53 protein-coding genes (2 of these 53 cut by a window edge) are annotated in these 57,671 nt (G+C 57.2%); 7 read left to right on the top strand and 46 right to left on the bottom strand.

Annotated features, from left to right (window positions below; translation table 11 throughout):
* From CPPEL_RS04320 to rimM, 12 genes are all read right to left on the bottom strand, one after another.
* On the bottom strand, nucleotides 1-698 hold the 5' portion of the coding sequence (locus CPPEL_RS04320; protein ID WP_245990507.1) for a tyrosine recombinase XerC. 205 nt of this gene lie to the left of the window's left edge; only the first 698 of its 903 coding nucleotides appear in the window; its start codon is at nucleotides 696-698; its stop codon lies off the left edge, out of view.
* Between the two features lie 11 nt (nucleotides 699-709).
* Nucleotides 710-1,864 carry a DNA-processing protein DprA gene (gene dprA / locus CPPEL_RS04315; protein ID WP_123959982.1) on the bottom strand — a complete coding sequence of 385 codons (1,155 nt, stop codon included), beginning with the start codon at nucleotides 1,862-1,864 and terminating at the stop codon, nucleotides 710-712.
* Nucleotides 1,861-3,357 (bottom strand): YifB family Mg chelatase-like AAA ATPase, encoded by a 1,497-nt coding sequence (locus tag CPPEL_RS04310; protein ID WP_123959981.1) that lies wholly within the window; start codon nucleotides 3,355-3,357, stop codon nucleotides 1,861-1,863. The genes dprA and CPPEL_RS04310 overlap by 4 nt, the downstream gene beginning before the upstream one ends.
* Nucleotides 3,344-3,670 (bottom strand): YraN family protein, encoded by a 327-nt coding sequence (locus CPPEL_RS04305; protein WP_425453813.1) that lies wholly within the window; start codon nucleotides 3,668-3,670, stop codon nucleotides 3,344-3,346. Before CPPEL_RS04305 ends, CPPEL_RS04310 begins: the two co-directional genes overlap by 14 nt.
* 394 nt (nucleotides 3,671-4,064) lie before the next feature.
* On the bottom strand, nucleotides 4,065-4,370 hold the full coding sequence (locus tag CPPEL_RS04300; protein WP_123959979.1) for a DUF2469 domain-containing protein: 306 nt from the start codon (nucleotides 4,368-4,370) through the stop codon (nucleotides 4,065-4,067).
* Between the two features lie 23 nt (nucleotides 4,371-4,393).
* The gene (locus CPPEL_RS04295) at nucleotides 4,394-5,038 is read right to left on the bottom strand and encodes a ribonuclease HII (RefSeq protein ID WP_123959978.1); all 645 of its coding nucleotides are present in this window, start codon (nucleotides 5,036-5,038) and stop codon (nucleotides 4,394-4,396) included.
* The gene (gene lepB, locus CPPEL_RS04290) at nucleotides 5,039-5,779 is read right to left on the bottom strand and encodes a signal peptidase I (protein ID WP_229718335.1); all 741 of its coding nucleotides are present in this window, start codon (nucleotides 5,777-5,779) and stop codon (nucleotides 5,039-5,041) included. It abuts the gene before it with no gap.
* Between the two features lie 188 nt (nucleotides 5,780-5,967).
* Nucleotides 5,968-6,309, bottom strand: coding sequence for a 50S ribosomal protein L19 (gene rplS / locus CPPEL_RS04285; protein WP_123934483.1), 342 nt, complete (start codon nucleotides 6,307-6,309; stop codon nucleotides 5,968-5,970).
* A gap of 177 nt (nucleotides 6,310-6,486) precedes the next feature.
* On the bottom strand, nucleotides 6,487-8,793 hold the full coding sequence (locus tag CPPEL_RS04280) for a Tex family protein (RefSeq protein ID WP_123959977.1): 2,307 nt from the start codon (nucleotides 8,791-8,793) through the stop codon (nucleotides 6,487-6,489).
* 54 nt (nucleotides 8,794-8,847) lie between these two features.
* Nucleotides 8,848-9,216 (bottom strand): hypothetical protein, encoded by a 369-nt coding sequence (locus CPPEL_RS04275; protein ID WP_342767987.1) that lies wholly within the window; start codon nucleotides 9,214-9,216, stop codon nucleotides 8,848-8,850.
* A complete protein-coding gene (gene trmD, locus CPPEL_RS04270; RefSeq protein WP_123959976.1) occupies nucleotides 9,213-10,085 on the bottom strand; it encodes a tRNA (guanosine(37)-N1)-methyltransferase TrmD in 873 nt (290 codons plus the stop codon). Before trmD ends, CPPEL_RS04275 begins: the two co-directional genes overlap by 4 nt.
* A 3-nt stretch (nucleotides 10,086-10,088) precedes the next feature.
* Nucleotides 10,089-10,655 (bottom strand): ribosome maturation factor RimM, encoded by a 567-nt coding sequence (gene rimM / locus CPPEL_RS04265; protein ID WP_123959975.1) that lies wholly within the window; start codon nucleotides 10,653-10,655, stop codon nucleotides 10,089-10,091.
* Between the two features lie 108 nt (nucleotides 10,656-10,763).
* Between rimM and CPPEL_RS04260 the strand changes: the two genes are divergently transcribed.
* On the top strand, nucleotides 10,764-11,126 hold the full coding sequence (locus CPPEL_RS04260; protein WP_123959974.1) for a cupin domain-containing protein: 363 nt from the start codon (nucleotides 10,764-10,766) through the stop codon (nucleotides 11,124-11,126).
* 53 nt (nucleotides 11,127-11,179) lie between these two features.
* Here the strand turns inward: CPPEL_RS04260 and rpsP are convergent, their stop codons facing one another.
* The 17 genes from rpsP to gdhA form a co-directional block, all read right to left on the bottom strand.
* Nucleotides 11,180-11,671 (bottom strand): 30S ribosomal protein S16, encoded by a 492-nt coding sequence (gene rpsP, locus CPPEL_RS04255; protein WP_123959973.1) that lies wholly within the window; start codon nucleotides 11,669-11,671, stop codon nucleotides 11,180-11,182.
* A gap of 240 nt (nucleotides 11,672-11,911) precedes the next feature.
* A complete protein-coding gene (gene ffh, locus CPPEL_RS04250; protein ID WP_123959972.1) occupies nucleotides 11,912-13,501 on the bottom strand; it encodes a signal recognition particle protein in 1,590 nt (529 codons plus the stop codon).
* A gap of 39 nt (nucleotides 13,502-13,540) precedes the next feature.
* Nucleotides 13,541-15,646 carry a [protein-PII] uridylyltransferase gene (locus tag CPPEL_RS04245; RefSeq protein WP_123959971.1) on the bottom strand — a complete coding sequence of 702 codons (2,106 nt, stop codon included), beginning with the start codon at nucleotides 15,644-15,646 and terminating at the stop codon, nucleotides 13,541-13,543.
* Nucleotides 15,643-15,981, bottom strand: a complete 339-nt coding sequence (locus tag CPPEL_RS04240) for a P-II family nitrogen regulator (protein ID WP_123959970.1) — start codon at nucleotides 15,979-15,981, stop codon at nucleotides 15,643-15,645. Before CPPEL_RS04240 ends, CPPEL_RS04245 begins: the two co-directional genes overlap by 4 nt.
* Before the next feature lie 54 nt (nucleotides 15,982-16,035).
* Nucleotides 16,036-17,319, bottom strand: coding sequence for an ammonium transporter (locus tag CPPEL_RS04235; protein WP_123959969.1), 1,284 nt, complete (start codon nucleotides 17,317-17,319; stop codon nucleotides 16,036-16,038).
* Nucleotides 17,320-17,494: 175 nt separating this feature from the next.
* Nucleotides 17,495-19,033, bottom strand: coding sequence for a signal recognition particle-docking protein FtsY (gene ftsY, locus CPPEL_RS04230; protein WP_245990505.1), 1,539 nt, complete (start codon nucleotides 19,031-19,033; stop codon nucleotides 17,495-17,497).
* Nucleotides 19,034-19,082: 49 nt separating this feature from the next.
* On the bottom strand, nucleotides 19,083-22,424 hold the full coding sequence (locus CPPEL_RS04225) for a hypothetical protein (RefSeq protein WP_123959968.1): 3,342 nt from the start codon (nucleotides 22,422-22,424) through the stop codon (nucleotides 19,083-19,085).
* Nucleotides 22,425-22,441: 17 nt separating this feature from the next.
* Entirely contained in the window at nucleotides 22,442-25,894 is a 3,453-nt protein-coding gene (smc, locus tag CPPEL_RS04220; protein ID WP_123959967.1) for a chromosome segregation protein SMC, read from the bottom strand.
* A gap of 30 nt (nucleotides 25,895-25,924) precedes the next feature.
* Nucleotides 25,925-26,200 (bottom strand): acylphosphatase, encoded by a 276-nt coding sequence (locus CPPEL_RS04215; RefSeq protein ID WP_123959966.1) that lies wholly within the window; start codon nucleotides 26,198-26,200, stop codon nucleotides 25,925-25,927.
* Nucleotides 26,201-27,661: an alanine/glycine:cation symporter family protein gene (locus CPPEL_RS04210; RefSeq protein WP_123959965.1), complete on the bottom strand. Its 1,461-nt coding sequence runs from the start codon at nucleotides 27,659-27,661 to the stop codon at nucleotides 26,201-26,203. It abuts the gene before it with no gap.
* Nucleotides 27,662-27,784: 123 nt separating this feature from the next.
* The gene (gene rnc, locus CPPEL_RS04205) at nucleotides 27,785-28,546 is read right to left on the bottom strand and encodes a ribonuclease III (RefSeq protein ID WP_123959964.1); all 762 of its coding nucleotides are present in this window, start codon (nucleotides 28,544-28,546) and stop codon (nucleotides 27,785-27,787) included.
* Entirely contained in the window at nucleotides 28,543-29,049 is a 507-nt protein-coding gene (locus CPPEL_RS04200; RefSeq protein WP_123959963.1) for a YceD family protein, read from the bottom strand. Before CPPEL_RS04200 ends, rnc begins: the two co-directional genes overlap by 4 nt.
* A gap of 12 nt (nucleotides 29,050-29,061) precedes the next feature.
* Nucleotides 29,062-29,772: a DivIVA domain-containing protein gene (locus tag CPPEL_RS04195; protein WP_123959962.1), complete on the bottom strand. Its 711-nt coding sequence runs from the start codon at nucleotides 29,770-29,772 to the stop codon at nucleotides 29,062-29,064.
* 54 nt (nucleotides 29,773-29,826) lie between these two features.
* Nucleotides 29,827-30,936, bottom strand: a complete 1,110-nt coding sequence (locus tag CPPEL_RS04190; protein ID WP_123959961.1) for an HNH endonuclease signature motif containing protein — start codon at nucleotides 30,934-30,936, stop codon at nucleotides 29,827-29,829.
* An 87-nt stretch (nucleotides 30,937-31,023) separates the two neighbouring features.
* Nucleotides 31,024-31,974: an esterase/lipase family protein gene (locus CPPEL_RS04185; protein WP_164470374.1), complete on the bottom strand. Its 951-nt coding sequence runs from the start codon at nucleotides 31,972-31,974 to the stop codon at nucleotides 31,024-31,026.
* 362 nt (nucleotides 31,975-32,336) lie between these two features.
* Nucleotides 32,337-33,362, bottom strand: coding sequence for an esterase/lipase family protein (locus tag CPPEL_RS04180; RefSeq protein ID WP_123959959.1), 1,026 nt, complete (start codon nucleotides 33,360-33,362; stop codon nucleotides 32,337-32,339).
* Between the two features lie 125 nt (nucleotides 33,363-33,487).
* On the bottom strand, nucleotides 33,488-34,831 hold the full coding sequence (gene gdhA, locus CPPEL_RS04175; protein WP_123959958.1) for an NADP-specific glutamate dehydrogenase: 1,344 nt from the start codon (nucleotides 34,829-34,831) through the stop codon (nucleotides 33,488-33,490).
* Nucleotides 34,832-34,987: 156 nt separating this feature from the next.
* Between gdhA and CPPEL_RS04170 the strand changes: the two genes are divergently transcribed.
* Entirely contained in the window at nucleotides 34,988-36,070 is a 1,083-nt protein-coding gene (locus CPPEL_RS04170) for a glycerate kinase (RefSeq protein WP_123959957.1), read from the top strand.
* Here CPPEL_RS04170 and CPPEL_RS04165 read toward each other — a convergent pair.
* Nucleotides 36,034-36,441, bottom strand: coding sequence for a hypothetical protein (locus tag CPPEL_RS04165; RefSeq protein WP_123959956.1), 408 nt, complete (start codon nucleotides 36,439-36,441; stop codon nucleotides 36,034-36,036). The genes CPPEL_RS04170 and CPPEL_RS04165 overlap by 37 nt on opposite strands.
* 25 nt (nucleotides 36,442-36,466) lie before the next feature.
* Here CPPEL_RS04165 and CPPEL_RS04160 point away from each other — a divergent pair, with 25 nt between their 5' ends.
* The 3 genes from CPPEL_RS04160 to CPPEL_RS04150 all read left to right on the top strand — a co-directional run bounded on the left by CPPEL_RS04160 (nucleotide 36,467) and on the right by CPPEL_RS04150 (nucleotide 41,526).
* Nucleotides 36,467-37,780: a DUF4921 family protein gene (locus CPPEL_RS04160; RefSeq protein ID WP_123959955.1), complete on the top strand. Its 1,314-nt coding sequence runs from the start codon at nucleotides 36,467-36,469 to the stop codon at nucleotides 37,778-37,780.
* A 67-nt stretch (nucleotides 37,781-37,847) separates the two neighbouring features.
* The gene (locus CPPEL_RS04155) at nucleotides 37,848-39,056 is read left to right on the top strand and encodes an amidohydrolase (protein WP_123961217.1); all 1,209 of its coding nucleotides are present in this window, start codon (nucleotides 37,848-37,850) and stop codon (nucleotides 39,054-39,056) included.
* Nucleotides 39,057-39,150: 94 nt separating this feature from the next.
* Nucleotides 39,151-41,526, top strand: a complete 2,376-nt coding sequence (locus tag CPPEL_RS04150; RefSeq protein ID WP_123959954.1) for a glycogen/starch/alpha-glucan phosphorylase — start codon at nucleotides 39,151-39,153, stop codon at nucleotides 41,524-41,526.
* A gap of 52 nt (nucleotides 41,527-41,578) precedes the next feature.
* Here the strand turns inward: CPPEL_RS04150 and pyk are convergent, their stop codons facing one another.
* From pyk to CPPEL_RS04070, 16 genes are all read right to left on the bottom strand, one after another.
* Nucleotides 41,579-42,997, bottom strand: coding sequence for a pyruvate kinase (pyk, locus tag CPPEL_RS04145; protein ID WP_123959953.1), 1,419 nt, complete (start codon nucleotides 42,995-42,997; stop codon nucleotides 41,579-41,581).
* A 158-nt stretch (nucleotides 42,998-43,155) separates the two neighbouring features.
* Nucleotides 43,156-43,977: a prolipoprotein diacylglyceryl transferase gene (lgt, locus tag CPPEL_RS04140; protein WP_221337798.1), complete on the bottom strand. Its 822-nt coding sequence runs from the start codon at nucleotides 43,975-43,977 to the stop codon at nucleotides 43,156-43,158.
* Between the two features lie 79 nt (nucleotides 43,978-44,056).
* Nucleotides 44,057-44,863: an indole-3-glycerol phosphate synthase TrpC gene (gene trpC / locus CPPEL_RS04135; RefSeq protein ID WP_123959951.1), complete on the bottom strand. Its 807-nt coding sequence runs from the start codon at nucleotides 44,861-44,863 to the stop codon at nucleotides 44,057-44,059.
* An 87-nt stretch (nucleotides 44,864-44,950) separates the two neighbouring features.
* Nucleotides 44,951-45,556 (bottom strand): TIGR02234 family membrane protein, encoded by a 606-nt coding sequence (locus tag CPPEL_RS04130; protein WP_123959950.1) that lies wholly within the window; start codon nucleotides 45,554-45,556, stop codon nucleotides 44,951-44,953.
* Nucleotides 45,553-45,918: a phosphoribosyl-AMP cyclohydrolase gene (hisI, locus tag CPPEL_RS04125; RefSeq protein WP_123959949.1), complete on the bottom strand. Its 366-nt coding sequence runs from the start codon at nucleotides 45,916-45,918 to the stop codon at nucleotides 45,553-45,555. The genes CPPEL_RS04130 and hisI overlap by 4 nt, the downstream gene beginning before the upstream one ends.
* Nucleotides 45,915-46,691, bottom strand: coding sequence for an imidazole glycerol phosphate synthase subunit HisF (gene hisF, locus CPPEL_RS04120; RefSeq protein WP_123959948.1), 777 nt, complete (start codon nucleotides 46,689-46,691; stop codon nucleotides 45,915-45,917). Before hisF ends, hisI begins: the two co-directional genes overlap by 4 nt.
* Nucleotides 46,670-47,461: an inositol monophosphatase family protein gene (locus CPPEL_RS04115; protein WP_123959947.1), complete on the bottom strand. Its 792-nt coding sequence runs from the start codon at nucleotides 47,459-47,461 to the stop codon at nucleotides 46,670-46,672. Before CPPEL_RS04115 ends, hisF begins: the two co-directional genes overlap by 22 nt.
* Entirely contained in the window at nucleotides 47,458-48,186 is a 729-nt protein-coding gene (gene priA / locus CPPEL_RS04110) for a bifunctional 1-(5-phosphoribosyl)-5-((5-phosphoribosylamino)methylideneamino)imidazole-4-carboxamide isomerase/phosphoribosylanthranilate isomerase PriA (protein ID WP_123959946.1), read from the bottom strand. Before priA ends, CPPEL_RS04115 begins: the two co-directional genes overlap by 4 nt.
* 48 nt (nucleotides 48,187-48,234) lie before the next feature.
* Complete coding sequence (hisH, locus tag CPPEL_RS04105; protein ID WP_123959945.1) at nucleotides 48,235-48,864, bottom strand: imidazole glycerol phosphate synthase subunit HisH; 630 nt, start codon at nucleotides 48,862-48,864, stop codon at nucleotides 48,235-48,237.
* A gap of 11 nt (nucleotides 48,865-48,875) precedes the next feature.
* The gene (locus CPPEL_RS04100; protein WP_245990533.1) at nucleotides 48,876-50,078 is read right to left on the bottom strand and encodes an MFS transporter; all 1,203 of its coding nucleotides are present in this window, start codon (nucleotides 50,076-50,078) and stop codon (nucleotides 48,876-48,878) included.
* A gap of 449 nt (nucleotides 50,079-50,527) precedes the next feature.
* Entirely contained in the window at nucleotides 50,528-50,728 is a 201-nt protein-coding gene (locus CPPEL_RS04095) for a hypothetical protein (RefSeq protein WP_123959943.1), read from the bottom strand.
* Nucleotides 50,728-51,327: an imidazoleglycerol-phosphate dehydratase HisB gene (gene hisB / locus CPPEL_RS04090; RefSeq protein WP_123959942.1), complete on the bottom strand. Its 600-nt coding sequence runs from the start codon at nucleotides 51,325-51,327 to the stop codon at nucleotides 50,728-50,730. The genes CPPEL_RS04095 and hisB overlap by 1 nt, the downstream gene beginning before the upstream one ends.
* A gap of 88 nt (nucleotides 51,328-51,415) precedes the next feature.
* The gene (locus CPPEL_RS04085) at nucleotides 51,416-52,519 is read right to left on the bottom strand and encodes a histidinol-phosphate transaminase (protein ID WP_123959941.1); all 1,104 of its coding nucleotides are present in this window, start codon (nucleotides 52,517-52,519) and stop codon (nucleotides 51,416-51,418) included.
* A gap of 176 nt (nucleotides 52,520-52,695) precedes the next feature.
* Nucleotides 52,696-54,009, bottom strand: a complete 1,314-nt coding sequence (hisD, locus tag CPPEL_RS04080) for a histidinol dehydrogenase (RefSeq protein WP_123959940.1) — start codon at nucleotides 54,007-54,009, stop codon at nucleotides 52,696-52,698.
* A 162-nt stretch (nucleotides 54,010-54,171) separates the two neighbouring features.
* On the bottom strand, nucleotides 54,172-54,678 hold the full coding sequence (locus CPPEL_RS04075; protein WP_123959939.1) for a hypothetical protein: 507 nt from the start codon (nucleotides 54,676-54,678) through the stop codon (nucleotides 54,172-54,174).
* Between the two features lie 161 nt (nucleotides 54,679-54,839).
* Entirely contained in the window at nucleotides 54,840-55,499 is a 660-nt protein-coding gene (locus CPPEL_RS04070; protein WP_123959938.1) for an Rv0361 family membrane protein, read from the bottom strand.
* An 81-nt stretch (nucleotides 55,500-55,580) separates the two neighbouring features.
* Between CPPEL_RS04070 and CPPEL_RS04065 the strand changes: the two genes are divergently transcribed.
* Together CPPEL_RS04065 and glgX are read left to right on the top strand one after the other, a co-directional pair.
* Nucleotides 55,581-56,321: a TetR family transcriptional regulator gene (locus tag CPPEL_RS04065; RefSeq protein ID WP_245990504.1), complete on the top strand. Its 741-nt coding sequence runs from the start codon at nucleotides 55,581-55,583 to the stop codon at nucleotides 56,319-56,321.
* Nucleotides 56,318-57,671: the 5' portion of a glycogen debranching protein GlgX gene (gene glgX, locus CPPEL_RS04060; protein WP_123959937.1), read on the top strand. Its footprint extends 827 nt past the window's final position; only the first 1,354 of its 2,181 coding nucleotides appear in the window; the start codon lies at nucleotides 56,318-56,320; its stop codon lies off the right edge, out of view. Before CPPEL_RS04065 ends, glgX begins: the two co-directional genes overlap by 4 nt.

The following is a 57,671-nucleotide window of genomic DNA, read 5'->3' as shown; positions in this document are numbered from 1 at the left end:
GCTTGCACGAGTCTGCGCACTTGGCGCACATTTAACCTGCCGCCACGAACGCCTAAAAAGAGCGCATTGCCGCTTGCATTACCGGCGAAGTGGCCACGACCGTGCTCAAGCCATGCCTTGAGCGCGGCGGCTGCTTGAGTGCCAAAAGGCACCATGCGTTGTTTATTGCCCTTACCGGTTACCTTGGCAATGCGTGTTGCAGGATCAAGATCTGCGATATCCAAAGCAACGAGTTCTGCCACGCGCATGCCCGTGGCATACAGCAACTCAAGGATTGCGAGATCACGAAGCACTTCTGCCTGTTGTGCAGGCGAAGCATCCTCATCTAATTCTTTGTGCACTACCTCGGCAGCAGTGTGCTCATTGAGCACTTTGGGGAGGTGCTTGCCAACCTTTGGGGCTTGCAGGCGTGCAGCAACATCACTTGAGAGATAGCCCTGGGCAAAAAGCCAGGCGCTAAAGCCTTTCAGCGCAGCGGTGCGCCGGGCAAGCGTGGCTCGCGAAGCCCCCGCCTCTACCGCCTCGCCGAGTGCGTCGCGGCAATCTTCCAGGCTCATGGCCTCAAGGCTTGGCCGCGAGTGCGCAAAGGCGCGAAGATCTGAGCGATAGCCACGAATGGTGGCCTCGGATCTACCAAGCACAAAGCGCAAATGATCAACGTAGTCGTCGATAAGCTCAAGCATTTGCGTGGTGCCCATGGGCATCTAGCCTACTGGGCGCGCAACCAATGTGCGCCTTCGCGTTGGATCAAGCCTTTGTGCTCCAAGGTCACCAGCAGGTGCATGCTCAAGGCCATACTCAAACCCGCTTGCTGGGCGATTTCTTCCACCGATTGGGGTTGGCCTGAAAGCGCGTCGAAGACTCTCAACTCATTGCGTGGAAGTCGCTGGATTGGGTCTGCGGCGAAGTCCAATTCATATTGTGCTGTGGCATCGACGCTGCCGAGGCGTTGGATGAGCTCGAGAATTTCTTGGCCTGAACACACCATTTGGGCATCGCCAGTTTTGATCTTTTCGTGGCATCCAAGAGCATTCACGCTGGTAATCGGCCCAGGTATAGCCATGGCCACCTTGCCAAAAGCTTGAGCCCACAACAGGGTGTTGAGCGCACCGCTTCTCCACGCCGCTTCTACCACCACAACCCCGGCACTTAGGGCTGCTACCAGCCTATTTCTTGTTAAAAAGCGATGCCGATGCGGCACCATGCCTGGTGGATATTCACTAACCACCGCACCGCGTTCTACTACCTGCTCAAACAACGCGGCGTTGCGCGCAGGATATGCACGATCCAAACCGCACGCAGCTACCACGACCGTGGAACCCCCTGCCGCCAGCGCCGCTTGATGTGCGGCGGTATCCACACCGAGCGCACCTCCTGAAACGATCGTCCAATGGTGCTGGGCAAGGTGCTCGCCCACCATGGCACAAACCCTCGACCCATAGGGTGAAATAGCCCTGGTGCCAACCATCGCGACTGCCTGCTGGCTTAAGCCACCGAGATCTTGGCCACGAACCCACAGCGCATGCGGTGATACTGCATCATCGGCATAGGAACGGGCATGTTCGCTCACACCAGAGGCGGCAAAGCCAAAGGCTTGATCAAAGGCTTCTCGTGGCCACTCTGGATCTTCCGGGGTGATCAGCCTGCCACCTAGTGCGCGTATCTTGGCAAGGTCTTCACTTGATTGATCCTCACCGTAGCGCGACTGGGTTTGCTGCAATAGTGCTCCACACCAAGGTTCTCGTTGTTTCACCCCGCGTGCGATCGCTTCGATATCCCGGCCTTGAGCCAGCAATTCTTGCAGCGTTCTACTTGGCCCTTCGATCGTTCTGGACATATACGCCCAGGCCTGCTTCCGGCTCATGCCATCAGCTCCTGCATGGTGGCGTTATATTCCAGTGCTTCTGCAACATGCTCAATAGTGGGCGTGGCTGCCGCTTCGAGATCCGCAATCGTCCACGCCAGACGCAGCGTTCGATCCACCGCGCGCTGACTTAAAGCACCCACGGCCAAATAGCTTTCGAGCAAGGCCATCGCATCAGGGGCTGCCTGCAGATCCTTACGCAATCTGCCTGCTGGAACCCGCGCATTATTCGTGGCATGCATGCCCATTGAGGCAAAACGCTGCTGCGCACGCATCCGTGCCCGCGCTGCAGCTTGAGCCATTTCTTCACTACTCATGCCATGCAGTTCTCGCAGGCTTCCCTTCGGTTGGGTGCGCACCACCATATCGAGGCGATCACGCAAAGGCCCCGAAAGGTTTTGTAAATAACGCGCACGATGCTGAGGCTTGCATGCGCAATCTCGTGCTTCTGCGGCCCCACACCGGCAAGGATTTGCGGCCAATACCAGTTGAAATTGCGCAGGAAAGACAACACTGCCATTGGCTCGAAGGAGCTCAACTTTGCCGCGATCTAATGGCACACGCAGCGCGTCGAGCACGCCTGCTGCTATTTCGCTGACCTCGTCTAAAAACAGCACTCCCCGATGCGCCTTCGTCACTGCCCCTGGTTGTGGCAACCCGGGGCCACCTCCTAGCAGGGATGCTTTACTCACACTATGGTGCGGAGCCACAAAGGGCGGGCCTGAAAATTCCTCGCCGGTAATTGAACAAATAGCGCGGCATTCGCGTTCCTGCTGCGGTGCCAGTGCTGGCAGTAAACCTGCGAAGCGTCGTGCAATCATCGACTTTCCTGAGCCTGGTGGGCCGATCATCATAAAGTGGTGCCCGCCTGCCGCTGCAATCATCGCAGCGCGTTTGGCCTGCTGCTGACCCACCACATCGAGCATGTTCAGGTGACGCTTAGGCTGGCGTGGTCTTGCTTTCGCTTGCTCAAGGCTCACAGATGCCTGGCACCACGCCGCTACTTGGGCAATATCTTCAGCAATCAAAACGGTGAGGTGCTCTGGGGCCACACTGGCTGCTTCTTCGGCATTGGCCTTGGGCACCACCGCAATCTGGATCTTGGCGTCAGCAGCAGCCAAAATGCCCGCGGCAACGCCTCGGACACCGGTGATGCGCCCATCCAAGCCCACCTCCCCTAAAAACAGCACATGCTCGATATCGAAACCTTCAGCACTGGCAGCCAAAATGGCCATGCAGATGCCGAGGTCCATCATGGTGCCGTGCTTGGGCATGCTTGCCGGTGATAGGTTGACCATCACCTTGGTTTTAGGCCAGCCGAGCTGGGCATTCATGGCTGCAGTTTTGAGTCGGTCGCGGGCTTCACCCACGGCGGCGTCGCCAAGCCCAACGATGTAGGTACCAGGTAAACCTGGGCCAATGTTGACCTCCACGCGAACCAAATTGGCGTGGGCTCCGCTTAAAGCGGCGCTGAGGGTTTTAGCAAGCGCCACGATCCACCCCTTCGAATCGCTCCAATTTTCCAGCAGTAATGGCTACAACATCGAAGCTCACCGCCCGAATCTGGTGCCTTCGCATCCACCACACGGCAGCGCGTTTCATGCGGCGAAACTTCTGCCTATCCACCGAGTGCTCAGCACCGAAGGCGGCGCTGCTGCGTGTTTTTACCTCGACAATTCGTACCTCTTTGCCGCGAGTAACAATCAGGTCGAGTTCACCAAATGGTGTGACGACGTTTCGCTCAAGTACCAAATACCCCTTGGCCTCATAGTCTTCGGCGGCAAGATCCTCACCGTGTTTGCCCAATCGCATACTCTTTGCCGTTGGCATCGCGTTTCCCCCTAAAAATTGTGCGTGCCGGAACCTCTTGGTGCCGTTGTAGCTCTAGTGTCTGCAACCGCGAGGTTTCTTGCCAGCACTTCGCCGGCAGTAGCGCAGCAGTTGTGGATAACCTCAGCATCACCCTTAAAATCCCCAGCACCGATACTGGGAGCGATCCACAACTTGGAAAAATTTAGGCAACCAGGGAACCAAACAGGGGAAAGTGCCCGAAAAATCTTCAGCAGCTTCGAAGATCACCAACGGCTGCCGCCCAATATCCCAGCACGCCAGATCCCAACACGCCAGCAACCGGCCATTAAAAACCCCCACACCAAATACTGAAAAAGCCCCACACACTGTGCGGGGCTTGGTTGTGCTTTTAGTCGGGAAGAACGAAATCTGGCTTGTCCAACTCTTCGATATTGACGTCCTTGTAGGTAATTACGCGTACATAGCGCACGAAGCGTGCGGCCCTGTACATATCCCAGACCCATGCATCAGACATGCGCACTTCGTAGTAGACCTCTTTGCCTTCGGTATGCGGGATCAGTTCCACGGCATTGGCAAGGTAGAAACGACGATCTGTTTCTACTACATAGGAGAATTGGCTCACCACATCGCGGTATTCGCGGTAGAGAGAAAGCTCGACTTCTGCCTCATAGTTTTCAAGGTCTTCGGCGCTCATGGTGCTCCCTTGTGTAGGTGCCTTTAGGTGTTCTGCTCTAGCCAGTGGCGATGTGCTGCCTGGACATTGGCATAACTATAACGATGTTCTTCGCTTGCACCGTGGCGGCGCACCGCATCCATATGAGACTTCGTCCCATATCCCTTATGGGCCGCTAATCCATAGTTGGGCAAGCGAAGATCTAACGCCTCCATCGCCCTATCTCGCGATACTTTTGCCAACACGCTCGCAGCAGCAATGCTGCGTGAGGCCGCATCGCCGCCAATCATCGGCAGCATTGCGGTTTCCATTCCTTCGACCCGCATGGCGTCGCTGAGCACGTAGCCGGGTCGTATGTGAAGCTGTGCCACCGCGCGACGCATGCCTGAGATATTGGCATGTTGAATACCATGGGCATCAATGTCTTGAGCCGAGATATGCACGATGGAATAGGCCAGTGCGTGGGTACGGATGGCGTCGAAAAGCGTATTGCGGCGCGCAGGTGACAGGGCTTTGGAGTCGGTGAGACCATCCAGGGCGGGCAGGATTTTCGGTGGCAGGATGCAGGCGGCGATTGAGATAGGCCCACAACATGCTCCCCGGCCGGCTTCGTCTACTCCCGCGACCGGCCCCAGGCCTGCTTTGTCTAGCGCAACATCGAAGGTGCGCAATTGCTTCAGCGTGCGCACTTAGCCTTGAAGGTCATAGGCATCCACGCTTTGGATGCGGTTGAAGGGGAAGACGATCCAGCGGACCTTGCCAATGACATTGTCTTCAGGAATGGTGCCTTGGTACTGATCCCCCATGTGGTAGCGCGAATCCGCCGAGTTGGTTCGGTTATCGCCCATCACCCACAAGTTGCCCTCTGGCACTTTCACCGGCCCGAAATATGGTCCGCCACAGGCCTCAGAGCCCCCAGGTCCTTGCACAGGATTCGAGGGTGGGTTTTGCACGAAGGATTGATCGATGAGTTTGCCATCAACTTTCACGCCCTGATCCCCTTCAAGGCACTGAACCGTTTGCCCACCGGTGGCAATCACCCGCTTGACCAGGTCATTTTCATCCGTTGAGGCCAAACCAACCCAGGAGGCGATATTGCGCAATTTGGAGGTCACGGGATTTTGGGATTGTTGATTAACAAAGCCCTCATTCCAGGAGTCGGTGCCTTTAAACACCACTACATCGCCCGGTTTGGGATCGGAAAAATCGTAGGTGAGCTTATCCACGATGATGCGATCCCCAGTGCAACCCGCGCAGCCATGCAACGTCGGCTCCATCGAGGCACTTGGAATGACGTAGAGCCTGCCAACGAAGGTTTGAATCAACACAATAACCGCCAGGGTTACAAACATCACCAGCGGGATTTCTACGTACCAAGGAAGTTGCTTCTTCTCGGCCTTGGGGTTTTCGGCTTCACTCACGGCTTGCACTCTAGCACCGCTTCCTAGCTTTTCGACGTCCCCCTGCCCCAACCAGATCCCATCCGCATCGAATGAGCAAGCCCTCCTAGATTCCTGGTCTTCACCCCAACGCCTATGACAAGCAGCTCAAGCCTGATACCTGAGTGATTTGGCAATAAAAAAAGACCCCCGGAGGGGTCTTTTTAAGCAATGCGCTCTTAGCGGCGCTCGCGAATCTTGGCTGCCTTGCCCTTGCGATCGCGCAGGTAGTACAGCTTGGCGCGACGCACGCGGCCGCGGGAAACGACCTCGATCTTGTCGATGTTGGGGGTGTGTACCGGGAAGGTACGCTCCACACCAATACCGAAGGAGACCTTGCGTACGGTGAAGGTCTCACGCACGCCGGCACCCTGGCGACGAATCACAACGCCACGGAAGAGCTGGGTACGGGTCTTTTGACCTTCGATCACCTTTACGTGCACGTCGAGGGTATCGCCGGGACGGAAGTCCGGGATATCGTCGCGCATGGACGCTGCATCGACCTTGTCAAGAATGTTCATGAATATTCCTTATGTGTTTCTAGGACAGAGGACCCTAGCGGCATCTCCCCTTGTTATACGGGGCGCTCGGCTGGTTCGTGCCCGGAGCAAAATGTGCAGCCCTCTTTGCGCTCCCATACAGCACAAAGCGAACAACTTGAGCCATTATGCCAGCTCCTGGGCTTTGCGCAAAATCCACTAGAGCCCAGCGCGCTTCAATGCCTCAGCCATAGCCGAATTAGCCACCGGTGCCTGCTTGCGCTGCTGCTTCTTGCCTGATTGCTTGGCCCTGGCGTTGGGGTTGGCGCCGCGCTGTCGGTCGGCTTTGGCCTGAGGCTTTGCTCCTCGACGTTGCTGTGAAGAATCCTGATCGAGCACCATGCTCAAGGCGATGCGCTTGCGATCAACATCAACCTCGAGCACTTTGACCTTCACCACTTCGCCGGATCGCACCACATCATGCGGATCCGACACAAAATGATTCGCCATCGCAGAGACATGCACCAACCCATCCTGGTGCACCCCGACATCGACAAAGGCGCCGAAGGCAGCCACATTCGTCACTGTCCCTTCGAGGATCATGCCCTCGCGGAGATCGCTTAAAGTTTCAACGCCTTCTTGGAACTGGGCCGTTTTAAATTCTGGTCGAGGATCTCGGCCAGGTTTGTCTAACTCGGCGATGATGTCTTTGATGGTGGGTTCACCAAAATCGCCGCGGATAAATTGCTGAGGATCCAAAGAACGCAGCACCGAAGTATTAGCAATTAAGGCAGATACCTCTAAACCAGTGTGCGCAGCCATATCCGCAACCACACCATAGGCTTCTGGGTGCACCGCCGAGGCATCGAGGGGATGGTTGCCCCTGACCCTTAAAAAGCCTGCACATTGCTCAAAGGCTTTTGGCCCAAGCCGTGGAACCTTGCGCAACTGCTCGCGGCCTTCGAAGGCACCATGCTCATCGCGGTAGGCCACAATGTGCTCGGCAATACTCGGCGTTACCCCTGCAACTCGGGCCAGCAGTGGCGCGGAGGCGGTATTGACGTCTACACCAACCGCATTCACGGCATCTTCTACGACTGCATCCAAGGTGCGCGCTAGAGCCTGTTGTTGAACATCGTGCTGATACTGACCCACACCAATGGCCTTGGGATCAATCTTGACCAGCTCCGCCAAGGGATCTTGGAGCCGTCGCGCAATTGATACTGCTCCGCGCAGCGCAACATCCATGGTGGGAAATTCTTGGGCGGCAAGGGCCGAAGCCGAATAGACCGAGGCACCTGATTCGCTCACCACCACCGGGGTTGGGCGTTGGCCACCGGCTTTGTGAATCAGATCCGCTACTTCTTGGGCGAGTTTTTCGCTTTCGCGCGAAGCGGTGCCATTGCCCACTGCAATCAGCTCCACACGATGCGTAGCGCAGGCGGTGGCGAGCTGTTCTACGGCCTCAGCCCATCGTTGCTGTGGCTTGTGTGGATACACAATCAGCGTTTCGAGCACCTTGCCGGTTGAAGACACCACTGCGCACTTCACACCATTGCGGTAGCCGGGGTCGAGCCCTAAGGTGGCGCGTTCGCCTGCCGGTGCAGCAAGGAGAACATCGCGAAGATTCTTCGCAAACACATCCAAGGCTTGCTCTTGGGCAAATTCCTTCAGACGCATCCGCACATCTAAGCCTGCAGAAACTTGTAATTTCGTGCGCCAGGCAAAGTGGACGGCCTTGTGCAGCCACGGCGAGGTGGTGTCCAAGCCCGCGTGCTCTGCGATGCGTTGTTCGAAGATGGCGTCGTCTCCGGCGTCCATCTCCAAGCTCAGCACTCCTTCTTGTTCTCCACGAAGCAGCGCGAGGATGCGGTGGCTTGGAAGCTGGGTAAAAGGCTCTTCGAAATCGAAGTAGTCGCGGTATTTGGCACCGAGGTCTTGCTTGCCCTCAATGACCTTCGCACTCAACTGGCCATCCTCGTACATCTTCTGACGCAGTTGGCCAACCAGGTCTGCATCGAGTGCGAGGCGATCAATCAAAATCGCGCGGGCACCATCAAGCGCGGCTTTCGTATCGGCGATCTCGGCGCCGACATAGCCCTCGGCCAGAGCCTCGGCCTGGGCTTCTGGTTGAGCGATGAGCTGATCAAGAAGAGGCTCAAGCCCCGCCTCACGGGCTTTATCGGCCTTTGTTTTTCGACGTTTTTTAAACGGAAGGTACAGATCCTCCAGCCGAGCTTTGGTGTCGCATTCTTCGATCAAGGCCTTGAGGTGTTGATCCAGCTTGCCTTGTTCTTCGATAGCCTCAAGCACCACGCGCTTTCTGGCTTCGAGTTCACGCAGATACACCAGGCGTTCTTCGATTTGGCGCAGTTGGGAATCATCGAGGCCACCGGTTGCTTCCTTTCTGTACCTGGCAATAAATGGCACAGTGTTGCCCTCGTCGAGCAAGTTGATGGCAGCCTCGATTTTCGGAGGCGTTGTAGACAATTCCTTAGCAATGATGGATGCGATGCGCGATGTCATTCGTGCGATTCTAGCGCCCCGCCACTGAAGACTTCAGCCTTGCCACCGAAAGCTTCAGCCTTGCCAGGCACAGGCAGCATTGACTCCCGGCTCGGTGTGTCCGTGGTTGGAAGTGCCATACCAATAGGTATCCGGAGGGAAGCTCTCCGCCACCGCGCGCGTAGCGGCGCGAAGATCAAGGTCACTTGCTCCATTGATCACTAGGCGATGCAGCCTAAGACTCGGCGCCAATTGACCATGCTGCTGCTGGTATTGCGTAATCAGCATATTGTCTGGCTCGCAGGTGAGATCGACTTCCTCTGCGTGAATCTGCTCCACCTGGTACCCAGCTTTTTTAAGAATCTCTGGCATAACCTGCGCCAGATGCTGCCAATCACGTGGACTCATCAGCACCTGCATATCAGTGGAGATAGCTTTCATCATTGCTCCTTGCTGCGCTGTTGTTGATATGTCTGGAGAAAGGCTACGTCTTCAGCGCTCAGGTCTGCACTATCGAGCAAATCTGGGCGGCGTTCGAGCGTTCTTTGCAAAGAGGCTTGCCTGCGCCACTGCGCCACTAGTTGGTGGTTGCCAGACAATAAGACCTCAGGCACGGCGAGGCCTCGCCATTGGCGTGGTTTGGAATAGCTTGGTCCTTCTAAAAGACCATCCGAAAAACTATCCTCTTCGTGGCTTTGGCGATTGCCCAAGACCCCGGGGATCAATCGCACCACTGCTTCTGCGATCACGAGTGCTGCTACTTCCCCACCGATGAGCACATAATCACCGATCGACACTTCCCGTACCCGGTAGCGTCGTGCCGCATCTTCGAAGACTCGCTGATCAATGCCTTCGTATCTGCCGCAAGCAAACACAATGTGCTGTTCATTTGACCAGGCCTGGGCATCGGCTTGAGTAAAAGGGGTTCCCGCCGGCGTTGGCACGAGCAATAAAGGACGCTCGTCTGCCTGGGAGTGCTCGGGATAACCAACTTGTTCGATGCCTTGAAGGGCGTCGTGCCTAGGCCGTGAGAGATGCGGTGTGGCAGAAACCAAATGTTTATCGGCCGCAGGGCCGGTATGGGCTGCAACATCGTCAAGGGCTGCACCCCACACTTCGGCTTTCATCACCATGCCGGGGCCGCCACCATAGGGCGAATCATCCACTGACTTGTGATTATCGCTGGCCCATTGGCGTAGATCGTGCACCCCAACGCTTAAGATCTGCTGCTCAATTGCCTTGCCAAGCAGGGCGTGGCGGAATGGATCGAGATATTCCGGAAAGATGCTCACCACATCGATACGAAGCGCCATGATCTATAGCTCCAGAAGGCCATCGGGGGGTGTGATCACAATGGCCTCGTTATCAAGATCGACGATCGGGACGATCTCGTGAACGAAGGGCACAATGGCTTCGCCGCCTTCATCTAGTGCCACGACGAGCAAGCGGTGGGCAGGCCCGCGCATGACGCGGGTGACTTCACCGATGTCTTCGGGTTCAGGCTGCGCGCCTTCATAGGCGCGTGCGTTGGCTTCTTCGGCGTCGACAGCACCAACGTTGAGCACTCTTAAGCCCTCGAGCTCGTGATCGTAGAAGGCTTCGTCTTCTTCGATGGGTGCGGCGAAAAATCGCACGCCCCGCAGACGCTCGGCTGCCGTGCGGTCGGGGACTTCTTCAAAGCTGATCAGCAGGCGTTGTTGGTGCGCTCGCATGGCTTTGACGGTGAGCGAAAGCTCCTTGCCGGTTTGTACACCGCGTAGCACCTCACCTGGGGCAAAACGCCCTTGGGGGTCATCGGTGGTGGGGTCTACCACCAGTTCACCACGGATACCGTGAGGCTTAATCACACGGCCGATTTGTACCTGATCTTCGCTAGCTTTCACGCCCTCAAAGCTAGCAGCCCGCACCCTGTGTTGAAGCACAGGCTCAGCTTGGGTGTTCTCCACCACGTGGACTGTTACAGCGCGTGAAGCGAATTAAGCTCGTACATTATGCAGACCAACACTCCAGAGACTTTTGGCCAGGCCGCTCAGCAGCATGTGCCCGGCCTGTTTAGCGCCAATGATGCCCCCGCGCCTTCTGATAGAAAAGTGCCCAGCGTGCAGCGGGTACTAGAAGCCGAAGGCTGCAATGTGATCCTGTTTCGTTTCCGCCCAGGCCAGGAGCTGCGAGAACATAAGGCGGCATGGCCTATTACCGTGCAGTGCCTTGAGGGCGCCTTGGAATTTGGCTGGCAGGGCCAGCAGATCACCCTAACTCCCGGCCAGATGTTGTATCTGCCGAAAATGGAGCCGCATTGGGTGCGCGCTGAACAAGACGCGGTGTTGGGGTTGCAGATGCACACCTCAAGCTAAGAAAAACCGCGATCTTTGTAATTAAGATCGCGGTGTATTTTCTTCAGGAATGCTTACTCAGCAGCTTCTTCGCTTGCTTCTTCAGCGGATTCCTCAGCAGCCTCAGCCTTGGCAGCTTCTTCAGCTTCCTTAGCGGCCTTAGCCTCAGCCTCTTCCTTGGCCTTGCGCTTCTTCTCGGTGATGGCCTCAGCGGTGGGGCCTTCGTTGGCCTCAGCCAGTGCCTGGTTGAACAGCTCAAGCTTGGAGGGCTTTGTCTCGGCGGTCTTCAGGGTGCCTTCGGCGCCGTCGATGCCCTTGAACTTCTGCCAGTCGCCGGTCACCTTGAGCAGGGCGAGCACGGGTTCGGTGGGCTGAGCACCAACGCCGAGCCAGTACTGAGCGCGCTCGGAATCGATCTTGATCAAGGAGGGCTCTTGCTTGGGCTCGTAGATGCCGATGTTCTCGATGACCTTGCCATCGCGACGGGTACGGGCATCAGCGATCACCACGCGGTAGTGCGGGGTGCGAATCTTGCCCAGGCGCTGCAGCTTAATCTTGACTGCCATTGTGTTAAGTCCTTTACTTCTTGGTCACGGGGAAATACAGACGCTGCACCAATGCGCGGCGCAGCCGGTTTATCCCTTGGATTTTTCAAGCAGGTGACCACCGGGCGACCGTAGACGCTGACGGTGTCTGCTTGTAGTTGCGCGGCTTAAAAAGCCACAACCCTTGGCACTATACACCTTTTGGGCCAAGATCCCCAAAGGGGCGCCGCAATTGCTTGTCGACGCCCCACTGTGGCCAAATTACTTCTTGCCAAAATCCAAGTTATTGAGGTCGATATTTTCCATCCCCTTGGGCAGCTTCATTCCACCCATTTGCTGCTGGAGCTTTTGCAGCTCGGCCATATCCGGCATGCCGCCACCCATGCCCGGCATGCCTGGCATGCCCGGCATTTGAGGCTGACGTGGCTTATTCTTCACCGGCTTACGCTTGCCATTTTTGCCCTTACGCCCCTTGGGCTTTTTCTTCGTGGCGCTACGTCCGCCGCCACCCATGCCAAATTGGCTGCTCATCTTGCCCATCATCTTTTTCGCTTCAAAAAAGCGCTCAACCAATTGGTTCACATCGGAGACGGACACACCGGAACCATTGGCAATGCGCTTGCGTCGAGAAGCATTCAAGATCTTCGGGTTCTCACGCTCGGCAGGAGTCATGCCTCGGATAATGGCCTGGATGCGGTCGAGCTGCTTTTCGTCCACCATGTCGGCCATCTGCGACATTTGCTTGCCGCCTGGGAGCATCTTCAAGATGTTGCCAATAGGCCCCATGCGACGAACCATGAGCATTTGGTTGAGGAAGTCGTCGAGGGTGAGCTCACCACTGCCAAGTTTTTGAGCATTTTTCAGTGCTTCTTCTTGGTCAAGCTTCTGCTCGGCCTGCTCGATCAGGGTGAGAATATCGCCCATGCCGAGGATACGGCTGGCCATACGCTCTGGGTGGAAAACGTCGAAATCATCGAGTTTTTCACCGGTGGAAGCAAACATGATCGGCTTGCCGGTCACTTCACGGATCGAAAGCGCGGCACCGCCGCGGGCATCGCCATCGAGTTTGGTTAACACGACACCGGTGAAGTCCACACCATCGCGGAAGGCTTCGGCGGTATTAACAGCGTCCTGACCGATCATCGAGTCGATCACGAACAGGACTTCATCTGGATTAACGGCATCGCGGATATTGCGCGCCTGGGTCATCAGCGTTTCATCGATACCCAAACGGCCCGCGGTATCGACGATCACGATGTCATGCTGGCGGCGCTTTGCCTCTTCAATACCCTCGCGGGCCACGGCTACGGGATCGCCATGCGAGGTGCCCATCTCATGGTCGCTGGAATCAATCGAGGTACCGGGATCGGGGGCAAAGGTAGGCACCCCGGCGCGCTCACCAACGATCTGCAACTGCTGCACAGCGCCTGGGCGCTGCAAGTCGCAAGCCACCAGCATGGGGGTGTGACCCTGCTTGGCCAGGTGGTGAGCCAACTTACCTGCCAAGGTGGTTTTACCGGCACCCTGGAGGCCTGCCAGCATGATCACCGTCGGTGGAGTTTTAGCCAGGTTCAGCCGGCGGGTTTCGCCACCGAGGATCTGGGTGAGTTCCTCATCAACGATCTTGATTACTTGCTCGGCGGGGTTGAGCGCTTTAGAAACGTCTACGCCAAGGGCGCGTTCTTTGATGCGTTTGATAAATCCACGAACCACCGGCAACGAAACGTCGGCTTCAAGCAGCGCGAGGCGGATCTCGCGTGCGACGGCATTGATGTCCGCCTCGGTGACCTTGCCTTTAGAGCGCAGACCGGATAGCGCTCCGCTGAGGCGATCTGAGAGAGACTCGAACACGTTTTGCACGCTCCTTGCGGGTTGATTCAAAAAAGTGGATCAGGGTTGAACGTACCCATGGTAGCCGTTGGAGAGCACCCGGGTCACGTCACGTTCAACCTTTGCGCGATCGAAGCCGTCGACAAGCTTGCATTGGGCGATCATTGTGCCGCCGCGCAATTGCTGGCTTAACCACTGCACCTCGGGTAACGCCCCGATGCACGCCCCGAGCGCTGCCCTGCGGTCCAGGGTACGAACCTCGAGCACATCGCCTTGCCAGGCGGTAGCCACCGGCCCTGGATCAAGGGTGGGAAGTGAAGAGAACACCCCTGAGTTATAGGCCTGGATAAATTCTGCTGGGTCGAAGGCTGTGCCTGTGTGGTTGCGAACTTGGAACTCGGCGCGCACCCCAGCTACATCAACGACCACAGCCGCCTGTGTGATGTTCCAGTTCTTGGCAGCAATAAGCGCCAATACTCGCACGATTGCTCGAAGGTACTCCCCCGACCATTGCACGGTTGCCTCGTTTTCAGCATGTGGGTCTGGGATCAATGCAAGTGGTACGTGATGGTCGATGTGCGGGGCAATAAAGCACAGTTGGTTAAGGTTGCTGCGCGCTGCTTGGCATACCCGCGCAACGCTATGGGCTCGCATGGGTGTCCACACCCCAGGGCCTGTGCCTTTGCTATCGGCTTCAACCAGTACTTCCATCAGTTGCAGCGCGAGAGGGTCGAAGTGCAGGCAATCTAAAAATGCCTCGGCAAGGGCTGGATCTTCGGGGTCTTGGTGTTGAAGCAATTGAAAGATCGTGGTGTGCTGCTCTACCAGGTTGGCCACTACTTGCTGGTCTCTTAAAGGCAGTTGCAAACGCGCTGCCATCTCGGTGACATAGCGTGCGCCTAAGGCTTCGTGTGGCTGGTTTTGGCCCTTGCCGATGTCATGAAACAGTGCCGCAAGGGCGAGAAGATCAGGCCGTGGCACTTCCACGCCCTGTTGGGCACACAGTGCTACTACTTCCAGGCAGTGCTGATCGATGGTGTGGATGTGGATCGGTTCCCTGGGCATGCGGTCACGAATGGCATCCCACCAGGGAACTAAGGTGGCCCAGTGGCCGTGCTCGTCAAGTTCTCGCACCACAGCAATGGTGTGATCTGCTGAGCTCAGCACCGCAAAGAAGTCGTTAACTGCGCTTTTTGGCCAAAGCTCAGGAGGCATGGGAGCCTGCTCAAGTTGCTTCCACACGCTTTTGGCAATGGGCAAACCGGTGCGCACCGAGGAGGCACCGACGCGAAGCGGCAACCAGGGATCATCCACACGCGCGTTGCGCGCAAGGGCGACTTCGCCTGCGACTTCAACCACGTCGACGTCGATAGGCTTGCGTGGTTGCGCCCGCACAAAGCGCCTGGGCACTAAGTCCCTGCCCTGCTGGAGGGCTTGAGCAAGGGCAGCATCGATAGCGCGGGCGTTATGAGCCAGGGTCGTTGCCAGGCTGTATCGATCTTCAAAACCCAACTCGATGGCGATATCGACGGCAAATTCCGGGTCGAGCACATCGCGTGCTCTGCGGGTGGTGTGATGCAGGAGCGTGCGGACGTCGAGAAGCAATTGCATCTCCGACTCAAGCTGCGGAGCATCGCAGACGTTGCCAAGGGCAAGTGCCTGAATTAATTGGATATCGCGCAGCCCGCCGCGGCCGTGTTTGATGTCTGGGCGAGTCATGCTCACCACGGACCCGGAGCGTCGCCAACGAGCGATGGCGGTATCGAGGATTTGCTCAAAGTTTTTGCGAACCATCACCCGCCACTGCTGCAGCACCGCGTCCCTGGTCTTTTGCGTCAGCGCTGCATCGCCGCGAAAGTGCTTGATTTCCAGCATGCCCAAGGCGGCGGTGATATCGGAGGCGGCTACTTGGGCGCATTCATCCGGGGTGCGCACCGCGGTATCCACGCGCAATTTCGATTCCCACAGCGGATACCACAGTGATTCGGAAACCTCAGTGCCTGGCTCGCACAGCAACAGCGCGTCGATATCCGAGTGCGGCGCCATGGTGTTGGTGGCCAACGATCCGGTGACCACGAGCGCGGCGCCGGGCGGGACGTCGACCCCACCCAGCAGCGCATAGGCTTGTTCTGCCGCAGCTTTTCGACGTTCAGCGGGGGTGATCAAAGTGCCGCGGTGCCACGCTCATTGGTGCGCACTCGCACCAGCGTCTCAACGGGAGTGACCCATACCTTGCCATCGCCGATCTTGCCGGTTCGGGCGGCTTCTACGATAGCGTCGAGGGTGTCGTCGACAAGCTGATCATCGACGACTACCTCGAGCTTGAGCTTGGGCACAAAATCCACCGCGTACTCGGCGCCACGGTAGACCTCCGTGTGGCCTTTTTGCTGGCCATATCCCTGGACCTCAGAAACAGTCAGGCCATGAATGCCGAGTTGCTCTAAGGAATCTTTCACATCCACCAAGGTAAATGGCTTGATGATGGCGGTGATCAGCTTCATGGTCAAACTCCTCGGATTGTTCTAACGCCTTCGAAGGCGGTGATTGCCAATAGTCTAGTGCGCATAGCGCTGGGCGGATTGCTCGTAGGCGCTTTCTGCATGCAGCGCTTGGTCGATGCCATCGAATTCTGCTTCCTTCTCTACACGCCAGCCCATCGTCTTTTGCAAGCCCCAAGCCAATAGCCAGGTGCACAGGCCAGACCACACCATTGCCACAAGCGCAATCAAGGCCTGCATGATCAGCAAACGGAATCCATCTGCCCCGCCGCCGGTCAGCAACCCATCATCGGTAGCAACCAGGCCTACAGCGATGGTGCCCCACAGACCTGCGAACAGGTGCACGCCAACCACGTCCAGGGAATCGTCGTAGCCAAAGCGATACTTCAGACCAACTCCGAAGGCAGCAACTACACCACCAATGGCACCAACCACGATGGCCCAAACTGGGGTGAGCACGCCGGCTGCAGGGGTAATCGCCACCAGACCAGCAACCACACCGGAGGCTGCACCAAGGGATGTGGCATGGCCATCGCGCAGACGCTCGACAAGCAGCCAGCTCAACATCGCAGCCGCAGTGGCGGCGGTGGTGTTGATCCACGCCAAACCTGCCAGGCCATCGGCGGCGAAGGCGGAGCCTGCATTAAAGCCGAACCAGCCAAACCACAGCAGTGCTGCGCCGAGCATCACCATGGGAAGGTTGTGAGGACGGTGTGGCCAGCTATGGCGCTTGCCCACCACGATGGCAAGGACTAAGGCCGCTGTACCTGCGGTGATGTGGACTACCACACCACCGGCGAAGTCGATGGGCTCGATCTTGGCTTGACCATCGCTGACACCGAAGATCCAGCCGGACAGGCTTTCGCTGGCGTGAGACAGCAGGCCACCACTCCACACCATGTGCGCGATTGGGAAATACACAAAGGTAGCCCAAGCGCCTGCAAAACAAAGCCAGGTGCCGAAGCGGACGCGCTCTGCCAGTGCGCCCGAAATAAGTGCCGTGGAGATCACGGCGAAGGTGAGCTGGAAGGCAACGTCGATGACTTGGGGATACCCCTGCTCGCCAATGATGGCGGTGCCATCTTGATTGATCACATCGTGAAGCCCGAAGGCTGCGAAGGGGTTACCGATGATGCCACCTAGGCTTGGCCCATACGACATTGACCAGCCCCAGAGGACGTAGATAATCCCCACGACCCCGGCAGCACCAAAGCTCATCATCATCATGTTCAGCACCGACTTTTGGCGCGACATGCCGCCATAGAACAGCGCCAGTGCTGGCGTCATCAGCAGCACGAGTGAGGCCGATGTCAGCATCCAAGCAGCATTTCCTGTGTCCATATACGTGCTCCTCTCATTGCCTCCACACCTTGGAATTGTGCAGGTCTGGAAAAACTGTAGCACGATAGAAACTCAATTACTATCAAGCTATAGAAATTAGGGGCACCCTCCCAAACAAGAAGAAACCCCGTGACTCTTTACAAGTCACGGGGTGAGCTTTTTCAAGCTTGAAGGATTAACCCAGCAAGGCATCCACGAAGCCATCAACCTCGAAAGGCGCGAGATCATCGGCGCCTTCTCCAAGGCCAACCAGCTTCACCGGCACACCAAGTTCTTCCTGCACCTGGAAGACGATGCCACCCTTAGCAGTGCCATCCAGCTTGGTTAGCACCACACCAGAAATCTGCACCACATCACTAAAGATGCGAGCCTGAGTCAAACCGTTTTGGCCGGTGGTGGCATCGAGGACCAAAAGCACCTCATCCACCTTTGCCTTCTTCTCCACCACGCGCTTGACCTTGCCAAGCTGATCCATGAGGTTGGATGAATTGTGCAAACGGCCAGCGGTATCAATCACCACAACATCGGCATGATCCTCGACGCCCTTGGCCACAGCATCAAAGGCCACCGAAGCAGGATCGGCACCTTCGGCACCACGAACCGTCTTCGCGCCTACGCGACGACCCCAGGTTTCCAACTGATCCGCCGCAGCAGCACGGAAGGTATCGGCAGCACCGAGCGTGACCTTATGGCCCATAGCAACCAATACACGCGCCAGCTTGCCAGTAGTGGTGGTCTTGCCGGTGCCATTGACACCAACCACGAGCACCACCGCAGGCTTGCCCTCATACGGCATAGCCTTGATCGAGCGATCCATCTCAGGCTTGCAGGCATCAACGAGGCATTCGCGCAGCATCGCACGAGCCTGCTGCTCGCTTTCTACACCGTGCGCCGCAATCTTCTCGCGCAACTGATCCACCACCTTGGTGGTGATATTGACGCCAAGATCGGCCTGAATGAGCTGCGCCTCGATATCTTCCCAGGCATCCTCATCCAAATCGCCGGCAGTGAGCATGCCCAGCACCGACTTGCCAATAACATTTTGAGAACGCGATAAACGCCCACGCAGTTTGCCAATGCGCCCTGCAGCCGGAGCAATTTCTTCGCGCTGCTGCGGCTCGGGGGCTGCTTCTGGCTCCGGTGCTACTTCTGGTTCCGGTGCCACTTCTGGTTCTGCTTCGGAAGGTGCAGGCGCCTCTTCTTCTTCCTCGAACTCGTCGAGCTCTTGGAAGGTATCTTCTAGCTCAGGCTGCTCTTCAGCCTCTTCTTCCTGCTTTGCAGGCTCCGCCTCGTTAGATGCAACCTCATCCGGTTGATCGAAAGGCTCATCTTCTTCACGCGGTGTATCGGGAAGATCAAATGGGCTCGGCTGTTCAGCCTCACGGGGTGTCTCGGGCAAATCGAAAGGCGCTGGTTCACCTTCTTGTTCGCGAGAATCCTCCGGCAAATCAAACGGTGCCTTGGCTGCCTCCTGCTTCGGCGGCACGGACTGATCATCACGCAGCACCGGCTCTTTGGCAGCAGGCTGGAAATTAAAACCACCGCTTGCCTGATAGTTGCCGGACTTATCTGCCTGAGAAAGCTCCTTTTTCTCGGGAGCCTCAAAGCTGATCGTCTTAGATTGTTTACGCTTCAAACCCCAGACAACCAGGGCGATTAGCAGCAGCAACGCCACTACGGCGATGCCAAGGTAGATCATCATTTCGGTGCTCATGCCCTTAAGTGTGGCAAAAACTCCTCATGAACACACCTTGGCACCCCAATTACTCCATGCTCGCGCTGCTTAATGCCACCACCACGGCATCGGCGGCGATCAAATCGCCGGTGACCAAATCGGGAACGATATCTGCCATCGCAGCCCAGCCAGGGGTTGCGGCATCCAAGGTCTTATTCGAGGTGATCATCCCATGCGCCTGCATGCGAGCCACCAGCGCCAAAACCATCGAAACTACTGGCGCTAGCGCCCACAGGTTCTCGCTTGCCTCGGTATCCACCCCGTCGAGCTTGTCAAAGCGCACACGCGCCATGGCGTAGAGCTGCTTATTAGCACTACGAAGCGTTCTTAAAAGCGTGACCGAGGATTTAATCAAGCCTTCATCCGAGAGCAAACGCCTCAAGGACTCGCGGTGATTAAACGTTTCAAACACCGCCAAAAGGCGCGTGGCATCGTCCATGAGCAAACCGGGGACGATCTTCGAACGCGAGAAGAACATCTCCAACAGCGCCTCCTGCTGAGCGGCGTCCATGCTGGCAATTGCCACGGTTGATTTATCAATGCACGCACTATCTAAGGTGGTGTCGCGGGCAGTTTGCAGGGCAGTGATCAAGTTTTCGCCAGCAAGGGCGCGAAGCTGCTGGAGCAAGGCACGAGAAGATTGACCCTCAGCCAAAGAGCCGAGCAGTTCCAAGGTGCCGATCCACGGCACGCGATGCGGCGTGAGGTCGTCGGCAAGCCCGAAGCGTGCTCGCACCAACCCTGATTCCACCACACGCCCTGGCTGCAGGTGCGCGGGAACCAAAGAGGCCGAAAGGCCACTTAACGCCGCCGAAGGATGCGCACTAAAGACCTCGCGGACGCCACGGGCGCTCTCCCCCACGGCAACCCCGGTGGTAACCATGTCCCACAACACCGGCATGATCGCCGGGTCACTCGGGGCATGTTCCTGCTCGCCGGCGAGAAACGCCGCCAATTCCTGCAACTTAGGATCAGCGCTTAAAAAGTAGCCGTCCTGTTCGATGCGCTGGGCGTGGGCGCTGGGCGAGACTGGCGCGATCAGCGTCATGAAGGGGTCCATGGCAAAAGGCTGCACCAACAAATCGCCAGCATTGATGTAATTCTCGGGCAATTGCACCTGGCCCTGCTCCAGGCTAAACGCGCGCGCTGGTTCCCAGGGGGCGGTCGAAGGCCAAACCCACACAGCCTCAGCATCGGCGTACAGCGTGGCTTGTTCTAAGCGCACCTCCGGCTGTGGCCTGGGCGCCACATCGGCAATGGCCACCGAAATCCTTGCACCACTTGGATCAGTCCACTCCAAATCCACACGACCAGTGGGCAATTTGGCCGATTGACCCGCCAAAGAAGCAAGCGGCGCGAAGTAAGTGATGTGATCATCGCTTTCAAGGCGTGCAGTTTTTAGTGGCGAACCATGATGGTTGCGCACCGTGATCTTTGCATCTTTCATCCTGCCGCCAGCGCGCACACGCAGCATGGCATCCATAGCGATATCCGAAGGATCCAACTGCAGGCGACGGGCACGCCACATGGCAGGTTCGCTAATCGTTGGAAGCTCAAACACCAAACGCGAAGGGGTGCAGCGAAGTGGCAACTGATCGCCTTCTTCAGTGGAAATCACACACTGGGCGCTGGGCTGATCGGTAGAAACTTCAATCTGGCGGGGGCTGACCTCAAAAGGCTTCTCCCCCGACTTCACCGTCAACGTGGTTTCGCTCAAACCACCAGCGGTGGGGATTCGCAGATGCTTGCTCACGCCCTGCATCGAGATCGAGGCACGCAGCCCCTCCACGATGGCAAATTCGTGGCGGAAGGATTCATTGCGCGGTCCACGCAGGCGCACCAGGTACTCGCCAACCCAGGGGGCGTCGTAAAGCTCGGGATCAAAAACGGCGAATGCTCCACCTTCGGCGGGAATGGCGAGCTCTTCAGGCGCTGCGATCTCCTCGCCGGCGTGCCCCACACCGCCATAGGAAGAAATGGACAATTGCCACACCTCCTCCTGGCCCGAGGGCGTGGGAGGAAATTCGGCCACCAAGGAGGCGTTGTGCACGGCCAAACCAGAGGCCGATTTGAGAAAGTCGAAAGGTTCAGGCGCAATAAAGCGCACGCGTTGGCGCGTATCCACGCTGCGCACCCGCTCCATCCTCGGCGTCTCACCGGCTTGGGTCACCGCAAGCGAGGAGGCCTGTGAGAGATCGAAGCTTCGCACAGTCCATCCCTCCCACTGCACGCCAAAAGTGCTATCGGCTTCGAGCTCTCGTCCGTGCACCACGTCACTGACCACCGCATCGCTTGGGGCCACCACCAGCATCGTGGCATAGTGCAGCGAAGCCTTATCGCTCATATTGGCCCCGCGGGCGCTAAAGACTAACGCGGCGTCCTCGCCAAGTACCGGCACCGTCCACGTAATACCATTAGACAAATCCTGCACCGTCACTTCGCGGACAGGATGGTCGATGCTCACATCAAGGGTTTCGGCATAGCCACTGGCTGTGTGCCAGGGGTTTGCCGTGCGATAGACCTTGGTGGTGCCCTCCATGCTCACACGCCAATTCACCTCACCGAAGCTGCCATCGGCATGCCGCGGCACGCGCTGTTCCGGCAATCGCAGGCACACTTTATTGCGCTGGGTATCAAAGAGGATGCGCGGACGCATCTCGCGATTAGCCACGCCCACCACCGAATCGCGATCCTCGGTACCAATGGGACGCTCGCGCAGCTCTGCTGCAAGAGCCTCTGCAAGTGCAGCAGGCAGCGCAGGCAATGAGGAGCGGTCACGATCAAACCAGGAATGGGGATGAGCGATGGCAAATTCGCGCAGCGCCTGCACACCACTGAGGATCCTTTGAGCCACCTCTGGCATCTCTTTTTGCGCTAACTGCACAAGGGCAGGCAAGTCGCGATCAAAGTCGAGTGCCTCGAGCACACCTGGCACATCATTGCGGATGATGCCGGCGTGCAAACACAACAGCTCCACTGGATCTACATCAAGGGATGCAAAGCCGAATTTTTCAAGCAATTGTGGCAGAAGCGTTGGCAGATCAATGGTTGCATCAATGCCTAAGCCTGCGGTGTATTCCTGGGCGAAGCGGGGGGCGTCGACAAGCTTAAAAGCACGGTCTACCAGCGTGCAAAGGGTCAAAGCAGGGCTGATGAGCAACAGGGGCGCAAGGCTTGCTCCGGCGGCGAGCTGGCGCGAGAGGAAAATGCCATACAGCCTTTCGATGCGCTCGAGTTCATCGCTGGCCAAGTCGAGATCGGCAACGATGGAACATTCGCCAAGTTGCTGGGACAACTCCAGCTCAGTTTGAGAAGCCCAACCCAGCAAAGAGTCGTTGAGATCAGCAATCGGATGGCCTACATCGCCCATAAAAGAACCGTCCTTGTTTAGTGTGAAGCATCTGGCAACGGTGTAACACTACTGCCTTGCTCGGGTGCGCGCGACATGCGCTGAGAAATCACTCGGGTGACGCCATCGCCGCGCATCGTCACCCCATACAGCACATTTGCTATGTCCATGGTTGGCTTTTGGTGAGTGATCACAATGAGCTGCGAATCTTGACGAAGCTCCTCAAATAACGCAATAAGCCGACGCAAATTCACATCATCCAAAGCAGCCTCGACCTCGTCCATCACATAAAAAGGACTCGGCCGCGCCCGGAAAATAGCCACCAACATCGCCAGTGCCGTCAGCGACTTCTCGCCACCAGAAAGCAGCGATAAACGCTTGACCTTCTTACCCGGCGGGCGGGCCTCAACCTCAATGCCCGTGCTGAGCATATCCTCTGGGTCCGTGAGCAATAATCGCCCCTCGCCGCCTGGGAACAGCGTGGCGAACACCTTTGGAAATTCCGCTTCAACATCGCGCCAAGCATCACTAAAAAGCTGCAGAATCTTCGCGTCTACATCGTGGATTACCCCGCGCAAATCCTTACGGGCCTGCTCCACATCAGCCAATTGGGTGGATAAGAACTCATAGCGTTCTTCCAAAGCCTTATATTCTTCAAGCGCCAAGGGGTTGATTTTGCCCAAGGATCGCAGATCGCGCTCTGCCTGCTGAAGGCGCGCCCGCTCCTGCTCAACATCGAAATCTTCCTCGGGAGCAAAATCTTCGATGATGTTCTGGGCCGGCACACCAGTTTGCTCACTCAACTTCAGTTGGGCTTCTTCCAAACGAACCCTAGCCTGCCCCACCGCCAATTCAGCCTCGTGGCGTTGCTGCGCTGCACGCTCGACACGCTGGCGAATCGCCTCAACATCGCGCCGCGCCTTTTGCTCTGCGGCCTTGTGCACCTCAAGCAACTGCTGCAATTCGCTGCGTTTATTGGCGGCCTTTTCTAAGGCCTTGGCGGTGCGTTGAGCAATCTCAGCCGCTAAATCGGCCACCGTCTTGGCCAACTGCGCGCGTTGGGCTCGTTTATGTTGCTCGCGTTCATGCTGCTGCTTGGCTTGTTGGGCAAAGCTTGCTTTTCGACGCAACCCCGCCGCACTCGCCTTGGCCTGCTCTACACGGTCCTGCGCGCCACGAACATTTAAACGAGCCTCCATCTCCATGGCCCGAATCTGCGCCAGCGCCGCCGATGCCTCATCACGAGCCTCAGTCGAAGGCTCATCTTCAACATCCTCAACGCGCGATAAACGATCCGCAGTAGCAGCCTTTTGAGCCTCAAGATCTTTCATGCGCTCCTCGGCAGCCACAACCTGCTGCTGCGTGCGTTCCACCTGCTGTTGGAGCACCTGCTGCCTGGAGCTTAATTGTTCCTGCTGCTGTTGCAGGGCGCGATCACGCTGCGCCGCTTCTTTGAGCGCCACTTGCGCTTTTGCCTGCGCCACCCGAGATTCTTCTGCCGCCTGCTTTGCGCCAGCAAACACACCCGATAAAGACTCAAGCTCTTCAGCAGCACTGGCCAATTCCTCGCGAGCTTGATCCACCTGCGCAGCAACATCGAGGGCGGTCCTTTCACCCCGGCCAAGCGCAATCCAGCCCTGCCCCACCAGCACGCCATCATTGGTTACTGCGCGAACACGCGGATCTTCAGCCACCAGGGCTTGGGCTTTGTCGGTGGAAGGGCAAAGCGCGACGTCGGCAAGCAAGCGATAAACCGCCAAAGAAACAGACCCATCCACCTGCACATGATCTGTGAGCCAAGAGGCATAGGGCGGCAAATCCACATCAAGGCTCCACGCCTCGCCCTGGCCTTGCTCCACCACCACAGTGCGCGCCACATCTTCCCAAGAGTGCGCAGAAGGGTCGCCCACCACCGCCTGGGCAAAAGCGCCAAGAGCTGCAGAAAGCGCCACCTGAGCCTCAGGTTGAGCACGAAGAAACTTTGCCAGCGGAGCAAAATCGCCCTCCACACCAGGCTTCGGAGCATTGGCCTCGAGGGTTTCAATGCGTGATTCCAGCTTCGAGATCGTGCGCTCTAAAGCTCCACGACGATCACGTAGCTGCTCCAGACGCTCCTCCGCAGCAGCGGCCTCCACAGCGCTGGCATCGGCAGCTTCTTGCAAAGGTTCCAAGGAATGCTGCTGGGCATCGCGCTGGCTTAATTCAAGCTCTTCTGAAGCCGCGTGCAATTGCCGACGCTGCTCCGCTAGATGCTCATGCAAACGCTGGGACTCGGCAAGCGCTGCCTGCAATTGCTGCTCGGTGGATTCCTGAGCCGCCAATAAACGCACCACGCCCTCGCGGTGATCAGCGATGGCACGGACCTGCGCCATGTGCTCCCGCTCAGCTTCAGCCGCCGCCTCGGCGCGCTCCTCAACCTCCTCACGGATCGAATCGAGACGCTCTGCGGCGATTTCCGCAGCCGTGCTGAGCTGCCCTAGTTCAGCCTCGGCATGCTCTGCCCGCGAGAGCAAACTTGCGGGATCCTCACCAGGAAACGGCGTGGGCTGAAAATGCTCAGCGCGCTCATTTGCCACCCGAGACGTAGCCGCAATGCGCTCACTTAACGCCGAAAGATCAAACCAGAGGCGCTGGGCTGCTTGAGCCTCAGGTTGCGTACGAGAAAGTGCAGCCTCAGCCTCCTGCAAGGATTCCTGCGCCACCTGAAAATCGTGCTGCAATGAGCCATGAAGCTCACTTGCTTGACTGAAGGCTTGGGCATGGGTTTCGTGGGCGAGGTGAAGCTGCGAAAGCGTATGGCCTGCTAAACGCAAACGAGACTCGCGCAGATCAGCCTGGACCGTGGCAGCGCGCTTTGCCGCCTTTGCCTGACGAGCCAAAGGCTTTAACTGCTTTTTCAACTCCTCAGTCAGATCCTGCAGACGATCCAGATTCGCCTGCATGCCAGTGAGCTTGCGCTGAGCTTTTTCTTTTCGACGCTTATGCTTGAGCACCCCAGCGGCTTCCTCGATAAAGGCACGGCGATCCTCCGGCCGCGACTCCAAAATCTGCGCGAGCCGACCCTGGCCAACAATGACGTGCATCTCGCGGCCAATGCCAGAATCCGACAAAAGCTCCTGGATATCCATCAAACGAGCACGCTGGCCATTAATCTCGTACTCGCTGGCGCCATCACGGAACATCCGGCGCGTTACCGAAACCTCGGAGTATTCGATGGGCAAAGCGCCATCGGCATTGTCGATAGTTAACGTGACCTCGGCGCGCCCCAAAGGCTTACGCTGCCCCGCACCCGCGAAGATCACGTCTTCCATCTTCCCGCCGCGAAGCGTCTTCGCCCCCTGCTCCCCCATCACCCAGGCAAGCGCATCCACCACATTCGACTTGCCCGAACCATTCGGGCCTACGACTGCACAGATCCCAGGCTCAAACTTCAAAGAAGTCGCCGACGCGAAGGACTTAAAACCCTTTAACGTCAGCGACTTCAAATACACCCGAGAAATTTTAGCAGAGCCTTTGGGCTGCTACTGCGTGCTAAACCCACGCACCCCTTTTGGCTCAGACCAACGCTCAATCACCGAATCCACTTGCCCCGGGCGCGTAGGATCTTGCCCGCTTAAACGCTCAAGCAACTCCTCGCATGCCTGCTGTGGCCCCTCGGCCACCACGCACACACGACCATCAGCCAGATTTGTGGCGGACCCCGCAAGACCAAGCTCCTTGGCTTGAGAGTACGTCCACCAGCGAAAACCAACGCCTTGCACCTGGCCATGCACCCAAGCAGTCAAACGAGTCGACATCTACACGCTCCTGACAATTTGGCCGTTGCGGTGCGTCACCGGATCAGAGCCATCCCAGCACTCAATATTGGGAACACCTGGCAACATGTCCTCGTGGAAGACCGGGTCGTAGCCCTTTGCCTTCTGCGCCGAGTAATTCGCCAACAGCTTCACCGCAATACCGGCCATCGGGATGATCGCGGTGAGGTTGATCAAGACCATGATCGCGGCGAAGGTATCGCCAAGAGCCCACACCAGCGGCACCGAACCAATCGCGCCTAAGAACACACATGCCAACACCACCACGCGGAAGATGGTCATAACCACCTTCGACTCAGTGAAGTACTCGATATTTGCCTGCGCAAGGTAGGTATTGCCGATCACCGAAGAAAATGCCAAGAAGAACAGGATCAAGGTAACAAAGTGCACGGCCCAGCCACCGAGCTCTGCTGCCAAGGACTGCTGCGTCAGCGTGGCGCCTTGAACCTCTGCACCATAGGTGGGGTTGTTCAGCAAAATGATGAACGCGGTAATCGAGCACACCAGAATCGTGTCGAAGTACACGCCCAAGGTTTGCACCAGACCCTGCTTTACGGGGTGAGACACAGTTGCAGTTGCCGCAGCATTTGGCGCAGAACCCTCACCGGCCTCATTCGAGAACAGACCACGGCGCATACCCATCAAGAATGCCTGACCCAGTGTTGCGCCCAGCACCTCCTTGAAGCCCAAAGCGCTGCCGACGATATCGGCGATCATCCCCGGAACTTCCTGGAAGTTCACTGCTACCACCACGATGCCGATGATCAGGTAAGCAACAGCCATCACAGGCACCACGATCTGAGTGAAATCAGCGATGCGCTGCACACCACCGAAAATGATCAACGCAGTGATGATGGCAAGCACCAAACCAATCAAGGCCTTAAACCACAAAGCATCCTGCCCGAAAGACTCACCCATCGACTCTGCAATCGAATTGGACTGAATCGAGTTATACACAAAGCCATAAGTGAAGGTGATGGCGAAGGCGAAGATCACCGCAAGCCAACGAGCATTGAGGCCGCGAGTCATGTAATACGCCGGGCCACCACGATAGGAGCCATCAGCGTTACGAGTTTTCCACAACTGTGCCAGGGTCGACTCAACGAATGCCGTGGCGCCACCAACAAGGGCCACCACCCACATCCAGAACACCGCGCCAGGACCACCAACGGTAATAGCAACAGCCACGCCGGCGACGTTGCCCGTGCCCACGCGGGAAGCAGCAGAGATGCTAAAAGCCTTGAATGCGCTGATGCCCTTTTCATCCGTCGCAGAATCCGATGGCTTCTCGCCCACCGAGCGGAACATCTCGGGAATCATACGGATCTGCACGACAAGGGTGCGTACACCGAAGTAGATACCTGCGGCTAGCAGCAGGAAGGAGATAAACAGCCAAAGTTTGTCATTGATCACATTGGCGATGAAGGTTTGGACACTTTCCATGTGCAGCATCCTAACCCCCACCAGCCCAGAGTTATGCATTAGAACAACATCAACGCCAAATATGACACACCCCACAACCCGATATGCGGGTAGGTCACGGCACGAACGCTGCTGCTCAGCGCACTAAGACAAAGAACGCGCGATCTCTTGCTGGCGCTCCACAGACTCCAGCGCCTCAACCGCCAACCGCGCAGCCTCTTGCTCTGCAAACTTCTTGGCTCGACCACGCCCCTGACCCAAAGCATGCTCAGCAACCATCACCGTCGAGGTGAATTGCTGCTCGTGATCAGGCCCTTCCACCTCAGCGACATAACGAGCCACAGGGAACTTCAGCTCAGCCAGACGCTCCTGCAGCGAAGTCTTCCAATCCAAATGACGATCCGCGGCAGTGGCATGCTGAATTCGCGACTCGAACAAACGAAGCACCGATTCACGAGCCACCTCAAAGCCATGCTCACGATAAATCGCACCCAGCATGGCTTCCATCGTGTCAGCCAAAATTGAGTCTTTTTCCCGGCCACCAGTGAGCAATTCACCGCGGCCTAGCAGCACATATTGACCAAGCCCGATCTCTTTGGCCACCTCCGCTAATGCATAGCGGCTCACGATGCTGGCCCGCATCTTGGAAATATCACTTTCCGGACGCGAGGGGTAGACGTCGAAAAGCCTGCCGGCCACAGAAAGCCCCAGCACCGCATCGCCGAGGAACTCCAGGCGCTCATTGTTGGGCAAAAAGCCCTTCTCGTTGGCGTAAGAACGGTGCGTGAGCGCCAAATTGAGCAGCTCATCAGGAATCTCAACCCCAAATGCCTCTAGCAAGGGCGCATAGTCGAGGTCGCCGAAGTGCATGACCTCAACAGCAGCTTTTCGACGCCTTCTGCTCACAGGAACTTCTCCAATCCAGCCCAGCGAATGTCACGAACTTCTTCTTCAGTGTCAGGCTCAGGCACATCACCTTCACACTCGCCCTCACACACGGGACTGAAGGGCAAATTCAGGCCAGCTTCATCAAGGAAAAGCTGTTGAAGGTCAACGGTGTCACGTTCAATCAGCGGTGGCACCTCATCGTCTTCAGGATCATCGCCCTGAATGAAGTCCTCGTCCACGCCGAATACTTCCTGCACATCGAGATGCAAGTGGGGACGCAAATCAGCAAGGCAGCGAACGCACTGCCCCTCAAGCTCAGCATCAAGCGTTGCGTCCACCATCACCGCGTCTCCAAGCGGGTTGATTCGCGCCTCAACGCGAACCTGCTTCCCCTCCGGGACCGCGATCATTTCCGGGCCTACACGCACCGGAGTAGGCCCTTCGTTAAGCAACACTTCCGTGATGCCACTACGAAGGGCGTTTCCAACATCGAACACATACGGTGAAGATTCGTTATTCATCACCGTTGAATTCTACCCCTCATAGCTCCTTGTGCCCGAAGCACCTGCGCCACTGCGCAAAGCGCGACGATCTCGTGCAACGGTACGAAGCGTGGAAGAAAGGGCTTCTTCAAACTCAGCGAGCTTGTTTTCTACAAACGCATCACATTCTTGTCGCAAGCGGTTGGAATCTGCGTGTGCAGCATCAACAATGCGGTGCGCTTCTTCGTCTGCGCGACGGACTACCTCAGATTCGCTAACTAAACGGTGTTGCTCGGCAAGACCCTCATCGACGCTGCGCTGGTACTGCTCATTGCCATTTGCAACGAGGCGATCTGCCTCTGCTTGGGCACGGGCCACAGTATCTTCAGCTTCGCGGCGTGCGCTTCCAACGATGCGGTCGGCTTCATCTTCGGCTTTGGCCACCGCTGCATGTGAACGGTTTTCTGCGTCTGCGACCATGGCTTCGGAGTCTTGGCGTGCGCCTTCTACAAGATCAGCAGCTTCGGTGCTGGCCTGTTCGATGGTGCTATTGGCGCGTTCTTCGGCACCGCGGATAATTTCATCGCGCTGGTCGAGCACATCTTGGGCATCGTCGAGCTCTACAGGCAAAGCGTTTCGCAGATCGTCGAGGAGTGCGAGCATTTCGTTACGCGGAACCATGCAGTTGGAAGTCATGGGTACGCCGTAGGCTTGCTCTACGGTTTGAACTAGTTCATCAAGGCTTTCGAATACGCGGTACATGTCTCCATCGTAAACGCGCCTTGTGGCTTTTTCTGCAGGCTGGTGGGCGTGTCGCTAGGCGGATCGGCGGAGCTTGATGCGCTTGTTTTCGTGTTCAGCCCACGTTTGGGAAAACATTGCCCGAGGAATTGCTTCACCGTGCGGCTTGGTGGTTTTAGTATTTTCGCCGAAATACCAGGTGATTGTGCGGTCTTTATGCAGTGTGTAGTGAACCCTGCCTGAGGTTTTCATCGTGTGATGGAAGCGGCAGAGGCATGCAAGATTCGAAGGTTCGGTCGGGCCACCTTCGTCATAATTAATCACGTGGTCAAGGTCGCATTCCTGTGCGGGCCGCGAGCAGCCTGGGTAGCGGCAGGTACCGTCGAGAAGCTGCACCATTTTTCTGATCTCTGGCGTGGGCCTGTATTCGGCAGTAGAAGCACTCGCGTCGATTTCGCTCGGGGTTGCTTTGGCTACGAGCGCGGGGGCGTCGAAAAGCGGCCCAGAGCCAAGCAGGTGATAAATGCCGGCTTGGTCTTTGAAAAGGTGCAGGTGAACCTTGGTTATGGTGCGCGAGTCGAGGGCTTTGGCAAACGCATCGACAAGTTCCATGCCCTCACGTTGTTCCTTTTTCAGCACGGCTTGGAGCTTCGCGGCTTCAACATCGGAAAGGTTGGCACTAAAACGGGTGGTGCCGTTGTGGTTTCTAATGAAGCGGGCCCGACGTTGTTGGTTACCTCGTGGCGATTTCGCGGCTTGCTCATCGATGGTGGCGATAAAGCTTCTTAGATGCTTTGCAATCGTTGCTGGCTGCGGCAGGACTTCATCATCGACGGTTGGCGTGAAGTATTCGATCAGGAATTGCTCGACTTGAGGCTCGTGTTCGGGCTGGATCGCGACTACGTGCTGTTCCACGGTGCTGAGCTTTGCCATGTTCACGTGATAGCCGTGATCGCGAATACACTGCGCGAACTGCGCAAACCTGCGAAGCAGCACCCCGATACGCATACCGATCCTGACATCATGGCGGCTGATATTCATCTCACCGGCTATCCGGTCGAGCTGCGTATGAAAATCGGCGGCATCTTCAGGGTGCTGTGCGATCCAGAATTCGATATTGAGTTCGTTGATTCGGCGCTGGAAGTCTCCTGCGCTGCTGTGTTGCTGGTGCTTGAATTTCCCCACTGTTCCCCTCCCCAGTTGGACTGTTCACCACGAATATAGAACAGGTATTCGATGGACGCAACTGGAGAGAGGAAATTTTGCAGCTTTCTAGGCCGGTTGCCTCAAACCTGCAGCAGGACCGACATTTTTTACACACGGCACCGTCACGGGAACGCCTAAAGCCTCTGCAACAAAGGCGATGGTTCGCGGATCATACGGCATGCCAAGATGATCAACGCGATCTTGAGGGCATTCGTGTTGGACCACGATATTTCGATACTCTCCCCCATTGAATTGCGTCGCGCTGAGCGGGGTTGCCGCTTCGTCGTACAGGGTAGAAATCGCAACATATCGCACGCCCGGCACCTCGATACCGCCTTCTTTCAGGGCAGTCATAAAGGCAGATTCTTCTAACAGATCATTGCCTGCTGGGCCAAGACCTGCAGAAATAACTCGCCCGGTATCCATTCCCATCGCATCGCCACGTGCTAGCAGGTTTGAGATGCCAAGCACCGTAGTGCCTCTTAGCACCCCTGCAATCGACACGACAGTACGCACATCGCCCTTGTCTTGCTTTGCATACGCCGCGGCCAGTGCCCCACCTTCAGACCAGCCCACCAGGTCTACTTTTTCGGCTCCGGTGTGCGCCTTGATCTGAGCAACCTGCCCGTTGATCTCTTCAAGCGAAGCTTGCATCGGGCCAAGCCCAAAAAATCCCGGCAATGAGCCTGCCACCGAGGATCCAGCGACAGCGTCTGTGCCGTAGTAGCCATAGTTCAGCGCAAACACGCACTTGCCCTGCGCCGCCAACGCCGGAGCGATGGCGCCGAAGGAGGCATAGGAATTTGAGGTCATGCCGTGAATGAGCACCACCGGCGGCTCGTCTGACGTGGTTTCACAGTCATGATTTGCGCCCATCGGGCTGGCATAGGGGCTTGTCGACGCCCGCAGCGCCGCCCCTGGCAACGTCTTGCTTGCAGCCATGGGCGCGTCCATGCCGGTCCACGCGGCCACTTCAGCCTCAGCGTTTTGCGCTGATGCCACGGAGGGATGTAACAAGGCCGTGCAGGCTAAAAGCATGACCCCCGCAAGGCTTTTTGCTCGAAGGTGAAACACTATAACGCTCCTTTAGGAAAGAGAAGGGATAATGAACACCATCCAAAACATAAATGGACGTTATGTAAAGCACCTTTACAGTTTTTCTTTTTCAGTAGCTTTCCGAGATGGAACTTCTCTCTCGACACCTCGCAAATGCCATTGCAAACACCCCAAATCACCCCGCTACCCTCGCCTTGCACCACAAAAGCTAAACACTGCACATCAGGGGGTAACACCCTTACGGCCAACGCCATCGCATGAACAGATACACAAAAACTTCCCTGCACATCCAGGCACAGGGAAGCTTAAAACGCCCTGATGAATCAGCGTTGGCTGGAAAGACCCGCAGCAGGACCAACCTCAACCCTGCAGCTTAAGGCCACATCGCCACCTAGAGCATTGGCCACCATTGCAATTGCGCGGTCATCGTATGGAGTGCCAAGGTGATCGACCTTATCGCTGGGGCAACCATCTTGGATGATCAAGTTTTCAAAGTCGCCGGCGTTGAATTGGGTTGCCTCTAAAGGAGTGGCGGATTCGTCGTAAAGCGTTGAAATAGCAACATAACGAACACCCGGAGCTTCTAAGCCACCTTCATTCATCTGCTGCATAAACGCTGAGCCCTTGAGCAGATCATTGCCGGCTGGGCCAACGATTGCCGCAATAAACGCATCGGCCGGAACACCCGCTGCCTGGGACTTTTCCACAAGATTGGAAAGCCCGCCCATGGTCGTTCCATGCAGCACACCGCCGATGGATACCACTGTGCCCACGCCCGCTGCGCCAACCTGCTTGGCATAAGCGGCAGCAAGCGAACCACCTGCAGACCAACCCACCAAATCGACTTTTTGTGCGCCAGTTTCGCGTTTGACCATCTCAATCTGTTCGCTTACTTGGGCAAGTGAGCGATCGAGTGAATCGTAGCCATAGAAGCCAGGTAGTACTTGGGTGGCAGAAGATCCGGTGTTTTCGGGCGTGTAGTAGCCATAATTCATGGCATATACGCAACGCCCTTGAGCCTTGAGCACCGGGCTAATTGCACCAAAGCTGGAATATGCATTTGAAGTCATGCCGTGAATGAGCACCACTGGGTTTTCACCCTCGAGGCTGCATGCTTCATTTGCACCCTTCGGGCTTGGGTTATTCGCGCCCATGGCGATGGCAAGTGCGCCGGGTAGCGTTTTTGCGGGCTCAAGTTGTGGCCCCATCGCCGTCCAGGCTTCCACCTGGGCATCAGCGACTGGTGCACCTGGCAGTGCTTGGGCTTGCAGGGGCGTGAGCACGCTCATTGCACCGAGGGTTGCGCTGATGGCAGCTCCGGCTAGGAGGGAAATACGTCGAGTAACCATCGGGTTCCTTTCTGAGAGATCGACGTATCACATTTTAAATCTAGAAAATATTAACCACCTGCATTACATATCAACGAAGAAAAGCCACACCCTTTTCCGGGTGTGGCTTCGATAGCTTCGGACGTTTAGATGATGCCCTGAGCAAGCATGGCGTCGGCTACCTTCTTAAAGCCGGCGATGTTTGCGCCGATGACATAATCGCCTTCATGTCCGTACTCCTTGGCGGTGGATGCACAGGTCTTGAAGATGTTGATCATGATCTCGCGCAGACGCTCATCGGTGTAGTCGAAGGTCCAGGAGTCGCGCGATGCGTTCTGCTGCATCTCCAGTGCCGAGGTGGCTACACCACCGGCGTTGGCGGCCTTGCCGGGGCCGAAGTGGATGCCGCGCTCGCGGTAGACCTCGATGGCATCGGCGGTGGAAGGCATGTTTGCGCCTTCAGCGACGTAGGAGCAGCCGTTATCGGCAAGCACGCGGGCGTGATCGCCGTTGAGCTCGTTTTGGGTTGCGCAAGGCAGGGCGACGTCGCAAGGCAGATCCCAGATGGAGCCTTCTTCGTGCAGCACTGCGCCTTCTACTTCGTCTACGTAGGCGCTGACACGCTCGCGACGAACTTCCTTGACGTCGCGAAGCTTTTCTACGTCTACGCCGTCTTGGCACTCAACCCATGCGCCGGAGTCGGAGAAAGCAATGACGGTGCCGCCAAGCTCTTGCACCTTCTGGATTGCATAAATAGCAACGTTGCCGGAGCCGGAGACAATAACCTTCTTGCCCTCGAAAGACTCACCGTGGTGCTTGAGCATTTCCTGGGTGAAGTATGCAAGGCCGTAACCGGTTGCTTCGGTACGAACAAGCGAGCCGCCCCATGCCAAGCCCTTACCGGTCAGGACACCGGATTCGTGCTGGTTAGCTAGACGACGGTACTGGCCAAACAGGTAGCCGATCTCGCGGCCGCCTACGCCGATATCACCGGCGGGCACGTCGCGGTATTCACCGATGTGGCGGTAGAGCTCAGTCATGAAGGACTGGCAGAATCGCATAATTTCACGATCAGACTTGCCCTTGGGGTCGAAGTCCGAACCGCCCTTGCCGCCACCGATGGGCAGGCCGGTGAGCGAGTTTTTGAAGATCTGCTCGAAACCGAGGAACTTGATAATGCCGAGGTTGACCGAGGGGTGGAAGCGAAGGCCGCCCTTGTAGGGGCCGAGTGCAGAGTTGAACTGGACACGGAATCCGCGGTTGACGTGAACATTGCCCTCGTCATCAGTCCACGGGACGCGGAAGATGAGTTGGCGTTCTGGTTCACAAAGGCGCTGGATCAGGCCATCGTCGGCGTAGTGCTCATCCTTTTCGAGCACGATCTTCAGCGAATCGAGCACCTCGGCAACGGCCTGGTGGAATTCTGGTTCACCGGCGTTGCGCTTGAGCAGCTCGTCGTAGATTGCGGAGACTTTGTCGTCAATTGCCATGCGCTTTTCCAATCTCTATCGGCACCACTGGATGTGGTTAGCGTGTGCAGGTAACTATAGACCGATAGAAAGGTGGATTAAAGCCGGGAGGGACACTTTGGCCTTCACTTGTGCCCTAAGACGCAATTCTTGAACACCTGTGGGACGATAAACACCATGAATTCCCCCGCCAAGATCATCATCGCCCCAGACTCCTTTAAAGGCACCGCCAATGCCGATCAAGCTGCACAATGGCTCGCCGAAGGAGTCCAAGAGGTGCTCGACTGCGAGATCGTTTTAGCCCCCATGGCCGATGGTGGCGAAGGCACCGCCGCCCGCTTTACAGGTGTTGATGTGACTCTCCCCACAACCGATGCGCTCGGCCGACTCATCGAGGCGAGCTACCGCTTTGATGAATCCACCGCCACCGCATATATCGACGTTGCCGCGGCTTCTGGCATCACGCTTATCGACGCCCCACGTCCCCTTATCGCCGACACCTACGGCACAGGCGTGCTCATCGCCGACGCCCAAACCCGCGGCGCCCGCACCATCGTGCTCGGCCTCGGTGGCACCGCGACAGTTGATGGCGGAAGCGGCATCTTAGTCGCCCTAGGTGCAAACTTGCTCGATGCCCAAGGACACACCATTGCCCAAGGCGGCGGAGGTCTTGCGCACCTGGATCACATCGATACCGCCATGCTGAATATCCCTGCAGCGAGCGTGCAGTGGGTGCTGCTTAGCGACGTTGACAATCCGGCCACCGGCCCAGAGGGGGCAGCGGCAGTGTTCGGACCACAGAAAGGGGCTTCGCCTCAGGACGTCGAAAAGCTTGATGCAGGCCTCGCACGACTGTGCCAAGTCACCGGAGTAGATCCGACAACACCCGGAATGGGAGCCGCCGGCGGGTTGGCCATTGGCATTACTTGGCTCTCAGCGCTGCTTCACGGCCAACCCCAGGTGCAGCTCCTGCCCGGCGCGAAAGTGATCGCTTCGGCTGCTGGATTAGAGGACATGGAAGCAGATTTAATCATCAGCGGCGAGGGTCGCTTCGATGCGCAATCTTTGCACGGCAAGGTCGTTGGCACGGTCCTTGAGATGGCAGGAACAACCCCCGTCGCTATCGTGGCCGGGCGCCACGACGCCGAAGCAAACGCCTGGCAGATCACCCTCGGCGAAGGTGAGCCGGAAACGCAATTACGCGAAGCCGGCCGCGAGGTAGCTCAGCGCTTTGCTTCGATGTTCAAAAACCAGGGATAGGGCGCGGGCTGTTCAAATTGTTCTTCCTTGGCCAGCGCGAGCGGATCATTAGGCAATGCCGCAGGAGGAGTAAGCAAGCGGGAATACAGCATCGCTACTTGGTTGAGTGAGCTATTCGTGTCTACCTTGAGGCTGAGGCGATACACCCGCATGCTTTCTGGATCTACCGGCGGAAGCTCCTCATAAGTTTCTAAATACACGGCGCGAAGTTCCGTTTCTAAGGCATTGTCGGGAATGCTGAGCTCAACCTCGGCGCGTTCGATCATGCCCTTTTTCATCAGCAACGCGCTTAAGGCATCGAATCGTTGGGGCAGAAGCTCGGCTGCCTGCTCTGGTGCTAGCACGTCGAAATGGATACTCGCGATACTCATGAGGTCAGGGTATACGCTTGATTGCATGAGTGCTCAGATGTATTCCCGCGTTGCGCCAATTCAAACCATGGCCGATGGCACGATTAAACAAATCAACCCATTTTCCGGCACCGAAGTTTGGACAGTGCCCGGACGCGGCAACCGACCACTCACCCACCCCACCACAGACACGCATCTGCTCGAAGCTCATGACTTCAGCACCACCTGTGCCTTTTGTAGCGACCGCGTATTTGAAACTCCCCCAGAAAAGTCCCGCATTACTCACGGCAAGATTCAGACGCTTCGCCCAGAGCACATCGATGGTTCTGCGGATTTTCGTCGTGTAGCGAACCTCTTTGAGATCGTCAGTTATGACTATTGGCGCGAAAACTATGGCTACACCATGGATGCCAACACCAGCGCTTGGATGCAGGAGTATCTGCACAGCGATCTCGGGCGCGAGCACGTGAAAACGACAGTGCAGGCAAAACGCCGCGCCGCAGGGTTAGATCCCGAGCTTTCAGAAGATGAGCTCTTGCGCGCCGGTGAAGCATTCTTTGGTGGCGGCCATGACGTAATTATTGCGCGTCGCCATTTTGTCGACGGTGCCGAAACGAGTGCGCAGCTTGCTTCTGCTGGCACCTTGAGCAGGCAAGAGCATCATGATCTGATTCGTTTCACCATTGACTCGATGGCGGATCTGTATCGCAGGAATCGCTACGCGCATTATGTGGCGGTATTTCAGAATTGGCTTAAACCAGCCGGCGCCTCCTTTGATCATTTGCATAAACAACTCGTGGCTATTGACGAGCGTGGCCTTGCCGCCCAGAACGAAATCAGCCGGCTGCGTAGCAACCCGAATATGTATAACGAGTGGGCCGTGGACTATGCCGCCGAGCAAAATTTGATCATTGCCGAAAATGATCACGCCGTGTGTTTTGCAGGTTTTGGGCACCGCTACCCCACCTTGGAGGTGTTTTCTAAATCGGCTACTGCAGAACCGTGGCTCCAAAGCGCCGAGGAAGTCGAGGCGATGAGCGATCTTTTGCACGCTTGCCACGCCGCGGCAGGCGCGGATGTTCCTTGTAATGAGGAGTGGCACCACAAGCCTGCGGGCTTAGATCTTGCGATGCCCTGGCGAGTGATGATCAAGTGGCGCGTTTCCACCCTCGCCGGTTTTGAGGGCGGCACCAAGATTTATCTGAATACCCTTTCGCCTTGGGATGTGCGCGACCGGGTGGTGCCGAAGCTGTATGAGCTTCGCAATCAAGGCCACATTGGCAATATCAGGATCGCGGAGGAATGCACGGTGCAGCGCAATTCCTTGAAATATAACCCTTTGCTATCTCAACGCTGCTAGCGTTGATGCATGTTACGTCGATCATGATTGTTTTTGAGGTGAATCTGTGAGTAACAGCATCACGAGGATGCTGAGTGGTTATAAAAACCAGCCCTGGCAATTCGAATTTTATACATCAATGCACCGCGCCCCCGAGCTTTCAGGTGAGGAGCGGCTGACGGCTCAGAAAATTCTTCGCGCCCTTGAAGCCTTCGACTGCGAGGTGATCAGCCCCATCGGTGGGTACGGCATCGTAGCTGTAATGCGCAATGGCGAAGGCCCGAATGTGTTGATGCGTGCAGATTTCGATGCCCTTCCCGTGACCGAGGATTCAGGTGCCCCCTACGCCTCGCAGATCAAAGGCAAGATGCATGCTTGTGGCCACGACATGCATACCACGGCGCTTTTAAGTGCTCTTTCGCTTTTCGACGAACACCGCGATCTGTGGTCAGGCACCTATATCGCCCTGTTCCAACCTTCAGAAGAAAATGGTGCGGGCGCGCAGATCATGGTGGCCGATGGTCTCAGTGCCAAAATCCCCACGCCAACGGTGTGCTTGGGTCAGCACATCGTGGCAGGCCCTGCCGGGCGTGTGCTTTCTATGCCTGGTGCGGCCGCTGCTGCCTGCGACTCGATTGAAATCATCATCAAGGGCAAAAGTGCTCACGGCTCTATGCCGCACAATTCCATTGACCCGACGTATGCCGCGGCGATGGTGGTGGTGCGTCTCCAAGGCATCGTGGGCAGGGAGATCGCGCCTTCTGATTTTGCCGTGATCTCTGTGGGCACCTTGGAATCGGGACATACCAATAACACCATCCCTGGCTCGGCACGCATCGTGGTGAATTGCCGCACCTATTCCGAGGAAGTAAAGGCACGCCTCTATGCGGCTATTGAGCGAGTGGTGCGAGGGGAATGCTCCGCATCGGGCTGTCATCCACCCACGTTTCGCTATTTCGCACACGGGCCTTTAACCAATAATGATCCGCACGTTTTTGCACGAGTGCGCGCGAATTTCGATGCCATTTTTGGTGGTGAGTCACGCACGGCGAATCGTTGGACTGCATCGGAAGATTTCGCCAACATTCCCGCGGCCTTTGGTGCTCCCTATCTGTATTGGACCCTTGGCTGCACGCCGAGGCAGTTGTGGCAACAAGCTGAAGAGGCCGGCGCTATTGGCGAGATGGTGCCGGTGAATCACATGGCGAATTTCTTGCCGGATTATGAACCGACCATCGAGGCGGCTACCAAAGCTGCAGTGGTGGCGGCAATGACGTATTTGCAACGTAAACAATGAGATGCGGCGCGTCGAAAAGCTCCTGGGGAAATATCGCTGTTTCCCCGGTAGCATGAGGCGTGTTTTGCATTGTTGAAGATTCAAGGAGAAATATATGAGGGATTCCTCATCCGATCTGACGCAGCGCATCGCGAGCTTTGTTCGCAGCGCTTCGGGTACCGCGCCAGAAGAGGCCACTGATCGTAAATTCTGGTTCGGGCTCTCCGGGGCTGTGATGGATTCGCTCGCAGAAAATTGGGCCGAAACCACCAAGGCGTATAACGCCACCCGCCAGCAGCACTACCTTTCTGCAGAGTTCCTCATGGGTAGGGCGTTGCTGAATAACCTCACCAACCTCGAGATCGAAGAAGAGGTGGCCGAGGCAGTAAAGGCGCAAGGCCATGAGCTTTCCGACGTCCTCGAGGCCGAAAACGATGCTGCCCTTGGCAATGGTGGCCTGGGCCGTTTGGCTGCGTGCTTCCTTGATTCATGCGCTACCCAAAACTACCCCGTGACCGGCTATGGCCTGCTGTATCGCTACGGGTTGTTTAAGCAAACCTTTAACGAGGGCTTCCAGTCTGAGGAGCCAGATGCGTGGCGCGAAGACGGCTACCCCTTTACTATCCGCCGCGACAATGAGCAGCGCATCGTTCGTTTCGATGACATGACCGTGCGCGCGACTCCTTATGACATGCCCATTACCGGCTACGGCACCGACAATATTGGCACCCTTCGTCTGTGGAAGGCCGAGCCGATGGCTGAGTTTGATTATGATGCCTTCAACTCTCAGCGCTTCACCGATGCCATTGTCGAACGCGAAGCCGTCATGGATATCTGCCGCGTGCTGTACCCGAACGACACCACCTACGCCGGCAAGGTGTTGCGTGTGCGCCAGCAGTACTTCTTTGTGTCTGCTTCCTTGCAGCAGATGATCGACAATTTCTTGGCGCATCACGATGATCTGCGCGATTTTGCCAAGTACAACTGCATTCAGCTCAACGACACCCACCCGGTGCTCGCCATTCCCGAGCTCATGCGCTTGCTTCTCGACGACCACGGCATGAGTTGGGACGATGCGTGGAAGGTGACCTGCGAAACCTTCGCTTATACCAACCACACCGTGCTTGCCGAGGCCCTCGAGCAGTGGAACGTGACCATCTTCCAGCAGCTTTTCTACCGCGTCTGGGAAATCACCCAGGAAATTGATCGTCGTTTCCGCGAGCAGATGGCACAGCTTGGCCTCGACCACGAGCGCATCGAGTACATGGCTCCTGTATCAGGCGGCAATGTGCACATGGCGTGGATCGCTTGCTACGCCGCCTACTCCATCAATGGTGTGGCTGCGTTGCACACGGAGATTATCAAGGCAGACACGCTCAAAGAATGGCACGAGCTTTGGCCCGAGAAGTTCAATAACAAAACCAATGGTGTCACCCCTCGCCGCTGGCTGAAGATGTGCAACCCACGCCTGGCCGCATTGCTTACCCGCCTTGCGGGCTCGGATGCGTGGGTCACCGAGCTTGACGAGCTGAAAAAGCTGCGCCACTTCGCCGAAGACGACGCCGTGATGCAAGAGCTCATGGAGATCAAGGCCGCGAATAAGCGCGACTTCGCTCAATGGATTCAAGAGCGCGACGGCATTGAGGTTGATCCCGATTCGATCTTCGATACCCAGATCAAGCGCCTCCACGAATACAAGCGCCAATTGCTCAATGCCTTGTACATTCTGGATCTGTACTACCGCATCAAAGACGGCGAAACGGTCCCTGCTCGCACCTTCATCTTCGGTGCAAAAGCCGCGCCAGGCTATATTCGCGCGAAGGCAGTGATCAAGTTCATCAACGAGATCGCCAACTTGGTCAACAACGACCCCGAGGTGTCGAAGACCCTGCGCGTGGTGTTTGTAGAAAACTACAACGTTTCGCCTGCCGAGCACATCATCCCCGCCACCGATATTTCCGAGCAGATCTCCACTGCCGGTAAGGAAGCATCGGGCACTTCAAATATGAAGTTCATGATGAACGGCGCGCTGACACTTGGCACCCTCGACGGTGCGAATGTGGAGATCGTCGATTCCGTTGGCGAAGAAAACGCCTATATCTTTGGCGCAAAGGTTGAGCAGCTTCCCGAGCTCAAGGCGCACTACAACCCGCAGTCGGTCTATGAGACTGTGCCGGGCCTCAAGCGTGCACTCGACGCGCTTGTAGACGGCACCCTCAACGACAACGGCTCAGGTTGGTTCCATGACCTGCGCGGCTCCTTGCTCGACGGCAATGGCTGGGAAACCCCGGATGTGTACTACGTGTTGGGTGATTTCGAGTCTTATCGCGAAACTCGCGACCGCATGGCCGAAGATTACGCAGATACCCTTGCTTGGGCCAGGAAGTGCTGGATCAATATTTGCGAGTCTGGTCGCTTCTCTTCTGATCGCACCATCAACGACTATGCCCGCGAGGTATGGAAGCTTGAGGCAACGCCAATTCACCCATAATTGGCAACGCTAAAGGGGGCGGTGTGACAACACCGCCCCCTTTTTATCTGCCTTAGATGTGCAGATCTTCACCCAACAAGTGAACGTGAATCATGTTGGTGTTGCCGGATACTCCGGGAGGAGTACCTGCTACCAAAACGATCATGTCGTCGCGGTGGTAGCGGTCCATGCCGAGGAGCTGCTCGTCGATTTGTGCAAGCATTTCGTCGGTGTCTTTGACCTCGGGGGTAAGGAAGGTTTCTGCACCCCAGGTCAGTGCAAGCTGTGAGCGCACAGCTTGGTTGGGGGTGAACACCAGCAATGGCAGGTGCGAGTGCAGGCGTGCGATGCGCTTCGCGGTATCACCGGAGGTGGTAAATGCCACGATGGCTTTGGCGTTGAGGCGCTCTGCAATATCGCGCGCGGAGTAGGAGATCACGCCGCGCTTGGTGCGCGGGATGTGCGCCAGGTTTGGTACGCGTCCGTCGATTTCGGCGTAGGAGACGATACGCGACATGGTACGCACGGTGTTTTGGGGGTCAACGCCCACTGAGGTTTCACCGGAGAGCATCACGGCATCGGCGCCGTCGAGCACGGCGTTGGCAACGTCGGAGGCTTCTGCGCGGGTGGGGCGCAGATTCTCGATCATGGAGTCGAGCATCTGGGTTGCCACGATCACTGGCTTTGCGTTTTCGCGAGCGATTTGGATGGCACGCTTTTGGAACAGCGGCACCTGCTCGAGCGGGCATTCCACGCCGAGGTCGCCGCGGGCGATCATGATGCCGTCGAATGCCAAGACGATGGATTCCAGTCCATCGACGGCTTCGGGCTTTTCCAGCTTGGCAATCACGGGAAGGCGGCGGCCTTCTTCGTCCATGATCTTGTGTACGAGTTCAACGTCGGCAGCAGAGCGCACGAAGGACAAGGCGATGATGTCTACGCCGAGGTTGATGGCGAAGCGTAGGTCGCGGATGTCTTTTTCGGAAAGTGCGGGCACGGAGATGTCCATGCCTGGCAGGGAGACGCCCTTGTTATTTGATACCGGGCCGCCTTCTACAACGCGGCAGACCACGTCGTTGCCATCGACTTCGAGGCATTCGAGTGCAACCTTGCCGTCGTCGACAAGCAAGCGATCGCCGGCCTTGGCGTCTTTGGCCAGGTTTTTGTAGGTGGTGGAAACTCGGTCGTGGGTTCCCTCGATGTCGTCGACGGTGATGCGAACGATCTCGCCGTCTTCCCACACGGTGGCGCCGTCGGTGAAGCGGCCGAGGCGGATCTTGGGGCCTTGGAGATCGGCAAGGATGCCAACGGCCTTGCCGGTCTTATCGGTGGCTTGGCGAACCCACTTGTAGTTCTGCTCGTGGTCAGCGTGCTCGCCATGCGACATGTTCATGCGGGCAACATTCATGCCTGCCTCGACAAGCCCCTGAATTCCTTCAGCGCTTGCAACGGCAGGCCCTAGCGTACAAACAATTTTGGTGCGACGTTCCATGGTTCAAACGATAACCGCGCCTGCCTGCCTGCGCACTTTCGCTTGTCGACGATCCATGCCAATCATTTCATCCGCACTCGTGGAAAATAGCGATAAACCGGACATGAGCGGGCATACTCGGAAAAACTCCCACGGAATTAATACGGACGTGTTCTTTGTCACACCGTCTGTTTTTCGCCCCTGACTTCGGCTTCCGATTCCCTCCCCTTGGGCAAGAACACGAAGCTCACTACCGCCACAATGAACACCACAGCACTGACAATGATGTTGACGCGGAGGCCAAAAATCATCGTCGCTTCATCGACGCGGACGTGCTCGATAAAGAAACGACCCAAACAATAGCCGGCCACATACAACGCGAATACGCGGCCATGCCCCAGCCGGAAGCGACGGTCTGCCCACAACAACACAGCGAACACGAGCAGATTCCACACGATCTCATATAGGAAGGTGGGGTGCACTACGGCAATGATCTCCCCGGTGGAACGGCCCGTCAACGGCGCGTATTGGCCGGCATCATTGACTCGCTGATACAGCTCAAGCCCCCATGGCAGATCGGTAGGCCCGCCGTAGAGCTCCTGATTAAACCAGTTGCCTAAGCGCCCAATCGCCTGGGCCAAAATCACCGCCGGTGCCACTGCATCTGCAAAAGGCGCAAAGGGCACGCCCTTGATGCGCAAAAACACATACACAGCCACCGCACCGAGGGCCACTGCACCCCAAATACCAAGGCCACCATTGGTGATTTTGAGCGCGTCCACCGGATTACAGGTATCGCAAAAATACTTTTGGTGATCGGTAATCACGTGATACAAACGCCCGCCAATAATGCCGGCGATCACCACCACAATCGCCGTATCGCCTACGAGTTGCGGATCGCCACCGCGGGCGGCGTAGCGCTTTTGGGATACCCAAATGGCCACCAAAATGCCGACGATAATGCACAGGGCGTAGGCGCGAATTGGCAATGGCCCTAACATCCAAACGCCTTGGGGTGGCGAAGGAATCGAGGCTAGTAGATCGGTGCTCACAAATGTTCTCCAGGCAAGTGTTGAAACGTTAACGCGAAGGGCACGCCGGATGACGCCCGGCAGCAACCAACACCCTGCATGCTTCACGCGGGTGCTCGGCGGTGACGATACTTTCGCCAATCACCACCGCATCTGCTCCACTAGCAGCGTAGCTGAGTAATTCTTTGGCACTTCGCACACCCGATAAAGCGATGCGGAACATGTGCTTTGGCAAGCCGGGCGCAATGGTGGCAAAGGCCTCCATATTCAGCTCCATGGTGGCAAAATCTCGAGCATTGACACCAACTACCGACGCCCCAGCAGCAATGGCGCGGTCGGCCTCTTCAGGGTTTCGCACCTCTACTAACGCCGTCATGCCCAAAGATTCCGTGCGGTCGATCAACGCACTCAATCTGGCCTGATCCAACATCGCCGGGCGCAAGGTGAGCATATCGGCGCCATAGCAACGGGCTTCGTGGATTTGGTAGGGATCGACGATAAAGTCGCGGCACAACACCGGCACATCAATGGCGGCGCTAATGGCGGCCATTTCTTCTAAAGACCCCATAAAGCGCTTGGGGTCGGTGTGGCAGGCAATCAGCGCTGCTCCCCCATCAACGAGCGCCTGGGCAAGTTGTACTGGTTTTTCGATTCTTGCCAACACACCCTTGGCGGGGGTGGCGCGTTTAATTTCGGCAATTACCTCGCAGCCTGGTTGCTCGAGGGTGGCCATCACGTCCCTTGGGGCGGGGCAGGCTCGCGAACGGGCCTTGATCTCAACAAAAGATACGCGAGCTTCCCGAGCGGCGACGTCCCCTTTGACGTCGCTGATGATCTCGTGAAACACCGAAGCCATGTTGAATCCCCGTCTGTGATGTAGGCGATTGCTACTGAGGGTACTTGGCTACGGTGCTTGCAAAGAAATCGAAGCCCAACCACCTGGTTATTTCGGCTTCGCCTCGCGATCGGTCGGATCGATATCGGCATCAATGGCATCCCACAATGCGCGCTCAGAATCGGGATCTTGGGCTAATTCTTCCTCGCGCATCTGCGTGCGTTCATACTTATCTCGCTGCTCTTGACCTGGGCGCACGGCAAGCAAGACGCCGGCAAAAACACCAATCGCGCAGGCAACCAGCCCAAGGATCGGGCCGGTGGGGTGCAGATCAATCTGGTTGATTTGCGCCCAGTTGGTCAGCACCGCCACGCCTTGATCGTCACGCTCGCTTAACAGCTTGTGCATGCGCTCTGGATCAGCCTCGCTGCTTAGCACGCCAATAAACGGCAGCGCCCCCAATGCGCTCAACGCGGCAGCGGCAATGCCAATGATGCGCCGGCCAGTGCGCCTGAGCGCTAGGCCAGCGATGCAGGCGGCAGCCAAGGCCAAAGCGATCGCGGTGACTTCTTTAGACCAGGTAGCTCCGCTGACGCTGGTTTCAATCACGCCGGATTTATCGTCCTGGGCGGTTACATCAAACCACGTCATTGACGCAGCGCCGCCCAACATCCCGGCGGCTATAGCGAGCAATAAGGCTGCTGTCTTTTTCATTCGCTTCCTAACACCAAGTCGGCATCAAAGCAGGTTCTGCTGCCGGTGTGGCAGGCAGCGCCTTGCTGGGTGATCGTCAACAGCACCGTATCGCCATCGCAGTCGAGGCGAACCTCGTGCACATATTGGGTGTGCCCGGAGGTTAGCCCCTTGATCCAATATTCTTTGCGCGAACGCGAATAGTAGGTGCCTTTGCGGGTAGCAATGGTGTAGGCCAGGGCGTGTTCATCCATCCAGGCGAGCATGAGCACCTCGCCTTCTGTGGACTGCACCACCGCAGGTACGAGCCCTTGAGCATTAAAACGCACCCTTTGGGCAATGGCCGGGTCTAGCACGGCATCGGCTGGTTGCAGTTCGCTCATTGGCGCACCTCGTATTCAGCATCGATGAGCGCTTCTTTTACCTGCCCGATGCTTACTTCTCCGAAGTGGAAAATTGAAGCGGCAAGCACGGCATTGGCACCGGCTTCAACTGCTGGCGGGAAATCTTCGGCTTTGCCGGCGCCTCCTGAGGCGATCACGGGAATGCTCACCGCTTCTCGTACCGCGGCCAGCAGGTCTAGATCGAAGCCTTGTTTGGTGCCATCGCCGTCCATGGAGTTGAGCAGAATTTCTCCAACGCCGAGTGCTTCGCCTTGTTTGGCCCACTCGATGGCATCGATGCCTGCAGAACGCGAGCCGCCGTGGGTGGTGACCTCAAAGCCAGAAGGCTGTGGGGTTCCGCCTTCGGGCACGCGCCTAGCATCGACGCTTAATACGATGCATTGGGCACCAAAGCGCTGGGAAAGCTCACGCAGTAGCTCTGGGCGTGCAATGGCAGAGGTGTTCACGCTGACCTTATCGGCGCCGGCGCGCAAGAGCTGGTCTACGTCTTCGGCGCTTCTTACTCCCCCTCCCACGGTGAGCGGAATAAAGACTTGGTCTGCGGTTCTGCGGACCACATCGAGCATGGTGCCGCGGCCGTCTTTGGAGGCAGAGACGTCGAGGAAGGTAAGTTCGTCTGCGCCCTCGGCATCGTAGCGAGCAGCAAGTTCGACTGGGTCGCCGGCGTCGACAAGCCCTTGAAAGTTCACGCCTTTCACCACACGGCCTTGGTCGACGTCCAAACACGGGATTACTCGGATTGCGACAGCCATTCGGCCTCCTTATCCATGCGTGAGCGCATGATCTTCATAATGGTGCGATGGGCTTCTGGTTCACCAATAACGGCGCCAACAGCCCCTAATTCCCAGGGATTACCCCAGATATCCGTCACGGTGCAGTTCGCGGCTCTGCCCAGGGCAACACCGGCGGCATTGTCCCAAATATTAGGGCTTAAAGAGACACCCGCGGCAAACACCCCTGCTGCGGCATAGGCCAAATCGACGCCCACCGATCCAGTGATCCTTGGCCGATAGCGGGTGCAGGCTAAGTCGCCAAGCATATTCAAGCGCATGGCCTGCGGCACCGGCGAGCTCGTCTTGCTGGTGATCGTAGAAAAGCCAACATGGCCTTGACCTAGGCCGTGCGCACTATGTTCAAGCGGCATGCCCTCGCAGGTGGCGAAGTGTTGCCCCGTCAACGGCATGGCCGTGATGGCTACGCGCGGCTGCCCATCGGCTACCAGGGCAAGCAAAATGGCAGACATGGGGTTGCCGGCAGAGTAATTGGAGGTGCCGTCGATGGGGTCCACCACCCACATGGTGTTTGAGGTATCGCCGCCAAGCTCCTCGCCTACCACATCGATGCCGGTGCGCTGCTTCAAGGTTTGGCGCAGCAGCGTTTCAATTGCCAGGTCAACTTCGGTGGCAAAATCGCCGCGGCCTTTATCCAGTGCAGGCCCTGCGCCTACCCCTGAGCGAAAAAGCTCGGCGGCTTCTTCCACACAGCCTGTGGCTATGTGCAGCAGCTCAGCGTAATCACTCATAGGGCTTGGAGTGCCTCACGCAAATCAATCGTGCCTTCATATAGGGCTTTGCCAATGATGGCCGAATCGATGCCTTCTTCTTCGTACTTGGCAAGTTCGAGCACATCATCAAGAGTGCTGATACCACCTGAGGCCACGATCTTTGCGTCCGTGGCGGCAGCGACATCGCGAAGCAGATCCACATTTGGCCCGCTCATCATGCCGTCTTTGGATACGTCGGTTACCACGAAACGCTGGCAGCCTGCGGCGTCGAGTCTTTCGAGTACCTCCCAAAGATCGCCGCCATCGCTGACCCACCCTTTGCCACGGGTGCGCCACTGGCCGTCGATAAGCTTCACAGCCAGATCCACTGCAACTTTGTCGCCATATTTCGCCAGCACATCGGCGATCCACTCGGGCTGCTCTAGGGCCGCGGTGCCAATGTTGACGCGCTGGGCGCCGGTATCGAGCGCGCGCTGCAAACTTGCATCATCACGAATGCCGCCGGTTAATTCCACCTGCAAATCCAGCTTTTCGACGACCTGCGCCATCATTTCGTGATTCGATCCACGGCCAAAAGCGGCATCCAAATCCACAAAGTGAAGCCAGCGCGCCCCGGCCTCCTGCCAGCGAAGCGCCGACTCAAGGGGGCTGCCATAGGATTGCTCGGTGCCTGCCTCACCTTGATTCAGGCGCACGGCTTGGCCATTAACCACATCGACTGCGGGAAGAAGCGTAAAGGTCATAGCCAATTAGTGTAGCTGGCACATCTGGTGCGCCACAGGAAGGTCCACCTAGAGGGTGCGCACCCAGTTCTTTAGCAACTCCGCGCCGGCATCACCGGATTTTTCAGGGTGGAACTGCGTGGCCCACAGCGGACCATTTTCTACCGCGGCCACAAAACGATCCTGTTCATGGCGTGCCCAACTCACCATCGGAGGGGTGGTGAGGTCATCGCCTTCGAACACCCAATCGCGCACCCCATAGGAGTGAACGAAATACATCCGCTCATGTTCAATGCCGCGGAACATCTCACTGCCTTCGGCCACATCAACGGTATTCCAGCCCATGTGCGGCAGCACGGAGGCTTCAAGGCGTTCGACCACACCCGGCCATTCACCAGTGCCCTTGGCTTGCACACCGTGCTCAACGCCTTGATCAAAAAGGATCTGCATGCCAACACAAATCCCCATCACCGGACGCCCACCGGCGAGGCGTTGGCCGATCATGCGGTCGCCGTAGACCTCTCGAAGCCCCTGCATGCACGCGGCATAAGCGCCAACGCCTGGCACGAGCAAACCATCGGCTGAGAGCACCACGTCTGGGTCATTCGTTACTTCGACCTCTGCGCCCACACGCTCAAGGGCTCGTTGAGCCGAACGCAGATTGCCGGAGCCATAATCAAGCAGCGCCACAGTTTTCATAAGCGCTGATCCTACCGGAGGGCTTCGCGTTCGCCGGCGCTGAGCTTGGCCAGTGCCCTACTTCTGCGCACACGGTCAATAACTTCGGCCGTAATACCCAGCACCACCAGCATCGCTCCGCACAAGAAGGCGCCCGTATAGCCATGCGATGCGGCAACGATGCCTAAGGTGATAGCGCCGATGCCGGTGCCGGTATCAAAGGATGCATTCCACACCGTGGAGGCAGAACCTAGACGCTCGCGCGGCACGCGCAGGAACATTTCTAGCAGTGCATCGTTTTGTACGAGCCCGAAACCTGCACCAAAACAGACAGCGGCCATGATTAACAGCCACAATGGCAGGCTCCAGGCAATAACCGCGCACATGCCAGCCATGCCCACAGAAGACATCGCCAGGCCAGGCAGCATTCCAAGGCCTGCTTTGTTCTGGCGATCCGCAATCGAGCCAGAGATATAGCGCGATACAAGCTGCGCCAAACCGACAATCGAGAGCATCATGCCAGCAATGGAGGCACCGCTGACGGGATCAGCCTCGCGCACCGAGGCCGGCAAGAAACTTGATACGGCACCATAGCCCATAGAAACGCTGGCCAAAGCAATCGCAGGGGCAATAGTTACTTTCATACCTTTGCGCCTTGGCCTGCGCACCACACGCATGGTCACCCTGCGGCGCAAGGAGACTTTCTTCACCGCGGGGTCGTGCTCAGGCGACCACGGTTCAGGCCGCTCCGGTTCTACCGAGGGAATCCAGATGCACATTACTGCTGCCAACAAAGCCACCGCGGCGGCTAAGAGCAACACGATGTTCATGGATACGCCAGCGTCGAGAAGCCAAAGCCCCACCGGCAAGAACACCATCTGAGAAGCTCCGACAAACACGCCAATCAAACCGGAGGCCTTGCCCAACATGCCAGCGGGAACCAATTGGCCAACCAGGGCATACTGCGCCACGCACAATGCGCCGAAACCGACGCCCCTTAACCCTGCAACGATCAACACAGAAGGCGCGGCGAAGCTGAACATGTGCCATAGCGCGGGCAAACCAAGCAGCAAGGCGGCAACGAGCATTACGGGGCGAAAACCGAAGCGCTGCACCAGACGATTCGTGATCAACTGCGTTGCCACCGTCACGGCCATGAACACGCCGGTGGCCAAACCCGCCAAGGTATCCGTGCCGCCGTGGGAAATCACCGCAAGCGGAATCACGGGAAGCAGTATGGAAAAAGCCGCAAAGGCCGCCGCTACCGCAATAATCGTGGGCATGAGCCCAGGTAAGCGAAGCACCGCCGATGCTGTTGAGCGTTGAGCTTCATTGACACGATCTTGAACAGCGGTGGCAGCGATGATTCACCTCCGGGGTGACGATGGGACAAATCGGGCAAAATGAATGACCCCGAAGAATGCTTCGGAGCCTGAGTTTTTTAGGTGATCTGCCACCGACACTATCCCCTGCTGCAAAGAAGTCAATTCAAGCTGCAGCAATGCCCCCGGATGCGTCACTTCAAACCCCATCACACCACCAGGGCTCCAGGCGCACCGTGTGTGGTTTCTGGCAGCAAGCAGCATCGCTTTTCGACGCAACCCGCGTGGCAAAAACTACGCACGCCGAGTCAAAGGAGCGCTATTTGCCAGCTTCGCTGCGACTTAGGAGGGATCGCTGCGACTTAGGAGGTATAAAAGCCGATGGCCCACACGATGCCTGCGGCAGCGGCCATCGCAGCGCAACCGCCGAGGGCAACGCCTAGGAATTTAGAATGGTTGCGATATACCGTCCATGCACCGCCAACGAGAAGCCCCGCCAGCAGGAAGAGGATATAAATCAGCACAACGTTGCCGGTATTAGGTGTTTCTTGAGCAAGAATCATCAGAGTGCTCCCTTGGTGGAAGGAATGCCTTCAAGGCGCCCATCAGGACCTACTGCCTCGCGGATCGCTCGGGCCACGGCCTTAAATTCCGCTTCGGTGATGTGGTGCGGATCGCGGCCATAGTGGCACAGCACATGCAAGGTGATCTTCGCGTTCAGTGCGAGCGACTCAAAGAAGTGCTCGTTGATCACCGTGGCGTAGTGCCCACCAATGACCGTGTGCACCATTGCCTCTGGTTCACCGCGCATCACAAAATAGGGGCGCCCGGAAAAGTCCACCACTGCCTGGCACAACGCTTCATCCATGGGCAGATCAAAGGAGCCGAAGCGGCGAATTCCCTGCTTATCCCCTACCGCCTGGGCAATTGCTTGGCCGAGCACAATGGCGGTGTCTTCCACGGTGTGGTGGGCATCAATGTGGGTATCGCCTTTGGCTTGGACATCAAGGTCAAAGGCTCCGTGCACGCCGAATGCGGTGAGCATGTGGTCGAAAAATGGCACCCCGGTGTCTACTGAGACTTGGCCAGTGCCGTCGAGGTTGATGCTGACAGTGATATCGGATTCGCTAGTGGTGCGTGTGACGGTGGCAGTGCGCGTCATCGCTGCTCCTTAAAAAAACGGGCTGAAAAACCTCTGGCGGGCTGTGCGTTGGTTGATCAGCGCTGGGGGCTGGTGCTGGGTGCTAGGGCTAGTGCTGGGTTGCTTCCATGATCGCACGGGCGGCGTTGATGAATGCATCGTTTTCTTCTACCAATCCGATGGTCACTCGCAGATAGCCTTCAACACCTACGTCTCGAATAAGCACCCCTTGGTCAAGGAATGCTTCCCAGGCTTTGTGCTGATCTTCGAATGAGCCGAAGAAGATGAAGTTGGATTCGCTCGGTACTACTTGGTAGCCCATGGATTCGAGTGCTGCCGCGACTCGTTCGCGCTCCTTGGCCAATAAGGCCACGGTGCCGAGCGTTTCTTCGCTGTGACGCAGCGCCACAATCGCGGTGATCTGCGCTAGAGAAGAAAGGTGATAGGGCAAGCGCACCAGCATCACTGCCTGAACAAACGCAGGATCGGCCACAAAATAGCCAAGCCTGCCGCCGGCAAAGTCGAAGGCTTTGCTCATCGTTCGAGATACTACGAGCTTCGCGGGGAAACGCTCGATCAGTGTGACTGCCGATGGGGTATCTGAAAATTCCGCATAGGCCTCATCAACGATCACGATGCCCGGCGCGGCCTCAATGATGGTGGCGATATCTTCAAGGCTGGTGACATCACCGGTCGGGTTATTTGGGGTGGTAATAAAAATGACGTTGGGCTGGTGCGTGGCAATCGCTGCTAAGGCTGCATCGATATCGATGCGGAAATCCTTAGCGCGTGGGCAGGCAATGAACTCCGTTTGGGTGCTCTTGCTCAAAATCGGGTGCATGGAGTAGCTCGGGGTAAAACCGAGCGCGCTTCTTCCTGGGCCGCCGAAGGCTTGGAGGAGTTGCTGGAGCACCTCATTGGAGCCATTGGCAGCCCAGAGCTGCTCGTAACCTACCTGCACACCGGTTTGTTCGCTGATGTAGCCAGCCAGTGCCTTGCGTAATTCCACCGCGTCGCGTTCTGGGTAGCGGTTGAGCTCTTTGGAGGCCAGTGCTACTTCGTGTGCGATTTCTTCTACTAAGGCATCTGAGGGCGGGTATGGGTTTTCGTTCGTATTCAGGCGAACGTTCACCCGCAGTTGTGGTGCGCCATAGGCTTGTTCGCCGCGAAGTTCTTCGCGTATGGGCAGGTCATTCAAATTCAGTGTGGACACGCGTGTGCTTTCTTTTTCACTATGTTGAGCAGCGCCCTACCGTTGGTGCTTTTAAAGCAACAACAATGGAGCACAGCGTTGTGAGTCTGCAGTATTTTGGGCCGGGGTTGCTTGTGTTCTCGGTGGCAGCGAAGCCGGAGGTGGTGCCAGGTAGGTGCCACGCAGCAGGCATGTGCCTAGGAGGTGCCTAGCTGCTCGAAGCGGCAGCGGATTGCTTCTCCGTGGGCGGGAAGATCCTCGGCGTCGGCGAAGTTCACTACGTGCTCGGCAATCTCTTTCAGGGCTGCTTCGTCGTAGTGGATCTCGTTGACTGCCCTTAAGAAGGTGTGGGTGGAAAGCCCGGAGCTAAAGCGTGCGCTGCCGGAAGTGGGCAGCACGTGGTTCGAGCCTGCGGAGTAATCACCCAAGGGCACGGGGCTAAAGCCTCCGACGAATACCGCGCCCGCATGGTGGATACGGCGGGCGACATCGCGGGCGTGCTCGGTGTGGATTTCTAGGTGTTCTGCGGCATAGGCATTGGCCACGGCAATGGCTGCGTCGAGGTCGCTGACTAACACGATGCCGGACTGTTCGCCTTCGAGTGCTTGGGCTACTCGATCAGCATTGCGGGTGACTTGATAGCGCTCACTGATGGCTTGGTCTACGGCGTTAGCAAGTTGTTCGGAGTCGGTGATCAGCACTGAGGCTGCCATCACGTCGTGTTCTGCCTGACTGATCATGTCGTATGCCACCCACACCGGGTCGGCGGAGTCGTCGGCAAGAATGGCAATTTCGGTAGGGCCTGCTTCTGAGTCGATGCCTACTACACCGCGGACCAGGCGCTTGGCTGCGGTGACAAAGATATTGCCTGGGCCGGTGATCATATCGACTGGTTCGAGGTCCTCATCGCCGTAGGCCATCAGCGCTACTGCTTGGGCACCACCGGTAGCCCACACCTCTTCTACGCCCAACAGCCCGCAGGCTGCCAGGATGGTGGGGTGCGGTAGGCCGTCGAATTGTGCTTGTGCCGGTGAGGCCACCACCAGGGATTTCACGCCGGCTTCTTGGGCTGGCACCACGTTCATAATCACCGATGACGGGTACACGGCGTTGCCACCTGGTACGTAGAGGCCTACGCGTTCAACAGGAATGAAGCGTTCGGTTACTTCTGCACCTTCGGCCAAGGTGGTGGTGTGCTCGGCTGGAAGTTGTGCGGCGTGTACGGCGCGCACGCGCGCAATGGATGCCTCGAGTGCTGCTCGTACCTTCGGCTCGAGCGCTGCTACTGCTTCTTGGATGCGTTGTTGTGGCACCACGATTGACTCGGGGCGGCAGTGATCGAATTGCTCGCCGTAGTCTAGGGCGGCGGCTGCTCCACCTTCTTTTACGGCCTGCACGATTGGCTCTACCGTCGCAAGTACGGATTGCACGTCGGTGCCTCCGCGCGGCAGGGCCTGTCGTAGGCTGCGTTTGTCAATGGCTTTGCCCCGCAAGTCGATTCGATTGAGCATGCTGTGCGCGCGTTCCTTATATATCAGCTAATTGAAATTCTGTCTGGCCTTGTTCCTGTCTCACGTTCGAGCAGGCGAACATAAGACAATGCACGCAAATTATAGCGCCGTTGGGCTTTCTTTCTAATTTTTTACACGTTTACGCAAAAATTGCGTAGCTATTTAGGCCAGCAGTTCCTCAGCCGGGTCATCTTCAGCGCGAAGCAGCAGTGCAATAAACATCAGCACCGAACCAACCCAGGGGGCGATTAATACGCCCACACCCAGGCGCAGTGGCGGAACAAATCGAAGGCTCTCGCCTACCTGTGTTCCTCGAACCATGAAGTGCAAAAGCACATCGCTGCTCCAGGCAAAACTTGCGCTTGCCACCAACAAGGTGAGCACCAGCCAGCACATCACCCCAACACGGGGAGGAAATTTCCGCAGCACCAGCCAGGTGACGATCCCTGCAAGTACAGCAGTAATGGCGATAAAGCTCATCCAGGAGCCGAATTGCACATTTTGTCCGGGCACATCAAGCTCGATGGCACCATCGCTTTGCAGGGTGCCGGTATAGGCCGGGCGCAGCGGAGTCCATGCCAGCCCAGCCAGCACATACACCAGCACGATCAGGGCGAAGGCACCCGCGTAGGCGCCAAACGTCGGAGAAATCAACCTTCGTGTCGCCATAGCGTGGTTCCCTTCTTTGTGCTCTTAGCTTTTCGACGCCCAAACGTACCCCACCAACAAACCATCACCATAAACCAAACCCCCGCGAACACCACTGGTGCTCACAGGGGCCGTTGTGCAATGTGCAGGCGGGTGCATAAGCACCCATGGCCAACCTCGTGTTAGTTACAGAAGGTCCACTTGCCGTCTTCGCGGTGGAAACGCATGGTTCGCTTGGATTGCTCACCTTTGGATACGGCAACAACGGTGGCAGAGGCCTCATCGCCATTGACCATCACATCGGATACCGATTCGGTGTGAGGGTTGCCGGCTGCAAATTGCGGATCCTCTTTAATCGGGGTGTTGGGCAGTTGGGAAAGATCATAGGCATCGGGATCGCTTTGGTCCTTCACACGGCTACAGGTGTGGTTGGGAACGTAGCTTAAGTAATCGCGGAAGCCCACTTGCTCGTCTTGGCCACGCACCAGCGCTTCGATGGCGGCGCGGTCTTCTTCGCTGGCCGGTTGCCCGCCTTCTACGGGTTCGAAATCGGCAAATTCTGGTGCCTCAACAGATTCGGGGCGCTGCACGGTCGCAGGTGGCTCGTCCAGTGCCTCGGCACCCACAGTCGGCCCTTCGGTGGGGCCCTGTTCCTCTTCAGAAGCTTCTTCACTTGGCTCGGAGGATTCCTTCGTAGGCGTGGCGGTGGAGGTGGAAGTCTTCGTGGTGGTCACGCTCGAGGTGGCCTGCTCGGCTTCTTCTTCGGATCCGCAGGCAGCCAACGCCAGTGCGGCGATCATCGGCACGGCTACAAGGGCTTTGATGTTCAACTGCTGAGTCATGCGCACGTTGTTGCATCTTCTTTCGTCGTGTTGTTTTGTGCCAATCACTACTGCGCTTTTTGGTCACCATTCACAAAAGTGATGGCAACCGCTGCGTCTTTTTATAAGCAGCAAGCTCATTGGCATCCTGTGGCCTATATCGGCGCTGTGCCCGCAAAGATTACCACCACGGCCACTTCGAGCCTGTTGCATTGGCAGAAGCCCCACGAGGCGTTATCGCTGTTGGCTAATGTAGACGGTGTGCAATTAAGCAAGGCCTCAATTATTTCCATGAGCATCGAAATCCTCGATAGCTACGGGCTCGCCGATATGACGATGCGGCGAGTCTCTTCGCAATTGGGCGTGGCTCCTGGCGCCTTGTACTGGCATTTCAAAAACAAGCAGGCGCTGATCGACGCCACCGCTCGCCACCTCCTCGCCCAGTGGAGTGCGACCTCGTTTCACTCTTTGGAATCAGCTTGTGTGGAGCTGCGCCGGGCCATGCTGGCGCATCGCGATGGTGCTGAATTGATTAGTGCTGCTGTAAGCGATGCTGATTTACGTCAAGACATCGAACAGGTCCTCGCCCAGGCCATCGGTGGTTCTCAGGCAGCGTTGGGTGCAAGTACGGCCTTGCACTTTGTGCTCGGTTCCACGGTGATTGCGCAGGCAGAACACCAAGCGGCGCAGGCTACGGCTGGCCAAAGTGTTCATTCCACTGATGGAAAAGCTGGCGAACCTGGCGCAGCAGCACCGGATGTTTGCGAGGCTGATTCGCTTCACTTCCTTCAAGGTGTGCACTTGATTGATTCCGGACTACGCGCGCTAGAGTCTGATGCATGACTGACTCAGCACCGGCACGCCAGATTTGGCCCGGCGACGCATACCCTTTGGGATCCACCTATGACGGCGCTGGCACGAACTTTGCAATCTTTTCCAATGTTGCAGACAAAGTGGAGCTGTGCCTGATCGACGAAGATGACCAGGAAGAACGCATCGAATTGCGTGAGGTTGATGCCCATGTGTGGCACTGCTACCTTCCCGGCGTTACCCCAGGGCAGCGCTATGGCTACCGCGTGCACGGCCCTTATGATCCAGATGCGGGCAAGCGCTGCGATGCCACCAAGTTGCTGGTTGATCCCTACGCCAGGGCGTTTGATGGCGAGTTCGATGGCCATCCCTCACTGTTTAGCTACGACATCCACCACCCGGATGATCCCCACGGCAGAAATACCGAAGATAGCCTGCCGCACACCATGAAGTCCGTGGTGGTCAACCCCTTCTTTGACTGGGGTGCTGATCGCGCGCCAAAGATCCCTTTTAATGAGACGGTCATTTACGAAGCCCACGTCAAGGGCATGACCATGACGCACCCGGATGTTCCCGAGGAACTCCGCGGCACCTACGCCGGCCTTGCGCACCCGGCGATCATTGCGTACCTCAAAGATCTCGGCATCACCGCGATTGAGCTTTTGCCGGTGCACCAATTCCTCCAGGATGATCGCCTGCGCGATCTTGGTCTGCGCAATTACTGGGGCTATAACACCTTCGGCTTTTTCGCACCGCACCAGGATTATTCGGCATCGCGCCATCCTGGTGGCGCGGTCAGCGAATTCAAGGGCATGGTGCGAAGCTTCCACGAGGCAGGCATCGAAGTCATTTTGGACGTGGTGTACAACCACACCGCCGAGGGCAACCACTTAGGGCCGACCATCGCGTTTCGCGGCATCGATAACGAGGCCTACTACCGGCTTGTCGACGGCGACCGTGCGCACTATATGGACTACACCGGCACCGGTAACTCCCTGAATGTTCGAGACCCCCACCCATTGCAGATGATCATGGATTCGCTGCGCTACTGGGTTACCGAGATGCATGTGGATGGATTCCGTTTCGATCTTGCATCCACGCTGGCTCGTGAATTACATGACGTCGACAGGCTTGCAACATTCTTCGATCTTGTACAGCAAGACCCGGTGGTATCGCAGGTGAAGTTGATCGCCGAACCCTGGGATGTGGGCGAGGGCGGCTACCAGGTTGGCAACTTCCCTCCCTTGTGGACGGAATGGAATGGCAAGTACCGCGACACGGTTCGTGATTTCTGGCGCGGCGAGCCCGCTACCTTAGGAGAATTCGCCTCGCGCATCACCGGATCCTCCGACCTTTATGCCAATAACGGCCGCAGGCCTACTG

The organism is Corynebacterium pseudopelargi (genome assembly GCF_003814005.1).
Classification (GTDB): domain Bacteria; phylum Actinomycetota; class Actinomycetes; order Mycobacteriales; family Mycobacteriaceae; genus Corynebacterium; species Corynebacterium pseudopelargi.
This window is presented reverse-complemented; position numbering and strand designations above follow the sequence as displayed.

Coding starts and splice junctions, on each gene's coding strand:
- CPPEL_RS04075 (WP_123959939.1), bottom strand. CDS start 54,678: ATGGCGACACGAAGGTTGATTTCTCCGACGTTTGGCGCCTACGCGGGT.
- CPPEL_RS04065 (WP_245990504.1), top strand. CDS start 55,581: ATGGCAACCGCTGCGTCTTTTTATAAGCAGCAAGCTCATTGGCATCCT.
- CPPEL_RS04160 (WP_123959955.1), top strand. CDS start 36,467: ATGAGTGCTCAGATGTATTCCCGCGTTGCGCCAATTCAAACCATGGCC.
- CPPEL_RS04195 (WP_123959962.1), bottom strand. CDS start 29,772: ATGTACCGCGTATTCGAAAGCCTTGATGAACTAGTTCAAACCGTAGAG.
- CPPEL_RS04180 (WP_123959959.1), bottom strand. CDS start 33,362: ATGGTTACTCGACGTATTTCCCTCCTAGCCGGAGCTGCCATCAGCGCA.
- dprA (WP_123959982.1), bottom strand. CDS start 1,864: ATGAGCCGGAAGCAGGCCTGGGCGTATATGTCCAGAACGATCGAAGGG.
- CPPEL_RS04095 (WP_123959943.1), bottom strand. CDS start 50,728: ATGATTCTTGCTCAAGAAACACCTAATACCGGCAACGTTGTGCTGATT.
- CPPEL_RS04260 (WP_123959974.1), top strand. CDS start 10,764: ATGCAGACCAACACTCCAGAGACTTTTGGCCAGGCCGCTCAGCAGCAT.
- rpsP (WP_123959973.1), bottom strand. CDS start 11,671: ATGGCAGTCAAGATTAAGCTGCAGCGCCTGGGCAAGATTCGCACCCCG.
- CPPEL_RS04225 (WP_123959968.1), bottom strand. CDS start 22,424: ATGGGCGATGTAGGCCATCCGATTGCTGATCTCAACGACTCTTTGCTG.
- CPPEL_RS04155 (WP_123961217.1), top strand. CDS start 37,848: ATGCTGAGTGGTTATAAAAACCAGCCCTGGCAATTCGAATTTTATACA.
- CPPEL_RS04200 (WP_123959963.1), bottom strand. CDS start 29,049: ATGAATAACGAATCTTCACCGTATGTGTTCGATGTTGGAAACGCCCTT.
- hisH (WP_123959945.1), bottom strand. CDS start 48,864: ATGAAAACTGTGGCGCTGCTTGATTATGGCTCCGGCAATCTGCGTTCG.
- CPPEL_RS04150 (WP_123959954.1), top strand. CDS start 39,151: ATGAGGGATTCCTCATCCGATCTGACGCAGCGCATCGCGAGCTTTGTT.
- CPPEL_RS04130 (WP_123959950.1), bottom strand. CDS start 45,556: ATGAAAAAGACAGCAGCCTTATTGCTCGCTATAGCCGCCGGGATGTTG.
- CPPEL_RS04115 (WP_123959947.1), bottom strand. CDS start 47,461: ATGAGTGATTACGCTGAGCTGCTGCACATAGCCACAGGCTGTGTGGAA.
- CPPEL_RS04275 (WP_342767987.1), bottom strand. CDS start 9,216: ATGATGAAAGCTATCTCCACTGATATGCAGGTGCTGATGAGTCCACGT.
- CPPEL_RS04240 (WP_123959970.1), bottom strand. CDS start 15,981: ATGAAGCTGATCACCGCCATCATCAAGCCATTTACCTTGGTGGATGTG.
- CPPEL_RS04165 (WP_123959956.1), bottom strand. CDS start 36,441: ATGAGTATCGCGAGTATCCATTTCGACGTGCTAGCACCAGAGCAGGCA.
- hisB (WP_123959942.1), bottom strand. CDS start 51,327: ATGACGCGCACTGCCACCGTCACACGCACCACTAGCGAATCCGATATC.
- hisD (WP_123959940.1), bottom strand. CDS start 54,009: ATGCTCAATCGAATCGACTTGCGGGGCAAAGCCATTGACAAACGCAGC.
- CPPEL_RS04235 (WP_123959969.1), bottom strand. CDS start 17,319: ATGGACACAGGAAATGCTGCTTGGATGCTGACATCGGCCTCACTCGTG.
- lgt (WP_221337798.1), bottom strand. CDS start 43,977: ATGTTAGGGCCATTGCCAATTCGCGCCTACGCCCTGTGCATTATCGTC.
- CPPEL_RS04215 (WP_123959966.1), bottom strand. CDS start 26,200: ATGTCGACTCGTTTGACTGCTTGGGTGCATGGCCAGGTGCAAGGCGTT.
- CPPEL_RS04280 (WP_123959977.1), bottom strand. CDS start 8,793: ATGACATCGCGCATCGCATCCATCATTGCTAAGGAATTGTCTACAACG.
- CPPEL_RS04170 (WP_123959957.1), top strand. CDS start 34,988: ATGAATTCCCCCGCCAAGATCATCATCGCCCCAGACTCCTTTAAAGGC.
- trmD (WP_123959976.1), bottom strand. CDS start 10,085: ATGGCGCTTCGTATCGATGTGGTGAGCATCTTTCCGGAATATCTCGAT.
- CPPEL_RS04070 (WP_123959938.1), bottom strand. CDS start 55,499: ATGACTCAGCAGTTGAACATCAAAGCCCTTGTAGCCGTGCCGATGATC.
- pyk (WP_123959953.1), bottom strand. CDS start 42,997: ATGGAACGTCGCACCAAAATTGTTTGTACGCTAGGGCCTGCCGTTGCA.
- ftsY (WP_245990505.1), bottom strand. CDS start 19,033: ATGAGCACCGAAATGATGATCTACCTTGGCATCGCCGTAGTGGCGTTG.
- hisF (WP_123959948.1), bottom strand. CDS start 46,691: ATGGCTGTCGCAATCCGAGTAATCCCGTGTTTGGACGTCGACCAAGGC.
- trpC (WP_123959951.1), bottom strand. CDS start 44,863: ATGGCTTCGGTGTTTCACGAGATCATCAGCGACGTCAAAGGGGACGTC.
- gdhA (WP_123959958.1), bottom strand. CDS start 34,831: ATGGCAATTGACGACAAAGTCTCCGCAATCTACGACGAGCTGCTCAAG.
- CPPEL_RS04300 (WP_123959979.1), bottom strand. CDS start 4,370: ATGAGCGCCGAAGACCTTGAAAACTATGAGGCAGAAGTCGAGCTTTCT.
- priA (WP_123959946.1), bottom strand. CDS start 48,186: ATGACCTTTACGCTTCTTCCCGCAGTCGATGTGGTTAATGGCCAAGCC.
- CPPEL_RS04210 (WP_123959965.1), bottom strand. CDS start 27,661: ATGGAAAGTGTCCAAACCTTCATCGCCAATGTGATCAATGACAAACTT.
- rplS (WP_123934483.1), bottom strand. CDS start 6,309: ATGAACATTCTTGACAAGGTCGATGCAGCGTCCATGCGCGACGATATC.
- hisI (WP_123959949.1), bottom strand. CDS start 45,918: ATGAGCGAACTGCAACCAGCCGATGCCGTGCTAGACCCGGCCATTGCC.